The sequence below is a fragment of the Hungatella sp. L36 genome, from assembly GCF_014288035.1.
Genome location: NZ_JACOPC010000005.1, coordinates 288,358 through 346,028, shown reverse-complemented (window position 1 = coordinate 346,028; position 57,671 = coordinate 288,358). Strand labels below are relative to the sequence as shown.

General features: G+C 48.6%; 50 protein-coding genes and 1 tRNA gene (2 of these 51 only partly in view). 44 read left to right on the top strand and 7 right to left on the bottom strand.

Annotated features, from left to right (window positions below):
- Together H8S80_RS15180 and H8S80_RS15175 are read left to right on the top strand one after the other, a co-directional pair.
- Window positions 1-260 carry the end of a DUF5688 family protein gene (locus H8S80_RS15180; protein ID WP_117632903.1) on the top strand. Its footprint begins 658 nt before the window's first position, so 260 of the gene's 918 nt are visible here — the last part of the coding sequence; its start codon lies beyond the left edge, outside the window; the stop codon is at window positions 258-260.
- 131 nt (window positions 261-391) lie between these two features.
- Window positions 392-2,416: an NERD domain-containing protein gene (locus tag H8S80_RS15175; RefSeq protein ID WP_117632904.1), complete on the top strand. Its 2,025-nt coding sequence runs from the start codon at window positions 392-394 to the stop codon at window positions 2,414-2,416.
- Window positions 2,417-2,812: 396 nt separating this feature from the next.
- Here H8S80_RS15175 and H8S80_RS15170 read toward each other — a convergent pair whose 3' ends face one another.
- The 4 genes from H8S80_RS15170 to H8S80_RS15155 all read right to left on the bottom strand — a co-directional run bounded on the left by H8S80_RS15170 (window position 2,813) and on the right by H8S80_RS15155 (window position 7,448).
- Complete coding sequence (locus H8S80_RS15170; RefSeq protein ID WP_006775574.1) at window positions 2,813-4,705, bottom strand: VTT domain-containing protein; 1,893 nt, start codon at window positions 4,703-4,705, stop codon at window positions 2,813-2,815.
- Window positions 4,686-5,789, bottom strand: a complete 1,104-nt coding sequence (locus H8S80_RS15165; protein ID WP_006775573.1) for a hypothetical protein — start codon at window positions 5,787-5,789, stop codon at window positions 4,686-4,688. The genes H8S80_RS15170 and H8S80_RS15165 overlap by 20 nt, the downstream gene beginning before the upstream one ends.
- Entirely contained in the window at window positions 5,786-6,700 is a 915-nt protein-coding gene (locus H8S80_RS15160; RefSeq protein WP_039892478.1) for a DUF4097 family beta strand repeat-containing protein, read from the bottom strand. Before H8S80_RS15160 ends, H8S80_RS15165 begins: the two co-directional genes overlap by 4 nt.
- Window positions 6,701-6,785: 85 nt before the next feature.
- The gene (locus H8S80_RS15155; protein ID WP_039892475.1) at window positions 6,786-7,448 is read right to left on the bottom strand and encodes a TetR/AcrR family transcriptional regulator; all 663 of its coding nucleotides are present in this window, start codon (window positions 7,446-7,448) and stop codon (window positions 6,786-6,788) included.
- Between the two features lie 991 nt (window positions 7,449-8,439).
- Here H8S80_RS15155 and H8S80_RS15145 point away from each other — a divergent pair.
- The 5 genes from H8S80_RS15145 to feoB all read left to right on the top strand — a co-directional run bounded on the left by H8S80_RS15145 (window position 8,440) and on the right by feoB (window position 15,635).
- On the top strand, window positions 8,440-9,633 hold the full coding sequence (locus tag H8S80_RS15145) for a site-specific integrase (RefSeq protein WP_006775569.1): 1,194 nt from the start codon (window positions 8,440-8,442) through the stop codon (window positions 9,631-9,633).
- Window positions 9,630-10,913 carry a tyrosine-type recombinase/integrase gene (locus H8S80_RS15140; protein ID WP_006775568.1) on the top strand — a complete coding sequence of 428 codons (1,284 nt, stop codon included), beginning with the start codon at window positions 9,630-9,632 and terminating at the stop codon, window positions 10,911-10,913. The genes H8S80_RS15145 and H8S80_RS15140 overlap by 4 nt, the downstream gene beginning before the upstream one ends.
- A gap of 318 nt (window positions 10,914-11,231) precedes the next feature.
- On the top strand, window positions 11,232-13,217 hold the full coding sequence (gene uvrB / locus H8S80_RS15135) for an excinuclease ABC subunit UvrB (protein WP_117632905.1): 1,986 nt from the start codon (window positions 11,232-11,234) through the stop codon (window positions 13,215-13,217).
- Between the two features lie 194 nt (window positions 13,218-13,411).
- Window positions 13,412-13,645 (top strand): FeoA family protein, encoded by a 234-nt coding sequence (locus H8S80_RS15130; RefSeq protein WP_002602399.1) that lies wholly within the window; start codon window positions 13,412-13,414, stop codon window positions 13,643-13,645.
- Window positions 13,638-15,635, top strand: a complete 1,998-nt coding sequence (feoB, locus tag H8S80_RS15125) for a ferrous iron transport protein B (RefSeq protein ID WP_029466913.1) — start codon at window positions 13,638-13,640, stop codon at window positions 15,633-15,635. Before H8S80_RS15130 ends, feoB begins: the two co-directional genes overlap by 8 nt.
- A gap of 113 nt (window positions 15,636-15,748) precedes the next feature.
- Here the strand turns inward: feoB and H8S80_RS15120 are convergent, their stop codons facing one another.
- Window positions 15,749-16,840 (bottom strand): BtrH N-terminal domain-containing protein, encoded by a 1,092-nt coding sequence (locus H8S80_RS15120; RefSeq protein WP_117632906.1) that lies wholly within the window; start codon window positions 16,838-16,840, stop codon window positions 15,749-15,751.
- 222 nt (window positions 16,841-17,062) lie between these two features.
- Between H8S80_RS15120 and H8S80_RS15115 the strand changes: the two genes are divergently transcribed.
- Together H8S80_RS15115 and H8S80_RS15110 are read left to right on the top strand one after the other, a co-directional pair.
- Window positions 17,063-19,372, top strand: coding sequence for an efflux RND transporter permease subunit (locus H8S80_RS15115; protein WP_117632907.1), 2,310 nt, complete (start codon window positions 17,063-17,065; stop codon window positions 19,370-19,372).
- Entirely contained in the window at window positions 19,362-21,488 is a 2,127-nt protein-coding gene (locus tag H8S80_RS15110) for a coiled-coil domain-containing protein (RefSeq protein ID WP_117632908.1), read from the top strand. Before H8S80_RS15115 ends, H8S80_RS15110 begins: the two co-directional genes overlap by 11 nt.
- A gap of 79 nt (window positions 21,489-21,567) precedes the next feature.
- On the opposite strand, the gene H8S80_RS15105 is transcribed toward H8S80_RS15110, so the two are convergent.
- Window positions 21,568-22,299: a MurR/RpiR family transcriptional regulator gene (locus tag H8S80_RS15105; RefSeq protein ID WP_002602404.1), complete on the bottom strand. Its 732-nt coding sequence runs from the start codon at window positions 22,297-22,299 to the stop codon at window positions 21,568-21,570.
- Between the two features lie 271 nt (window positions 22,300-22,570).
- On the opposite strand from H8S80_RS15105, the gene H8S80_RS15100 reads away from it, so the two are divergent.
- The 4 genes from H8S80_RS15100 to H8S80_RS15090 are packed head-to-tail and all read left to right on the top strand — an operon-like array spanning window position 22,571 to window position 26,967.
- Window positions 22,571-24,040, top strand: coding sequence for a PTS transporter subunit EIIC (locus H8S80_RS15100; RefSeq protein ID WP_117632909.1), 1,470 nt, complete (start codon window positions 22,571-22,573; stop codon window positions 24,038-24,040).
- Window positions 24,040-25,566 carry a subtype B tannase gene (locus tag H8S80_RS15095; protein ID WP_117632910.1) on the top strand — a complete coding sequence of 509 codons (1,527 nt, stop codon included), beginning with the start codon at window positions 24,040-24,042 and terminating at the stop codon, window positions 25,564-25,566. The genes H8S80_RS15100 and H8S80_RS15095 overlap by 1 nt, the downstream gene beginning before the upstream one ends.
- Window positions 25,567-25,583: 17 nt before the next feature.
- The gene (locus tag H8S80_RS34280; protein WP_243007969.1) at window positions 25,584-25,859 is read left to right on the top strand and encodes a hypothetical protein; all 276 of its coding nucleotides are present in this window, start codon (window positions 25,584-25,586) and stop codon (window positions 25,857-25,859) included.
- Window positions 25,798-26,967, top strand: coding sequence for a hypothetical protein (locus tag H8S80_RS15090; protein ID WP_243007970.1), 1,170 nt, complete (start codon window positions 25,798-25,800; stop codon window positions 26,965-26,967). Before H8S80_RS34280 ends, H8S80_RS15090 begins: the two co-directional genes overlap by 62 nt.
- A gap of 89 nt (window positions 26,968-27,056) precedes the next feature.
- Here H8S80_RS15090 and H8S80_RS15085 read toward each other — a convergent pair.
- A tRNA-Arg gene (locus H8S80_RS15085) sits at window positions 27,057-27,128 on the bottom strand.
- 115 nt (window positions 27,129-27,243) lie between these two features.
- On the opposite strand from H8S80_RS15085, the gene H8S80_RS15080 reads away from it, so the two are divergent.
- The 31 genes from H8S80_RS15080 to H8S80_RS14930 form a co-directional block, all read left to right on the top strand.
- The gene (locus H8S80_RS15080) at window positions 27,244-28,116 is read left to right on the top strand and encodes a hypothetical protein (protein WP_117632911.1); all 873 of its coding nucleotides are present in this window, start codon (window positions 27,244-27,246) and stop codon (window positions 28,114-28,116) included.
- 94 nt (window positions 28,117-28,210) lie between these two features.
- On the top strand, window positions 28,211-29,326 hold the full coding sequence (gene queA, locus H8S80_RS15075; RefSeq protein WP_117632912.1) for a tRNA preQ1(34) S-adenosylmethionine ribosyltransferase-isomerase QueA: 1,116 nt from the start codon (window positions 28,211-28,213) through the stop codon (window positions 29,324-29,326).
- On the top strand, window positions 29,323-31,032 hold the full coding sequence (locus H8S80_RS15070) for an ABC-ATPase domain-containing protein (RefSeq protein ID WP_117632913.1): 1,710 nt from the start codon (window positions 29,323-29,325) through the stop codon (window positions 31,030-31,032). The genes queA and H8S80_RS15070 overlap by 4 nt, the downstream gene beginning before the upstream one ends.
- A gap of 38 nt (window positions 31,033-31,070) precedes the next feature.
- Window positions 31,071-31,745, top strand: coding sequence for a redox-sensing transcriptional repressor Rex (locus H8S80_RS15065; protein ID WP_002602411.1), 675 nt, complete (start codon window positions 31,071-31,073; stop codon window positions 31,743-31,745).
- Window positions 31,742-32,662: a LysR family transcriptional regulator gene (locus H8S80_RS15060; protein ID WP_117632914.1), complete on the top strand. Its 921-nt coding sequence runs from the start codon at window positions 31,742-31,744 to the stop codon at window positions 32,660-32,662. The genes H8S80_RS15065 and H8S80_RS15060 overlap by 4 nt, the downstream gene beginning before the upstream one ends.
- Window positions 32,663-32,777: 115 nt before the next feature.
- Complete coding sequence (locus tag H8S80_RS15055; protein WP_002602413.1) at window positions 32,778-33,968, top strand: iron-containing alcohol dehydrogenase; 1,191 nt, start codon at window positions 32,778-32,780, stop codon at window positions 33,966-33,968.
- A 314-nt stretch (window positions 33,969-34,282) separates the two neighbouring features.
- Window positions 34,283-35,083 carry a sirohydrochlorin cobaltochelatase gene (locus H8S80_RS15050; RefSeq protein WP_117632915.1) on the top strand — a complete coding sequence of 267 codons (801 nt, stop codon included), beginning with the start codon at window positions 34,283-34,285 and terminating at the stop codon, window positions 35,081-35,083.
- A 68-nt stretch (window positions 35,084-35,151) separates the two neighbouring features.
- A complete protein-coding gene (locus H8S80_RS15045) occupies window positions 35,152-36,150 on the top strand; it encodes an FAD:protein FMN transferase (RefSeq protein WP_412127057.1) in 999 nt (332 codons plus the stop codon).
- 87 nt (window positions 36,151-36,237) lie between these two features.
- On the top strand, window positions 36,238-36,663 hold the full coding sequence (locus H8S80_RS15040; RefSeq protein ID WP_002602416.1) for a GtrA family protein: 426 nt from the start codon (window positions 36,238-36,240) through the stop codon (window positions 36,661-36,663).
- Between the two features lie 90 nt (window positions 36,664-36,753).
- On the top strand, window positions 36,754-39,861 hold the full coding sequence (locus tag H8S80_RS15035; protein ID WP_243007971.1) for a YfhO family protein: 3,108 nt from the start codon (window positions 36,754-36,756) through the stop codon (window positions 39,859-39,861).
- Window positions 39,862-39,874: 13 nt separating this feature from the next.
- On the top strand, window positions 39,875-41,248 hold the full coding sequence (gene argH / locus H8S80_RS15030) for an argininosuccinate lyase (RefSeq protein ID WP_055654052.1): 1,374 nt from the start codon (window positions 39,875-39,877) through the stop codon (window positions 41,246-41,248).
- 133 nt (window positions 41,249-41,381) lie between these two features.
- Window positions 41,382-42,239, top strand: a complete 858-nt coding sequence (locus H8S80_RS15025) for a MerR family transcriptional regulator (protein WP_002602419.1) — start codon at window positions 41,382-41,384, stop codon at window positions 42,237-42,239.
- A 384-nt stretch (window positions 42,240-42,623) separates the two neighbouring features.
- A complete protein-coding gene (gene eutM / locus H8S80_RS15020; RefSeq protein WP_002602420.1) occupies window positions 42,624-42,911 on the top strand; it encodes an ethanolamine utilization microcompartment protein EutM in 288 nt (95 codons plus the stop codon).
- A gap of 15 nt (window positions 42,912-42,926) precedes the next feature.
- Window positions 42,927-43,223, top strand: a complete 297-nt coding sequence (locus tag H8S80_RS15015; protein WP_002602421.1) for a BMC domain-containing protein — start codon at window positions 42,927-42,929, stop codon at window positions 43,221-43,223.
- Window positions 43,224-43,254: 31 nt separating this feature from the next.
- Window positions 43,255-43,563, top strand: coding sequence for a BMC domain-containing protein (locus H8S80_RS15010; RefSeq protein ID WP_002602422.1), 309 nt, complete (start codon window positions 43,255-43,257; stop codon window positions 43,561-43,563).
- Between the two features lie 18 nt (window positions 43,564-43,581).
- The gene (locus H8S80_RS15005; RefSeq protein WP_117632917.1) at window positions 43,582-45,105 is read left to right on the top strand and encodes an aldehyde dehydrogenase family protein; all 1,524 of its coding nucleotides are present in this window, start codon (window positions 43,582-43,584) and stop codon (window positions 45,103-45,105) included.
- Between the two features lie 23 nt (window positions 45,106-45,128).
- Entirely contained in the window at window positions 45,129-47,669 is a 2,541-nt protein-coding gene (gene cutC / locus H8S80_RS15000; RefSeq protein WP_002602424.1) for a choline trimethylamine-lyase, read from the top strand.
- A 27-nt stretch (window positions 47,670-47,696) separates the two neighbouring features.
- Window positions 47,697-48,650: a choline TMA-lyase-activating enzyme gene (cutD, locus tag H8S80_RS14995; RefSeq protein WP_002602425.1), complete on the top strand. Its 954-nt coding sequence runs from the start codon at window positions 47,697-47,699 to the stop codon at window positions 48,648-48,650.
- A gap of 31 nt (window positions 48,651-48,681) precedes the next feature.
- Window positions 48,682-49,035: a BMC domain-containing protein gene (locus tag H8S80_RS14990; RefSeq protein WP_055654046.1), complete on the top strand. Its 354-nt coding sequence runs from the start codon at window positions 48,682-48,684 to the stop codon at window positions 49,033-49,035.
- Complete coding sequence (locus tag H8S80_RS14985) at window positions 49,032-49,469, top strand: EutP/PduV family microcompartment system protein (protein ID WP_117632918.1); 438 nt, start codon at window positions 49,032-49,034, stop codon at window positions 49,467-49,469. Before H8S80_RS14990 ends, H8S80_RS14985 begins: the two co-directional genes overlap by 4 nt.
- A 28-nt stretch (window positions 49,470-49,497) precedes the next feature.
- The gene (locus H8S80_RS14980) at window positions 49,498-50,637 is read left to right on the top strand and encodes a 1-propanol dehydrogenase PduQ (RefSeq protein WP_025532076.1); all 1,140 of its coding nucleotides are present in this window, start codon (window positions 49,498-49,500) and stop codon (window positions 50,635-50,637) included.
- Window positions 50,637-51,395 (top strand): hypothetical protein, encoded by a 759-nt coding sequence (locus tag H8S80_RS14975; RefSeq protein ID WP_117632919.1) that lies wholly within the window; start codon window positions 50,637-50,639, stop codon window positions 51,393-51,395. Before H8S80_RS14980 ends, H8S80_RS14975 begins: the two co-directional genes overlap by 1 nt.
- Window positions 51,377-52,222, top strand: a complete 846-nt coding sequence (gene eutJ / locus H8S80_RS14970; RefSeq protein ID WP_117632920.1) for an ethanolamine utilization protein EutJ — start codon at window positions 51,377-51,379, stop codon at window positions 52,220-52,222. The genes H8S80_RS14975 and eutJ overlap by 19 nt, the downstream gene beginning before the upstream one ends.
- 16 nt (window positions 52,223-52,238) lie before the next feature.
- Complete coding sequence (locus H8S80_RS14965) at window positions 52,239-52,544, top strand: BMC domain-containing protein (RefSeq protein WP_002602431.1); 306 nt, start codon at window positions 52,239-52,241, stop codon at window positions 52,542-52,544.
- Window positions 52,538-52,801: a EutN/CcmL family microcompartment protein gene (locus H8S80_RS14960; RefSeq protein ID WP_002602432.1), complete on the top strand. Its 264-nt coding sequence runs from the start codon at window positions 52,538-52,540 to the stop codon at window positions 52,799-52,801. Before H8S80_RS14965 ends, H8S80_RS14960 begins: the two co-directional genes overlap by 7 nt.
- A 71-nt stretch (window positions 52,802-52,872) precedes the next feature.
- Window positions 52,873-53,508: a EutQ-related cupin domain-containing protein gene (locus H8S80_RS14955; protein WP_110324031.1), complete on the top strand. Its 636-nt coding sequence runs from the start codon at window positions 52,873-52,875 to the stop codon at window positions 53,506-53,508.
- 11 nt (window positions 53,509-53,519) lie between these two features.
- A complete protein-coding gene (locus H8S80_RS14950; RefSeq protein ID WP_117632921.1) occupies window positions 53,520-54,146 on the top strand; it encodes a BMC domain-containing protein in 627 nt (208 codons plus the stop codon).
- Between the two features lie 46 nt (window positions 54,147-54,192).
- The gene (locus tag H8S80_RS14945; RefSeq protein ID WP_117632932.1) at window positions 54,193-55,779 is read left to right on the top strand and encodes an acetaldehyde dehydrogenase (acetylating); all 1,587 of its coding nucleotides are present in this window, start codon (window positions 54,193-54,195) and stop codon (window positions 55,777-55,779) included.
- A 21-nt stretch (window positions 55,780-55,800) separates the two neighbouring features.
- Window positions 55,801-56,463 carry a phosphate propanoyltransferase gene (locus H8S80_RS14940; RefSeq protein WP_117632922.1) on the top strand — a complete coding sequence of 221 codons (663 nt, stop codon included), beginning with the start codon at window positions 55,801-55,803 and terminating at the stop codon, window positions 56,461-56,463.
- Between the two features lie 61 nt (window positions 56,464-56,524).
- Window positions 56,525-56,812: an ethanolamine utilization microcompartment protein EutM gene (gene eutM, locus H8S80_RS14935; protein ID WP_002602437.1), complete on the top strand. Its 288-nt coding sequence runs from the start codon at window positions 56,525-56,527 to the stop codon at window positions 56,810-56,812.
- 136 nt (window positions 56,813-56,948) lie between these two features.
- Window positions 56,949-57,671, top strand: the 5' portion of a protein-coding gene (locus tag H8S80_RS14930) for a DMT family transporter (RefSeq protein ID WP_002602438.1). Its footprint extends 357 nt past the window's final position; 723 of the gene's 1,080 nt are visible here — the first part of the coding sequence; it begins with the start codon at window positions 56,949-56,951; its stop codon lies off the right edge, out of view.

The following is a 57,671-nucleotide window of genomic DNA, read 5'->3' as shown; positions in this document are numbered from 1 at the left end:
ATGGAGCAGTTTCAATTTTCCTTCCTGGAGTAGCAAAAAAATTAAGTGATATCTTAGGGGAAGATTTATATATTGTATTCCTTAACTATGATTATGCAGTTATTCATCCTGTCAGCATTATACGGCCAGAGGAGATTCGCAGTTTAATAGCTAGCGTTAATTCTGATAGTCCGGATGAAGAAGGATTTTTGTCGGATATGATATTCACATACAGACGCGATTCTGATAAAATGGAAGTAGTGAAAGAAGTTTATAGTTAGGTAAAGTTTTCTGTATGATATAGCAGTGTATGTATGAGAGTATATACACTGCTGTATTTTTATTTCGGTATATTGTATAATGGGGTTAGATGATTAGATGGCTGAAATTGTAATTTAAAAGGTGGTTTAAAATGGACATTAAGGAACTATACAACATATATCAAGGAAATCCGGAGAAATTTAAAAAGATTGTATTGTATCGCAACCTTCTTGGCTCGCCAATTTCATATAATTACAAAGATTCAGATTTAGAATCTTTAGTACAGATGATAATGTCAATGGATGAAAAATATGAAACAGACTTTGGATTTATGATGATGGAACTGGGGTTGGCTTATGAGGCTATTTATAGTAACATGAAAAATAATAATGCTGCCAGAGAAAAGACGGAATTTATGAATTATCCATTGGATTATCAATTGAGGGCATTAATTTCGTTTTTTGAGGATCAGCATAAACTTGGTATTGAGTTGAATAACATAGATGGTAAAAAGCCAATCACAGGGATAAAGCATTTGGTTGCAAATGTAGAATCTGAAATCTATCCTGGTATGAGATATTCAACATCACAGAATAGCGAAAATCTAATAGAGCTGATAGATTATTCAATTCCTTATTTATATTATTATGACAGTAATTTTGAAAAACCTTGCGATAATCTAACATATGAGCAATGTTTGCAATGTCCGGATATTATGAAGTTCGTTCATCATTCAAATTTTTGTGAATTAATAAACGGATTATGGTCCCTTTATATATATAAGGATTACTCGGTTAAACTTGGAAAAACGGATACAGATGATGATATTACAGTTTTTGTGCCCAATTCCAATGAAGCGAGCCTGATTGATTTTGTTGCAGGAATACGCAGAGAGGCCAGAAGATTTCAAAATAGTATTGATTTATTGATATCAAATCAAAATAGAATAATTAATGGGAATAAGTTTATAATACGCCTTGCCAAGAAAATAAAGTTGGATTTGTGGAAGAGCATTTTTGAACTGGAATTGGAGGTCTACTTGCGTTGTAATTTATCTGCTAACTGCACAATGAAAATTATAAAGCAGACGGATATTTTTCCAGCCTATTTAAGGCAAACGTTACCATATGGTGAATTGAATGACTTCCTTGAAGTGCATGAATTTTTGGTGACAATGAGCGAAATTTATTCAAATATCTTAAATCATAATTGGGAAGAGATTGAACATGATCGGTTTAATTATCTATGTCCAGTAGTTGATATTGATTTGCTAATTAAAAGTTTTTCACGATTATATGGCAAGAGTTTAAATACAGCAGCTAAGCTGGTGGAGTGGTTTATATATTATCCGCAACGCGGGAAAGAGGGCGATTTATTCTCAAAACCGTTGGTTCAAATAAGTGGTAAAAGGATTTTATTTGCCCCTAATTTGATTCGGCAAATTAATATCACCCGAATGCTTGAGCAGATTATGCTGGATTATAAAATAAAGCGGGCGGCAATTGGAGATGAGTATGAATCCTATTTAAGAAATAAATTGTCGCAGTCTTCCTTATGGAATGTCTATGCAGATAAAATAGAATTTAAATCCTCTATAGGAAATACAGATTTTGATGTTATAGCTTTATTTGATAATCATGTTGTGATAATTGAAATAAAGCATCTGGTGACCCCCTATGATCCCAAACGTTACTATGAAGACCGCCAAGAGATAAAGAAGGCCATAAAACAGCTTAAACTAAGAAAGCAAGTTTTATTAAGGGATTGGGCCTTGATTAGAGATATAACCAATGGATTTCTTCCTCCTGAACCTTATCCGGAAGAACGGATTATTCAATTGGTCTGCACGAATATAGATAGCTTTACATCGCTGGAAATTGATGGCATAAGAATTGTTGATGAGTCCGTTCTAATCAGGTTTTTTTCTGACAATGGCCAGTATGTAAAGATATGGAGTGGATCGAAGATTTATAAAAAGGAGAAAATATGGGAAAATAGCCAACCAACCATCGATGATTTCAAAAGATATATTGCTTCTCCGACTGCGGTTAAATGGTATAGGGAGGTTGTAAAAAGAAAAAATATAACAATACCAAGATATGGAGAAGGAGAATATCTTGGCACGGTAAATTATATTTTAGATGAAGATATAGTGAAATTTGATAGACAGATATAAAGCCCAGCCTATGTTTTGCAGATGATAGCGCTGGGGGATATAAGCACCAGAATCTGTTTCCATGAGGGGGCGTAGGAAGCATATTGCTTCTGGCCACACTAATCAGAAGTGCCCCTATTGTAAAACGCCGCCTTGTTTTTTGGGATGGCGTTGTTGGTAAGGTTGGCAGCTCTTTTTTCGGTATGCTCTTGTAAATGGAGGGATTACTATATTAAAATCAACTAATACAGTCTGAGCAGAGCGTCTATCTTTTGTCCTTGACACCGCCGTGTCCTAAAAAGGGCAACTTTAACACACCCTCCGTACTCTAATTTTTCAAAAAGAAAACGGTGGCTTTAATTTATCAAAGCCACCGACTAACTGGCTATCCCTTAGTCGCCAGCGTTTGATAGTTATTTAGTTCATGTTCACCCATTCTAAAATTTCGTTCTTGACTTCATCTAAAATGTTCTGCCCGGTCATACTGTCCTCATTTTGACCTATTAAAGTGCAGTTTAGCGTACACACGTTTTGAAATGTGCTTATAGATAATTGAAAATCAGGTGGTAATCGGTACGCCCCCGTTGTATAGCAGCTTTTAATTTTGCAGCCCTCAAAGAACAGTTTTGTATGATTTATTCTTCCGAAGTTCGTATAAGAAACAGGGAATAATCGGTAAGCCCATTTAATAATCTGTGCCATAACAGGGGGCGGTATTTTGTGAAACAAATAGTCTAACGGGCGTATACCCACAAAACAACGATAACGTGATTTTTGCAGTTGCATTTCTATATGAACTTGCAATAAGGTTTCGTGGAAAGAGTGCTGCGGCTTAATTTCAACAACTATCTTTCTATAAATACCCGTCATGTTTGCTATGCTCAATTTATCCGACATAGACGAAAATCCACGCAAGTCTGCCGGACAGGGAATAACAATGGTATGTATCTTATGCAAACGGGATATTACACGGGCATAAGCTGTAATAAATATGTCATTGAGCGTTACATTTTGTTTTTTACTTTTGCTATAAAGAACTGAAAAGTCTTTAGGGCCAATACGGCTACGCAAACAGAAATACAGTTTCCCGTTGCTGTCCGCCCTTAAAGGTGGAACGGTAATGTGCCGTTGTCGCCATGTCTGTTCCGTTGGTCGCCCAATATGGACATTCCTCAAAACAGGCGAAATATCTCTGCTATTCTCCAATGGAAAAGAGGGTGGCTGTCCGTTATAAAGGGAAGCCAACAAGTATAGATATTGCAAAAACCCCTCGCCGTCAGTCAGAATGTGGCTCATGCCGATTGTTATTTCATTTTCATCACCATTCATCACAATTTGCAACTGTGGTTTTTTGCCTAAATCCCATTGTAGCAGGACAGAGGCGCGGCTAATGATATCGTCCACGGTAAAGCCTTTATCAATAAAGCGTCCTCTTGTAAAATCGTAGGTGTAGAGGATTTCCGGCACATATTGACAGGATCGGGCGATAGCAGACCGCAAACGGCTTATATCTAAATTTCCCTCAACTTCCATGTGGCAATACATAAGAGGATATACTTTGTGTCCGTGTGCTGCTTCGACAAAATCCAAGCTCTCACATTTTGCTGTTAACCTTTTCTCTTTGTTTGCCCTGCTTTGACAGAAACGGATTACTCGTTCCTTAAAGCCAATCCCAACTATCCCGATAATCCCCGTGACTAAAAATACAATCAGAGAAACTTTCCATTCCCCCTGCCGCATAGTTGAGCCAATAATTGTTGAGGAAAGGACAGAGGGAATACGGGCAAACGTGGATATGCCTATAAATTTCCAAACACTCATATCTGTTACGCCGACAATGTAAGTAAGCATATCTTTGGGCGTTCCGGGTATTAAAAACAGAATGAACGTCACCATTGAACATTTCCGGCTGTCTTGCAGCCATTTCCACCCCTGCACTTTTTCCTTGCTGAACAAGCTATAAAAAAGCGGCTTTCCGTACCGTTTGGATAGGGCGAATATAATTGTTGAAGCTATCATACACCCGGACAAGCAGATAAGAAGCCCGCCCACCGTTCCATATAACGCGCCGGAAAAAATCTCTACCGGCTCACCGGGGATAAAGGCAATAACCACTTGTAAAATCTGAATACCCAATACTACAAGGAGGCCCATAACCCTCTTTTTTTCTAATAATGCTTCTATGGCATTCTGAGATTGAGGGTCGGACAGGCGATCAATATAGGGAAATAGTACAACGGTTATTCCTACAATAAGCCCTACAAATAAGATGCAATAAACAATCACTCGCTTACGGGTTTTCTTCTCCATACGCATTATCTCCGTTATCTAAAACAATCCTGTCTACAAATTGTAGCTTTCGGTAATAGTCAAGCTCTATAAAATCTGTTGGTCTGACGTGGGCGGCTTTCTGTTCAAAATAATTCAGCCCTGCAATTTCCAACATGGTATATGTGAATTGTGAACAGAACATAATATTGGGTTTCCGCGAGAATTTGAATACCAATCCAATTAAGTTATAGGCGCTTCCCTCGTTGTTTATTTCCTGTACCTTGTCAAGCATGGTTTTTTTCTGTTGACGGGTCGCCGGAAGTTGATAAAGCATAATTGACGCGCCTGTTTTCTCTGTCAGATGTTCAAGCAGTTCAGGGTTAAGTCCGGGTGGCTTGATTTTTTCGCCGCCGTTATAGCTGATAATCGTCTGCAAATCTCTGTCAAAAGAAAGTGACACATGGTTAAATATCCTGTTGGTAAACAGTCCGATTACTTCACTTGACGCACTTTTTGTCTGTGTAATGACAAGATAAATAAAGCCGTCATTAAAACTTTCAGCAGCTTTTTGAAAATACTCTGCTGTAAGGCTTCCGTTGTTGATGTAAGAAAATGAGCTGTGGCGCGGCAAGTCATGTAAAATTTCCTGCAAATGCTCTTTAGACAATACCTGTCCTGTACTTTTCAGCTTTTCAATTTTAGAAGCTATTTCATTTTTGTTACTCAACAATTCGGAATAGGTCAATGCCGGATATTCACCTAATATGCAAAAGGGAAAACCATTGCGCCTGTAAAAGAATATCTGCTTAATAATAATAGGAATAAAGATAAACAGTATTCCAAGTAATCGGCATAAACAGCCAATTATACCGTTGTCCTCAAATAAATTCCGTAATATAAAGGTATTGAAAAGTATCTGTACTACCATAACAAGTGCATATATAATAATCTGCGCTATTTTTTCCAAAATTGTTGAAGCCGAAAAGATAGCGTAAAAGAGCAGAAACACAAAGGAAAAAATGTATGCAAGGTTATATGCGGTGTAGCCGCCGCCAAAATAAAACGCGATACAGGCTAAAATGACTACACCTAATATCAATATGGGAAAAAGCCGCTGTTTCATTGCGTCACCGTTATATTCCCGTTGTTGGTTTCTGTTTTTACCGTGGCGGTGGGAGTGTTGCCGACAGTTCCACGGGTAGTACGTCCGTCAATGCTGATACTTCCTTGAAATGATGTAGAAACAGAGCCGTTTTTTGTAGTCGCTTCAAACTCAAATTCTAAGTCCTGCGGAAGTGTTAATTCGATACCGCCATTCTTATTGAAAAATGATAGGTCGCCTGTCACTTCTGTATAAGTTACTTTTAGATTGCCGGAATTATTTGACCGATAGCTTCCAGAACCGACAGCGGATTTCACTACAATATCACCACTTGTAGAGGTATAGGTAACAGCTCCGTTAAGCTCCACACAAGTCACTTTACCGCTAGTGGTATCAAGTCTGATTTGTTCGCCTGTTATGTTCCCCAAGTCCAGTTCTCCGCTTGTAGAGGACAGATGAACAATGGAAGCGTTGGCATCGTCTAATTGTACTGTTCCGGCGGTGCTGTCAATACGAAGCGAGTTTAAGTCTAAGGCTAAATCAGACATATCAATGTTGCCGTTAGTTGTTGTAACAGTAAGATTTGCTTGATATTCCTGTGGAAGATATACTTCTATGTACCTAGTAAAATTGCTTTTGAGGAATGGCTTTCCACCCTCGCTAACGTGAATACTTCCGCTGTCTTGCTTCACATCAGCATAATAGCGGCTTTTGTTTTCAGTCATATATTCCTTGATTATTAGCGCGTCATTTTCTGATTGGTAAAAGGTAACGTTTTCTTCATCATAAGAGATAGTTACGTCTGAAATACCGTTTAGATTAAATTGCAGCTCGTTTGCCACTTGTGCAGGAGTAGAGTGTGAGCAGCCCGACAGGGTAAAAAGGCAAGCCGCCATAAGCATACCGTTAATGATTTTTCTTTTCATTTTCATTATGAAAACCTCTCCTTCCTTACTAAATGAATTATTCATTCGTATTGTGGTAAAAAATCAGGGGCAGTTGACTGCCCACTAATTTTTAGGATTTATATGCAGATATAATATTGTCTATGCAGATTTTTTTTGCGAGTTCGGGGGGAATGTCCTGTGTTTCAAAGGACGTGTACCGTATATCCATAGCCCACCATGATAAAATTTCAATAATCAAGGTAGTAGTCAGTTCAAGCTGCTCTAATGGTCGTACCTTGCCGCTTTCAACAAAGGCTGTTAAATATTGTGTCATAGTTTCTAGAAATTTTTTGCGGTACGCTCTGTAATGCTCTGCTAAAAATTTGAAATCAAATTGATTTTTTTCAATGAATAGACAACCAACTGCATATTGAGCAAGAATATCAAAAACGTCGGACACAAGTGTTTCAAGGTCATAATCGGCTGCTTTGTTCACAAGGTGCTTTGCAAAATCACTTCCTATTTTTTCAAATACAGCAATAATATCATTTTCCAAACCGACAAATAAATCATCTGTAATAGGTCTTTCAAAATTTTGATTGATAAATGCCGGGTCTATGGTACATTTTAAGACAAAGTGCATGATTTCCTTTTTCCCGGCAAAATCGAGATAGATTGTACCAACAGATACACCGACAGCTTTTGCAATATGGCTAATCTGTGTTTTAGAATAGCCTTGCTGTAAGAATAAATACGTTGCAGCGTCTGTGATTGACTTTATGCGATCACTCATGTTCCACCCTCCATTTCTTTTGAATGAATTATTCATTTACATAATACCACCTTGATATTTTAATGTCAATTACTGTTCAAATAAATTTCCCAGTCGTCGAGTTTGTCTATGTTGTTCCTTGTATCTATTGTGGTGTATTCAATTATTAAATTAAAATAATCTATTTATTTTTATAAGATTTCTAAATAATCCCATTCTAATCCTATTTATATTATATAAGGTTTATTTTTTGTACATTGAAAATAGCATAGGTTCAGTTGTCCTATAACAAAAACTGAAATCGAGCATACGAGAGATACGCCATAGCAGAAATGCTGCGAAATATATCAAATCAAAATAAGCCCGGGCAGGGGTTTGATGGCTTGTGACGGCCGCATAAGCTGTGCGAGGATGATATCAGTTGGAAACTTGTGGGGACTGCCGCTCACCTAATGAGGGGAGGCTGCGTTAGTATGGAAACATCTGGCGTGGTTTAAGCTGTTTTGCAAACAGATAGGACAACTCCAGATGCCGGGGGACGAGTAAATACGGCATGAAAATTTGCTTTGGAGAAAGCACAACCACCTTAATGAAATGTTATAAGAAGTAAAAAAATTGTGAAATGCTCTTGAGGAAACAAAAGCCAATTTTTTACAATGATTGTAGAGAAACAGACTGTTTTAAAAACTGAGCGGTTTTGTGAAATCAATATAGTATTAGCGATTAGTCTAAGATTGAACCACGTTAGGTGGCATCAATCATGCTCATGGCTAGTTGCCTTTGTAAAGGGGGTGACAGCGATAGAAGTTTTACAGAAAGATAAAAAAGTATATAACGCAGAGGAAATCCAGGAGATTTTAGGGATTGGGAGGAGCAAAACATATACCTTTTTGGACGAGGCGTATAGGAATCAAAAGCCGTTCCGGGTCCTTAAAGTTGGAAAGCTTTTCAGGGTTCCCAAACAATCTTTTGATGACTGGCTAGACGGAATTAGTTAAGGCGGGTGAGATAGTTGAAAAGAAAACCACAGAATAGTGCAGCTTTTTTTGAAAATAATTCATGGTATCACCGTACCAAGATACTTCAGGACGATGGTTCGATAAAGTACAGCAAAAAGGGCGGGTTTGCTACCAGTGAAGAGGCTGATAAGAGCTATAGGCGACACGAAGATGAGTTTAAAAAGGCGTATCGGGCCTATCATCTGGCACATCAAATCAATACAGAAGTCACGCTTAAGGATTATTTGATTTATTGGTTTGAGGAGATATTCTCTCAAAGAATTGAAACAACAACCAGAATGGTAGGCGCATATGCGGTTTATGACTTAATCCTGCCGAATATTGAGTACGACATCAAGGTCCGGTTTGCCAATGCAGAGTATCTTGATGCATTGTTGGAGCGGGTAGCAAAGGTCAGTGCCTCTGCAGGAAATAAAGGGCGGGAGATTCTAAATATGGCAATGAAAGAGGCAGTAATCGGTGGGTATATTAAAACCAATCCGGTTACTGGCACAAAGCCGTATAAGAGACAAAAGCCAAAGATAACAATTCTGAGTAAAGAAAAAATCAAGGTCCTGCTGAAAGCGTCTTCCGAAAATAACTGGTATTTGGAAATATTGTTAGGGCTATTCTGTGGCTTACGAAAAGGCGAGATTCTTGGACTTAAATTCAGTGATTTGGATATGGAGAAAAGGACTGTAACTATCAGAAGGCAGATTGCTTCAGATCCACTTATAAAAAAAGGGAGTGGAAGTAAAATAGACAATTATGGGCTGATTGAACGAGATCCAAAAACACCAAACAGTTTCCGGGTTTTGCGGGTTCCAGCCATAATCATAGAAGAACTGGAAAAACGGAGACGACTTGTGGAGTCCAATAAGGTAGTGTATGCCGGTCAATATGATGACAATGATTATATCAGCTGTCAGAGAAATGGAAAACTACATAGTTTGTCAGCTTTAAATAGCGCTTTAACTGGAATTTGTAGCAAGAATGGCCTTCCGCATATCACGGTACATGGATTAAGGCATATGTATGCAACAATTCTGATTGAGATGGGGGTTCCACTGATTAAGATATCTGCATTACTTGGGCACGGCTCTGTCCACACAACGTTTGAATATTATTGTGATGTAATGGATGAAAACGAGAATATATTGGCATTTATGAATCAAGCATTCGTTCCTGTGGAAAGGAGAGCAGTATGATAATTGATTTGAGCCTTCAGCAGTATGTGGATTGGGAAGTAAAGCCAGTGATTCCTATAAAGGGAAAATTCGGATACCGTGTTGTTTTAAAATACATAGATGGTACTGAAAGAACTCAGCAAAAGTCGGGATTTAAGACAGATAAAGAGGCTAATGCTGCCAGGGATAACACAATAGGTAAATTACATGCTGGAACTTATATTGTATATGAGAATGTTAAAGTAAGTGACTTTTTAGAGTTTTGGCTAAAGGAGGATATATGCAAGAGGGTAAGAAGCGAAGAAACTTATGCTGCTTATTCCAATATCGTGTATAACCACATTATTCCAATCCTTGGAAAGAAAAAGATGTCAGCCGTTAACCGTGGAGATGTTCAAAAGCTGTATAACGACCGTGCAGAATATTCTGTATCGGTCTCAAGGCTGGTTAAAACGGTGATGAATGTCTCTATGAACTATGCTGTAGCGAAAAAAATCATTGCGGAGAATCCGGCAGTTGGTATCAATCTTCCTAAAACGGTAAAGAAGAAGGAATATCATGCCCGCAGTATTGACACACAGAAAACCCTGACAATGGATCAGATTCTGATTCTATTGGAGGCCAGCAGGGACACGCCGATACATATGCAGATCCTGTTTAATGTATTAATGGGACTTCGCAGAAGGGAAATCAACGGTGTGAAATATTCGGATATTGACTATATTAACCGAACACTAAAGCTTCGCCGGCAGTTGGGGAAGAAAATCAACACAAAAAAAGAAGACTTTCCACCTAAAACCTTTACGAAACAGGAACTTGGATTGAAGACCCCATCGAGCTATCGTGATATTCCGATACCAGATTATGTGTTTGAGGCGATTCTGCAACAGAGGGAGGTGTATGAGAGAAATAAGAGTCGCAGGAGAAGCCAGTTTCAGGATTCAGGATATGTTTGCTGCTCTAACTACGGGAAACCGCGAAGCAAGGATTTCCATTGGAAATATTATAAAAAACTATTAGCGGATAACAACCTGCCGGATATAAAGTGGCATCATTTACGCAGTACCTTCTGCACACTGCTTTTGAAAAATAATTTTAATCCCAAAGCAGTATCCAAATTAATGGGACATGCAACGGAGCTAATCACTTTAGATGTATATGGTGATAACCGGGAAATTATTGCTGACTGTGTAGATGAAATTCAGCCGTTCATAGATGAGGTGCTTCCGATAAAGGAGGTAGACAAGCAGTTTGAGGAAGAACTGTTGGAAATCGAAGTTCCGGCAGAAGATTATGTTTAAAAATTAAGGGCAGTAGTAGTTTCAATCAAATATCAATTTGGTTCTCAAAATGAAACAAGGCGCAGGGGAAAGAACAAATGTTCCTACTTGCGCCTATACTTTTTCCTTCCGCTATGTTATAATTTTGGTGACATTTGGTATTACTAATTTCATTGAGTTTATATAGTGTTGCGGAGTTAAGAAAATAGCATTTTGGTGACCTTCATTCGTAAAATGGCAAAAGTTCGTCTATTAGGCAACTCAAAACGGTCTTCTTTTACGAATTTCTGCCTAATAGGCGAACTTTTTAAGTGGTCACCAAGGAAGGAAAAAGCGAAAATGGAGTTCAAATTACACTCAGAATACCAGCCCACCGGCGACCAGCCGCAGGCGATTGAAGCCCTTGTAAAAGGCTTCCAGGAAGGCAACCAATTCCAGACTTTACTAGGGGTTACGGGCTCTGGAAAGACCTTCACCATGGCAAATGTCATCCAGCGAATCCAGAAGCCTACCCTCATCATTGCCCACAACAAAACCCTTGCCGCACAGCTCTACAGCGAGTTTAAGGAATATTTCCCGGAGAATGCGGTCGAGTATTTTGTCTCCTACTACGACTACTACCAGCCGGAAGCCTACGTCCCTTCAACAGACACATACATTGAAAAGGACTCTGCCATCAATGACGAGATAGACAAGCTGCGCCACTCCGCCACGGCTGCGTTGTCTGAGCGGGAGGATGTAATCATTGTGGCCTCCGTGTCGTGTATTTATGGTTTGGGAAGTCCTATCGATTATAAGGAGATGGTAATTTCCCTGCGGCCTGGGATGGAAAAAGACAGGGACGAGGTAATTCACAAGCTTATCGACATCCAGTATACACGAAATGATATGGATTTTAAGCGAGGCAGTTTCCGCGTAAGAGGTGATGTGCTGGAGATTTATCCGGCTTACTCGGGCGGAGACGCTTACCGGGTGGAGTTCTTCGGGGACGAGGTGGAGCGGATTACGGAGATCGATTCGCTTACCGGCGAAGGGAAGACGGAGCTGGGACACATTGCGATCTTCCCGGCTTCCCATTACGTGGTTTCGAAGGAAAAGTTGGAGCTTGCGACTCAGACGATACTCGCAGAGCTTAATGAACAGGTGGCTTATTTTAAGAGCGAAGATAAGCTGCTGGAAGCGCAGAGAATTTCCGAGCGGACGAACTTTGATGTGGAGATGATGCGGGAAACCGGGTTCTGTTCCGGTATAGAGAACTACTCCAGGCATTTAACCGCATCCAGGGCGGGAGAGCCGCCCTGCACACTGATCGACTATTTTCCCGATGATTTCCTGATTATCGTGGATGAGTCCCATATCACCCTGCCTCAGGTCCGCGGTATGTTTGCGGGAGACCGGTCCAGGAAGACGACCCTGGTCAACTATGGATTCCGTCTGCCTTCCGCTCTGGACAACAGACCGCTGAATTTTGAGGAATTTGAGTCGAAGATCGACCAGATGATGTTTGTGTCGGCCACGCCTTCTGTCTATGAGGCGAACCATGAGATGATGCGGGTGGAGCAGATTATCCGGCCTACGGGACTTTTGGATCCGGAGATCGAGGTGCGTCCGGTGGAAGGCCAGATCGATGATCTCGTCTCGGAGGTCAACAAGGAGGTCGCGAATAAGCACAAGATTCTGATCACAACGCTGACAAAACGTATGGCCGAGGACCTGACGGATTACATGAGGGAGATCGGAATCCGGGTGAAGTATCTTCACTCCGATATCGATACGCTGGAGCGTTCGGAGATTATCCGTGATATGCGTCTCGATGTATTCGATGTACTCGTCGGAATCAACCTGCTGCGTGAGGGCCTTGATATTCCGGAGATTACGCTGGTAGCGATTCTCGATGCGGATAAAGAGGGCTTCCTCCGTTCGGAGACGTCTCTGATCCAGACGGTCGGGCGTGCGGCGCGTAACTCTGAGGGCCACGTAATCATGTATGCGGATTCTATCACGGATTCCATGCGGGTGGCGATCGAAGAAACGAACCGAAGGCGCGCGATTCAGCAGCAGTACAACGAAGAACACGGCATCACGCCGACGACCATCAAGAAGTCAGTCCGTGATTTAATCGCTATCTCGAAGGCGGCGATTGAGGACAAGAAGTCCTTTGAAAAGGATCCGGAATCCATGGACCAAAAGGAACTGGAGAAACTGGCGAAGGAGCTGACGAAGAAGATGCATCAGGCGGCAGCAGAGCTGAACTTCGAGGAGGCCGCAAGGCTGCGTGACCGTATGGTGGAAGTGAAAAAGATGCTCCAGGAACTGGACGAGTAAATAAAACCAGAAAACTATCCGTAAATCATAGAAAGTCAGTAGCATTTGATATTGACAATAATTCTCAATAAGTGTAGAATTTCTATGGACGCCGGAATATATGAGGTGCCCAGGCCAGCGATTGTGAGGCCTGGGTTTTCCATTTTATAAAATAGGGGAAATGCATTTGAAACGGCAGTCCGGAGGAGAACAGAATGAAATTGCACGAAGGCGAAATAGGTAAGACATATATTGTCTACAGCGTAATGGTGGATGACACGATTACGAGGCGGCTGGAGGCCCTCGGCGTCAACGAGATGACGCCGGTAACCCTGATGAATAAAAAAGGCAGCGGGACCGTGATTATAAAGGTAAGGGGTACCCGTCTGGCGTTAGGGCGCAGAATATCAGAGGGAATTGAGATCAGGGAGGCCGCAGACCATGAGTGATGATAATAGGATAATTAACGTAGGCTTCGTCGGAAATCCGAACTGTGGTAAAACAACGCTGTTCAACGCCTTCACAGGAGCAAAATTAAAGGTGGCAAACTGGCCTGGAGTTACCGTGGAGCGGGTGGAAGGTGAGACCAGCTATAAAGGACGGCCGATCCGTGTCATTGATACACCAGGAATCTACAGCCTGACTTCCTATACCATTGAGGAGAAAGTCACAAGAAAATGTATCGAGGATGGGGAAGTCGACGTCATCATTAATGTAGTGGATGCCTCTTCACTGGAACGAAATCTTTACCTGACCCTTCAGCTTCTGGAACTGAAGAAACCGGTAATCCTGGCTTTGAATATGATGGATATCGTGGAGGACCGCGGGATGGAAATTGATCTGCACCGCCTTCCTGAGATGCTGGGTTCCATTCCTGTCGTACCGGTATCGGCCAGAAAGCGTACCGGCCTGGATGTGCTGATGCACGCCGTGGTTCACCACTACGAGGAAGGTCCTCAGGGCACGGTAGTCAAGTATACCCCCCGGATCGAAAACAAGATTTCCAAGGTGGAGACGGTGCTTAAGGCCCACTATGGGGAGATGGACAATTTACGGTGGCATGCCATCAAATTTATGGAATACGATGAGACTGTATGGAATGATCATCCGGTAGATTTAAATAACATCATTGATCATAATTACGAGAAAGAGATTATCAATCAGAAATACGATTACATAGAAGAGATCATAAAGGAGTGTCTGGTCAACAAGGAATCAAAGGCCGCATCGACCGATAAGATTGACGAGTTTTTAACGCATCCAATCTGGGGAATTCCTATTTTCTTAGGGATCATGGCAATGGTATTCTTTCTGACGTTCACTGTCGGTGATTTCTTAAAGGGATTTTTTGAAGTCGGTCTCGACTGGCTCTCGGGCAGTACGCTGTATTTCCTTCAGAATATTCATGCTTCGGAATGGATCACCTCCCTGGTTGTGGATGGCATTGTGGCCGGTGTCGGCGGAATTCTGACATTTTTGCCGAATATCTTTATCCTGTTTCTGGCGCTGGCCTTTCTGGAGGACAGCGGCTATATGGCCAGAGTTGCCTATGTCATGAATGAGACGATGGGGCGCGTAGGGCTTTCCGGCAAGGCATTTTTACCCATGCTGTTAGGCTTTGGCTGCACCGTGCCTGCCGTCATGGCGGCCAGGGCTCTGCCGAGTGAAAAGGACAGAAGAAGAACCATTCTGATCACACCGTTTATGTCGTGTTCGGCCAGACTGCCTATTTACGTTCTGTTTGCGGAGATGTTTTTCCCGCGGCATGCGCTGATCGTGGCCTATTCCCTGTATCTGATCGGACTCATTATGGCCATAGCGGTGGCCCATGTGACGCACCGGATGTCAAAGGGCGGGGAAGAGGATACCCTGTTGATTGAGCTTCCCGAGTATAAGACGCCGAATATGCGCACGGTGGCCATCTATGTGTGGGATAAGGTAAAGGATTACTTGAGCAAGGCGGGAACCACCATATTCCTGGCTTCCATTGTCCTGTGGTTTGTGTTGAACAGCGGACCGTCCGGATTTGTGGAGGATGTTTCCAATAGCTTTGCCGCTATGATCGGACGGGTTCTGGTGCCGGTTCTGAATCCTGCCGGCCTTGGGGACTGGAGAATCGCGGTGGCGCTGATATCCGGCCTGTCGGCTAAGGAGGTCGTGGTATCCAGCTTCTCCGTTCTGTTTGGAATTGGAAACATTAATTCGGCCGGAGGCATGAACCAGCTCTCCGGAGTTCTGTCCTCCATTGGTTTTAGCGGGGTCAATGCTTATGCGCTGATGATTTTCTGCCTGCTGTATTCTCCGTGTATCGCTGCGGTGGCAACCATACGAAAAGAGACCGGTTCTACAAGATGGACTCTGGGAATGGTTCTGTTTCAGCTATTGACCGCATGGGGAGCCGCGGTGCTTGTGTTCCAGATTGGAAGCTTACTCTTTTAATTTCAATAAAAATAGTTTGTAACGCCCGAACGGTAAGGTTGTTCGGGCGTTTTTCTATACAGGTATGAAAAAAATTAGGATCTAATCAGGAACAGGACATGGCAAAAGCCGGATTAAAGCAGCGAGTAACCCTTCTTTAACTGTTCCAGCAGAGAGGTGAAAAGGGACGGAAAATGGTCCGTTTCATCACCGTTTCCACTCAGATAACGGATGATGATGATGGATATCTCCTCAATATAATCGGCACATCTGTGGAAACAATCCGCTGCTTCAACCCAGCCTGCCTGCCGCACCATACCGCCTTCCTCCGACTGCACCATACCGTTTTCTACCAACCAATCCGTTCCGATTTCGACAAGCATTTGGGCCATTTTGTCGAATGTTCCCCGGTAACGTATTTCATCCGGCTCCGCGATTCCCTTCAGCGCATTGGGAACTGTGGGAACGGTACCAAAAAATGTGACCATATTCAGCAGGATTTTGTCATACTCTTCTTTTGTCAGCTGTTTTTTCCAGTCGGGAAGCTCGCGGATCATCTTTTCAAGGCCTTTGTATCCCAGGAAGGAAGCGGGCGGATTCAGAAAATGATCTTTTTGAAGCGCCAGAGCTTCGGAGGCAATCTGGTTCTTGCTCCTTTTTTCCGTCATTCTGACCGTACAGATCGTATTTTCACTGCTTAATCCTGGATAACTGCAGTTCATACTGTTTTTCAGTTCGTCGTATCCCAGGGTGAGAAGCTGCGTCCGGCCGCAGTCATAGAGGCAGATGAGGCGCTGATCGTCGTCGTATCCTGTCATCAGTACGTAATGAAAGGGAATGTGCTCCTTATGGTAAAGCTTTGGATAATAGGAGAGATAGTACATATCGAGAGCCCCCAATACGACGGGATGACCTGCGTCGATTTCCTCTTTCGCCTTTTTCAGCGCCCGTTCAAAGGTGCTGTAGGAATGGTGTGCGTAGGTGAACCCTGCGATCGGTGCCAGAAATGCATACATGTGTTTTGTCCGGCCGTCGCCGAGGGCTACCATGCGTTTCAAGTCTGATTTGTCTGTTTTTCGGTAGCAGAAGGAGCCAAAGTCGGAGAGCAGAAAGAAAAATCCATCCGGGAGAGATTCTCCTGTTTCATTCATATAGAGATCTTCGATTCCATTCCACATGCATTCATAGTCGTGGGAGTGGTGTTTCAGTTCAATGATTTGTTTCATAGTACACCTCGCTTTTCGTGATTCTGTTTATCGTGTTATCCTGATCTTAAACCATGACATTGTGATAGAGTCAAGAGGCTTTTGAGCGTTTGTACGACCGGTTTATCTATTTTTAGACATATTTCTGTTTTTGTCTAAAAACCATCCAACTTAAATAAATTGTATAATTACAAAAAGTCAAAATGGTATTATTGTTAAGGTCGTAAAGATTTGAAAAGGGTGATGGCTGTGAAGACGAGAAAAATAAGAGAGAAAAAACAGAAAAAGCGTTTTAGTATGGTTGATGTGATTGTACAGAAAGGCAGATGGATCGAGAAAATTTTTGCCATTGCGGTGATTCTTTCGGTGATATCTGCCTGTTTTGTGCATGTGAATTACGATTTGAGCGAATACCTGCCTGACTGGGCGCCTGCCAAGGAAGGCTTAAACCGGATGGAAGAGGAGTTCGGCTATCCGGGAACCGCCCGGGTGATGGTGGGGCCGGTGACGCTGTATGAAGCCAAGGCCTATAAGGACCGGATCGCGGAGATTGACGGCGTGGACATGGTTATGTGGGCGGATACGACGACAGATGTGTACAACGCCAATATCTTTATTAACTACGACGATATCCAGGATTACTATAAAGACGGCTATGCGGTAATGGATATCATTTTTGAGGAAGGCGATTCCAGCAGTTTGACGAAATCTGCCATCAATGAGATGCAGACCCTCACAGGAGACAAGGGCTATTTCATGGGCTCCGCAGTACAGAATAAGTCTTTAAATGAGACGCTGATGCGGGAAATCAGCATTGCCATGGCTCTCGGTGTGGTGATGATTGCGGTTATTTTATGCCTCACGACCACTTCGTGGTTTGAGCCGGTCATGTTTTTGATGGTCATGGGAATTGCCATTATCATCAATATGGGAACGAATCTGATTCTGGGGACCATATCATTTCTGACCTTCAGCGTGGCCTCGATTCTGCAGCTGGCCGTCGCCATGGATTACTCGGTGTTCCTGCTCGACATGTTTACAAAGGAGCGGGCCAAAGGAAATGATCCCGTTACCGCCATTACCAACGCGATACATAAGTCACTGCCCTCTATTCTTGCAAGCGGCGCCACCACCATTATCGGGTTCGTCGTACTGATGCTGATGCGTTTCAGTATCGGTAAAGACCTGGGCTTCGTTCTGGCGAAGGGAATCGTGGTCAGTCTGATTACCGTGCTGTTTCTGATGCCGTCGCTCCTGCTTCGCTGGGGAGACCGGATTAAACGGACGGAGCATAAGTCCTTTATGCCTTCCTTCCATGGTCTGGGACAGGTGGTCTACAGAGTGCGGTATGTGGTTCTGGGAGTCGTGCTTCTATTTGTGGTTCCTGCATTTACAGCCCAGAATATGAACTCATTTACGTTTGGAAACAGCGCTCTCGGGTCCAGCCCCGGAACGAAGGTATATGAGGATGAACAGCAGATCAACGGGCGCTTCGGCAAGAGCAATCTGATTCTGGCCGTGGTTCCGAACACCAGCATGGTGAAAGAGAAGGATTTGACGGATGCGCTGGACGATCTGTATTACGTGAAATCGGTGACCTCCCTGGCGGGCACCATACCGGAGGGAATTCCGGAAAAAATCATTCCAAAGAGCGCAACGAGCCTGCTGCACACGGACAACTACAGCCGAATTATGATCTATGTAAAGACCTCGGATGAGAGCGATTTTGCTTTCCAGTGTACCAATGAGATCACGTCCATTGTACGGAGCTATTATCCGGAGGACTCCTATATAACGGGAGTGATCCCTTCCACGCAGGATATCAAATCAATTATTACGGCGGACTACAATTTCGTCAACCTGTTGTCAATCCTCGGCGTGGGATTGGTGGTTCTGATATCGTTTAAATCGCTGATTATCCCGATTGTCGTCCTGATTCCTATCGAGGTGGCAGTCTTCTTCAACATGGCAGTTCCGTACTTTACGGGAGAAAGCATGCTGTATATGGGATATATTATCGTCAGCTGCCTGCAGCTGGGTGCTACGGTGGATTACTCGATTCTGATGACGAATAATTATATGGATGCGAGAAGAACGTATCCCGAAAAGGCACGGGCGATCAAGCATACGGTGTCGCGAAGCGCCCTTTCCATACTGACATCGGGGACAATTCTGACGATTGCGGGGTACGGCCTGTATTTCGTCTCCTCTGTGGCTGCTATCGGCGGTCTGGGTCATCTGATCGGACGCGGGGCATTGATCAGCGTCCTGATGGTACTGTTTCTGCTGCCCGTGCTCCTGACCATGGCGGATCCGCTGCTGATGAAGGAAGAAGCTAAGAAAATTAAGATAGAGGAAACGCGCCAGGCGATGAAGCAGAAGAAACGGGATTTAAAGGAACAGATGAAGCAAAAAACGGTGCAGATGATGCCGGGGCAGCCAAAGAAGAAAATAGAAGCGGAGCAGATGGGACCCGTGAAGCAAGAGAAGAAAATGGAAGCGGAGCAGCCGTCAAAGAATATTGAGGATGAGGTGAAGGAAAATGAGAAATAGAAGAAAAATCAGATATAAAATTACCGCCGCCGCATTGATCAGCTCGATGCTCGGCATGTCCATGGCAGGCAGCGCCCTTGCGGGACCGCCCGCGGTTGCCACGGATGAGGCGCTGTATGTGAACCTGGATTATTACGGAAATCAGGTGGACAGCAGTGTGGTGAAGGGAGTTTCCTTAAACGGCCTTCGAACATTTACGGATTATGGAACTTATACAGATGTAACAAATATGTCTAATTACGCGGAACCGGTGATCAGCGGGGACGGAGTCACCTGGCAGCTGCCGGAGGACTCAAAGGAGCGGTTTTACTACGAGTGCCAGCTGAACAACGACGAGGTGGTTCTCCCGTGGAATTTTGACGTGTCCTATAAACTAAATGGTATTCCAAAGGAAGCAAAGGACCTGGTCCATGCCAATGGACTGGTGGAAATGGAGGTCCACTGCATTCCGAATGAGAATGCAAAGGAGTACTACCGCAACAACATGCTTCTTCAGGTGGCGACCATGGTTAATATGGAAGATGTAAACGCTGTGGAGGCGCCAGGCTCTCAGACACAGGCATTAGGAACGTATAAGGTTGTGATTTTTGCCGCGGTCCCAGGGGAGGAGAAGACCTTTCACATCGGGATCAGCACGACGAATTTCGAGTCCATGGGCCTGATCATGATGATGATTCCCGGAACGCTGGACCAGATGAGCGAGATCACCGATATCAAAGAGGTAAAGGACACAGTGGGGGATTCCACCGATAAGCTGCTGGATGGTATGAATGAAATCCTGGATACCCTGGACCGGATCAGCGGCGGTATGAATGTGGCACAGGCGGGCCTGGAGGATCTGCAGAAGGCGAGATCGGGTCTGGACGCGTCAAAGGACGAAATCATAGCCAACGCGGATAACAGCCTGGACAGTCTGGAAGCTGTCAATGAAAAAATCAGCCAGCTGGCTCCGGATATCAATACGAATAAGCAGTCTCTGGATGAAATCAACACGAGAATCAACGCCATCGTGAAGACTCTGAGAAGCTCCGGCAATGACTTCTTTGATCTGGCAGGAAAACTCAGTGATCTGGAGGACTCTCTGGGGGATTTGCGGGATGATTTGAATAATTCCAACAGGGACGAGATTCTGGATCATCTGCAGATTATAGATGACCAGCTGGAACAGATCAATGAAGTGCTTCAGAATATCATACAGACGGCCGGAGGTATCCCTGCGGAACTGGATGAGGAAGATCTGGCGGAGCAGCAGGAGACGCTGAGCAATTTGCTGGAGGAGACGTATGGAATTCTGGATGATATGGAGTCCGTTGTCGGCTCCGATGCCGTGGACCGCCTGCGCAGCCAGCTGGATGCGATTAACGGAAATGGCCTGGGAGACGCGGCCAGCCTTTCGAAGCTGGCGGCAGCGGCCAAGGCGCTTCTCCCTGTGGTTTCCGGCCTTCAGGGCATGGTGAGTGATCTGGAGCGCACACTGTCTGGAATCCGCCTGGACGACGGCCTTGAGAGCGGCCAGGACGCGGCCGGGGAGATCAGCTCCATCATGGGCCGGATCGAGACCTTGATCGGCGACGTCAATGATTTAAACAGGACTGTCAATGAAGATAAAGCCGGTTTTGACCTGATGCTTGATGACATGGCCGCCTCCCTCGATCAGATGAGTTCCGGCACAAGTCAGGTGATTGCGCTCTTAAGAAGTGTGCAGAACACGGCCAGGACCAACCGGAGCGCGGTGGAAAACGGTACGAAGCAGACCCTTGACGGCCTGATCGATATTCTGGAAAAGGCTGCGGATACCAAGGGCACCAGCGACAAATTAAAGGATGCCAACGAGGACTTGAGAGCCAGTGTAAAGGATGAGCTGGATAAGATCGAGGACGATACGAATCTGCTGGAAATGGACCCGTCTCAGTCCATGATTTCCTTCACCTCGGATAAGAATCCGTCTCCGGCCAGCATTCAGATTATTCTGCGCACAGAGGAGATCAGCGAAGAAGATGTGAATACGAACGCAGTTGATATCGAACCGGTTCCGCAGAATGTCGGGCTGTGGCAGAGAATTGTAAATGTGTTTGTGAAGATATGGGATACGGTAACGGGATTTTTTAAGAAATAGCATCCTGAAGCAAAAAGAAAATGAAAAAGCCTTACTAACCTGAGGATCGTTTTTGGGTTAGAAGGCTTTTTTACGTTTTTCAGTGCGTCAGATATCTGCAGAGTATCTCGACGAACATATCGAATAAAACCGGTGACACTGCACTTTCTTCTGGTGTTGGAGGAATATACGGCAGTAATACCTGGCGGTCAATCAGCTCCTGATAGGGATGGGAACTGGTCACGGTAACGAGCATGATTTTCCCCGCGGAACCGGACAACGATTTCAGAAGAGAGTGCTTGGCACTCACGGAGAAGACGATAAGAAGATCATTTTCATTCATTGAATCGCTAAGCTCAGAGATATTATCATTGGGAACCGCGTGAAAGAAACGTCCTGTTTTAATCATGAGTGTTTCCAGAAGAGAAGCGGGCTGAAAACTCTTGGAAACGCCAGTGGTAAATACCCTGCTGAATTGATTGATATAGCAGACAAGGTCGCGCATATAAGAATCTGTAAGGATTTTTTCCGCTTCTCTCAGAAGCTGGTTCATAACTGAGAAATATTCCAGGTGATCACAGTCCGGCATCTGCTGTGTCCTCTGCTCGGCAAGCCATGCGATAAGATCTGCACGGAAATCCTGATACCGTGTGTAACCAAGTCCTTTTACGAATCTTGTGAGCGCGGGCTGGGAGACACCACAGGCGTCGGACAGCGCGCTGGTAGTCATCTGAACAATCTTGCCGGGATCTTTGGAGATCTTCTGATAAATGAGCTGGTCATTGGGGGTAAATTCTGTTTTTTTCTGTTCCATAATCTGAATGACATTCATGAAGTTTATCATTCCTTTCCGTTAGTTCAAATCATTTTTCATCCATTTAATATAAGTGATACAATTATATTACCATATTATAAAATAAAAATCACTTCTGTAAACCAAAGTTTTACAACAACTATAAATAAATAATTTAGTAAATATACACAAAAATAAATAAAATATTTATGCAAAACAAGTATTTAAAAATAGGAACGATGATGTATAATATATTTATGAGATACAACAAAAATAAATATAATATTCAGAAAACGAGGAGGAAGATGGAATGGCAGCAAACTATGAAACTTTGCCCGGAGATATTGTCCGGCTGGTTGGGGGAAAACAAAACATTAAGGGGCTTACGCACTGTATGACGAGACTGCGCTTTGATCTGGCGGACTACAGTAAGGCCAATACCGACGTGCTCTCAAAAACGGCTGGTGTTCTGAAAGTCATCAATTCAGGAAGCCAGTACCAGGTCGTTATCGGCAATAAAGTCGAGTCAGTCTATGAAGCCATTATGGAACAGACGGGGGTTCCAGGCGGCGGAATGGTTGAAGATGATACATCAGAGGATAAAGATGTGGGATCAGAGAAGAAATCAGGGATAATCAACCGGCTGATGGATACGATATCCGGTGTTCTGGCGCCGACCTTACACGTGTTGGCGGCAGCCGGTATAATCAAGGGACTGATTGCCCTTACGCTGACGCTGGGGTGGGTCAGTGACACAAGCGGTCTGTATATGCTTTTGTATTCGATCGGTGATGGTTTCTACTACTTCCTGCCAATTATACTTGGATTTACGGCGGCGCGTAAATTTAAAATGAATGAAATTCTGGGCGCTGCCATCGGTGCGACTCTGGTTTATCCCAGTATGGTCAATATTGCTTCCAATCTGGCAGTTTCCGGAACTGTTTTTGCTGGAACTGCATTTGAAATGAGCTATTATAACACATTTCTGGGAATTCCTATCGTCATGCCTGGAAGCGGATACACCTCCAGCGTTATTCCGATCATTATTGCAGTATATGTGGCGGCAAAGCTTGAGAAGGCGCTGAAAAAGAGTCTGCCGGCGGCTATCAGGGGAATCCTGACTCCGGTTATTGTTCTTCTTGTCACAGTAGTGTTTACATACCTGGTAATTGGACCTGTCTCCATGGGGATCTGTGGTGTGATTGCAATGTTTGTTACATTCCTTTACAATATTCCAGTGATCGGCGGAATTGTTGCAGGCGCACTGATCGGCGGGGGTTTTGGTATTCTCGTTATGTTTGGACTGCACTGGGTTATTATCTCTCTGGGGCTTTCCACGATTGCTGTTCAGGGCTTTGATTATATGCTGGCATGCGGCAGCATCGGACCGATGATCGGTATGGCACAGGGAATTGCAATCTGTATAGCGGCAGCTCGTCATAAGAATCAGAAGGTCATGGATCTGGCACTTCCGGGAACTCTGTCCCAGATTTGCGGAGTGGGAGAGCCTTTGATGTATTCGGTATTAATTCCGCTGAAAAAAGAATTATACTTAAATATTTTATCAGGCTGCGTAGGCGGCGCCGTATTGGGGCTGCTGGGAACCAGGATCTATATGTTTGGCGGCAGCGGGCTGTTTTCCTTCCCCAACTTCGTAAGCGCAGCGAGCGGTACAACGGATTTGATCAAGTACTGTATCGGTGTAGCAGCAGGCTGTATCTTTGCATTTGCTGCGGAACTGGTGATCTATAATAACGACAAGGCGAAGAAGCTTCTGTAATGAAGCAGGACTATAAAGAATATGAAGAGAAAATAAAAATGAATGACAACTTAAAATTTGATGCAGAGAGAGGTGAGACCAGAACGTATGAAGCGGCTGGTAAAAAAATCACCTGCAGAGCTTATCTTGGAATTGTATACTGTGAACGGCCGGCCGACCCTGTCCAGAAGCTGAATATATTTGTTCCCGAGGCGTACGGCCAGGGGGGAACGGTCTGCGGATACACGAAGGATACCGCTCCAATCTTTATACCGAATACGGTAGGCGGTTATCTGCCGGGGCCGGCGGATGAGCCGGGGCTGAATATAAGAACCGGAATGCCCAATTCGATCTTTACGGCACTGGAGCATGGCTGTGTAGTTGTCTCCGGTGGTGTGCGTGGAAGAACCTCGGGAAAGAGAAATTCAGAGTTTTTTGAGGGGGGAAAGGCCGATGATACCGGACAGTATGATGGGAAAATGGTGGGCAAAGCGCCGGCTTTGATTGTTGATATGAAGGCGGTTATCCGGTATATACGCCATAATCGAAGTCTGATTCCCGGAGATACCGAACGGATCATCACCAGCGGGACCAGTGCGGGAGGTGCGCTGTCTGCGCTGGCCGGCGCTGCCGGAAACAGTCAGGATTACGTTCCTTACCTGAAGGAAATCGGGGCGGCAGACGAACGTGACGATGTTTTCGCTGCAAACTGCTACTGCCCAATTCATAATCTGGAAAATGCCGACGCGGCTTATGAATGGCAGTTTGGAGGTATCCGTGATTACTACCGTACCCGGCATCAGAAGACTGAAAATGGGATAATCCGGATCCCGGAAGAAGGCACGATGACGGACAGACAGATGGAGCTGTCACAGGAATTACAAAACCGATTTCCGGCATACTTAAACAGCCTGAATCTGAAAGATGAAAATGGAAACAGCCTGAAGCTGGATAATAATGGTGAGGGAAGTTTTCTGGAATATATAAAGGGACAGATCCTAAAATCAGCCAGCAGGGAACTGGCATTTCATGGCACTGCCAGTCATTTATCAGGGTTGGCAGCGCCTGGCAGCGCTGTGGATACATTTCCGGCTCTGACGATTCTGGGAGAAAGTGCGGTCGGGCTGGACTGGAAGGCATATATGAAAGCGATTACCCGGATGAAACCGGCCCCAGCTTTTGACGCTATAGATCTTAAGAGTCCTGAAAATGAGGAATTTGGCTCTATGGAAATGGAAGCCAGGCATTTTTCTGAATTTTCCATGGAGCACACGGAGACCGAGGCAGAGATGGCTCCCGCGCAGCTCATTCGTATGCTGAATCCCACGCAGTACATTGGAAATGCGGATACGGCAAAACACTGGCGAATCCGTCACGGATCATTTGACCGGGATACATCGTTCGCAATTCCGGTTATCTTAGCCCTTTTACTTGAAAATAAAGGGTATGATGTGGATTTTTTCCTGCCCTGGGGAATTCCTCACAGCGGAGATTATGATTTGCAGGAATTATTCGCATGGATTGACACAATCTGCGGACAACAATAAAAAGGACGGAAAATACAGTGGAGAAGAAGATTTTTGGAGTGAATACAATGGCTGTTATTGCCGGTGCTCTGATCCTGGCAGCGACGGCGTGCGGCGCTTCCTCTGATGATGGGAAGAAGGAAGCGGCATCAACCGATTCGGCGGCCGAAACTGCAGCGGGGAACCGTGGGACGGACTCCTCTGAACTGGTATTTGAACTATCGGGGGATTCTGTGAAGCTGACGAGCGGAGATGAGCCGGAAAGCCGGGGCAGAGAACGGGCCGGTATGGACGTGGATCGGAGCCGATTATGAAGGAAAACCGGTCTTATGTGATACGAAGCAGGACGATTTTTATGTTACATGGCCGGAAGGCGTAGATGCGTCGGCGCTGACAGCTTCTGATGCTGCCGTGACGCTGTACAGCCAATACGGGGATGAACTAAGGCTGACGCCAGACTCGGATTATTATGTTTACAGTAAAGGGACGGAGACACAAATCGCGGTTCCCTATGTTCAGATGGCATTTACGCCAGTTTATACCAATATGGTTATTACCGTGAATCGGGAGGCGGTTTCCGGCGCAGATGGCGCAGCAGAAGAAGCGTTTACGCAGAGCTATGACATTGCGTCAGTATATGTCTACCAGGTGCAGCATGGCGGACTGAATCCCAACGGAGCGGTGCTCGTTTACCAGTTTTACGGCTTTGAGGAAGATACGCTTACAGACTGGAGGCAGTTGATGCATGGCTTTGAGTATGCGCTTTATATTGAACATGAAGATGGAACCAGGGCGTATTATTCGGAGGAAAATGGAGGAAGCCTTGTTGATTCGGCAGATGCCGCCGCCTTATATGACGCAGCAGGCGCACAGGATTTAAATATCCGTCTCTGGAATCAGGCGGTTATCTATGATACGACATCTGCAATTGAACATGAAGACGGATCCATGACTTACAGAACGGAGACAAAGACGGTTAATGGGGAAAATGTTATTTTTAACAAAATCGTTTTAACTGGCTGGGACGGCAATGATCTTCGCGGTGTGCAGATGACTCCCACGGAGGCGAGAGCGAATGGATTAAAACCGGCAGCCGGGTATGCATTCCCGCAGACGGATGATTTTTACGAGAAATTTAAAGACTATAATTTCGGCCATGATTACTGGGTTGCACATTCCATGTGGCCATGGGTGGAAGGAATAGAGCGCGGCTGGCTGACAAATGCTGACGATATGCATGCAACGTGGAATGGACTGAACAAGGGGTATCACTTTGAATATGGCAGTGATGGCCGTTATCCTGACTGGATCGCGCCGGAAGCGGATGGCCGTGATAACTGGTGGCCATGGCTCAGAAATGGTTTTCCTGACGGGATGTGGGATGCGGTTGATGCAGCGAATGCGGATACCTACCGAAAATAAGTGACCAGATTGGCTAAGAGAATAAAAAAACAGGCCGGATACCAAGTAAAATCAAGGTATCCGGCCTGCTTTTCCGTAATTAACAGGAATGCACCTGATAGGAATCGAACCTACGCACGCAGCTCCGGAGGCCACTGCTCTATCCACTGAGCTACAGATGCATCTTTCATATTCTACTATATTTTCTTATGAATTGCAAGACTATTTTTATTGATTTTTATATCATAGTTTGTTAGAATAAAACGGAGATTGAATCTCCAGGAGGTTAAGGCCCGTATGAAGGACTTGTTAGAAAACTTAAAAAAACGTCTTGCAGATGAAGAAACCATCCGATATTTAAAGTTTATGGTGATTCCGCTTGTTGTGATTATCCTGATTATTGTGATCGTTGTGGCGGACAGGCCGCAGGGGGAAGAGGGAGAATCGACGGAAGCTGTTTCACAGATCGAAATCGGAACGGCGGAAGCGACAGAAGAAGAGAAGACAGGGGACACAGAGGACACCGCATATCATCTGGAAGAGGCAGGGGAAGAGATCCGCAGCCTGATGGAGGCTTATTTTAAGGCGAGAAGGACCTGCGATATCAATGGTCTTGCAGAGGTATACGGAGACAGCGCTTCACCGGAGGAACTGAGAGAAGAAGGCCTTCGTATGGAGGAAGAAGTAAAATACTATCAGAGTTATAACGATATTGCCTGCTACAGCGTGAACGGCCCTGAGGAAAATACCCTGGTGGTCTATACCAGGTTTCAGATCAAGTTCCGTCAGTCGGATACCATGGCACCGAGCCTGTTTGCCTGCTTTGTGAAGCGGGGAGCGGACGGAAGCTGGCATATGATGGCGGAAGTCACTCCGGAGGAAGGGGCGTACATGGCCAAAGTAAACGAGTCGGAGGCCGTGCAGAGTATGGCGGAAGAAGTCAATGTCGGCCTGCGTACCGCACTGGAAACGGATTCCAACCTTCTGGCTGTCTATCAGGCACTGATGAGCGGTGAAGAGGCAGAGAGCGGTGAAGGGGCAGAAGGCGTCGGGGAAAACGGTGAGAGCGGAGAAAACGGAGAATCCGGAGAATCCGTTCAGAGCGAAGGCACCGACGGCGGAGACGAAGTAGAAGCTTCCGGAAATGAAGTGACGGTAAACGGAGACTAAACGTCCGGAAACGAATGACAAAACATACATAACAACAGATGCTTCTCTGCGTGGCACCGTGCAGGGAAGCATTTTGAGATTAAGGAGAAGAGACATGAATGTAAAAGATTTTGATTTTGAACTGCCGCAGGAGCTGATTGCGCAGGACCCGCTGGAGGACCGTTCGTCTTCCCGGCTTCTGGTTCTCGATAAAAAGACGGGAGAAATTGAACACCGGACGTTCCGCGATATCCTCTCTTATTTGAGGAAGGGAGACTGCCTTGTCATCAACGACACGAAAGTCATCCCGGCCAGACTGTTCGGCGTGAAGGAAGGAACCGAGGCGAAGATCGAGATCCTGCTCTTAAAAAGACGGGAGAATGACATCTGGGAGACGCTGGTGAAGCCTGGAAAAAAGGCGAAGATCGGCACGGTGATTACCTTTGGCGACGGGCTGCTGACGGGTACGGTGGTGGATATTGTAGAGGAAGGAAACCGGCTGATACAGTTTTCCTACGAGGGGATCTTCGAGGAGATTCTCGACAGGCTGGGCCAGATGCCGCTTCCGCCGTATATCACTCACCAGCTTAAGGACCAGACCCGCTATCAGACCGTTTACGCAAAGCATGAGGGATCGGCAGCGGCCCCCACGGCGGGACTCCACTTCACAAAGGACCTGCTGGCGGAGATCGAGGCTATGGGAGTCGCGATCGCCCATGTAACGCTTCATGTAGGGCTCGGCACATTCCGGCCGGTCAAAGTGGATGAGATCGAGGAGCACCACATGCATTCCGAATTCTATATTGTGGACGAGGCGGAAGCAAAGAAGGTGAACGATACGAAGAAGAACGGAGGTCGGATTGTCTGCGTAGGAACCACCAGCTGCCGTACTGTCGAGTCTGCTTCCACGGACGACGGCGTGCTGAAGGCGGGGAGCGGATGGACGGAGATCTTTATCTATCCGGGATACCGTTTTAAGACGCTGGACTGCCTGATAACCAATTTTCACCTTCCGGAATCCACACTCGTCATGCTGGTTTCGGCTCTGGCAGGCAGGGAGCACGTGTTAAACGCATATGAGGAAGCCATCAGAGAGCGCTATCGTTTCTTTAGTTTTGGAGATGCCATGTTTATCACCGATCTTCACGAGGGAGTGGTTCCCGATGTTGGAGAGCAGAACGGTGATGGAGATCAGGTCGGTAACGAGACTGGGGAAAGGACGGAAAAATGAAATCAGCAGAAGATTTGAGACAATTTCTCCGTTCCGTTGACCGGAAGGGATATCCTGCCTACAAGGGAGCGAAGGGTGTTTACCAGTTTCCGGACTTTACCTTAAGCATCGACCATGTGCAGGGCGACCCGTTTGCGTCGCCGTCCAGGGTCAGCATCCGGGTGGAGGGAAAGAAAGCCTGTTTTCCGGCAGAGTCCTATCACCTGAGTCATAAAAGGGTGGCGCTGCAGGACCTGCTGCTTCGTAAATTCGCCGCCAAGGTGGAACGGTACAATTTTAAGGCGAGAGGTTCGGGAAAGAGCGGGCTGATCGCAGTCAGCCGGTGCGGCCAGGAGATTCTGGAGAGAACCGCGTGTGTGGCAGATCCGGAGGATGGAGGCATTTTGATCCGAATGGAAGTCGGATTTCCGGCGAACGGAAGGACGATCAATTCCGGGGAACTGATTAAGATTCTGTTTGAATTTCTGCCGGAGTGCGTGGCGGGAACGTGTTTTTATAAAACCTATCCGGCTGCAGAGAAGGAGAAGGTGAAAGAAGTCTCTGAACTGGCGGAGGACCAGGAGGAAGCGAGACGGCTGCTTTCTGCCATGGGACTCACCGCGTTTGTGGCGAACGGATCCATTCTTCCAAGGGAATCCGGGGTATCGGACCGGCCGATGGCGAAGGCGGTTCCATTTACGTCCCCATCTTCGATGGAAGTGGTGATGAAGCTTCCTCATGCAGGGGCGATTAAGGGGATGGGCATCCCCAGGGGTGTAACTCTGATCGTGGGCGGAGGCTACCACGGCAAATCCACGCTTCTCTCAGCCCTCGAGTCGGGCGTGTACAATCATATCGCCGGAGATGGCAGGGAGTACGTCGTCACGGAAGCGTCGGCGGTGAAGCTGCGCGCAGAGGATGGACGGAGCGTCAAGAACGTGGATATCTCCCTGTTTATAAAGAATCTTCCGGATCGGAGGGATACGAAACGGTTCTGCACCGAGGATGCCAGCGGAAGTACGTCGCAGGCGGCCGGTGTGGTGGAAGCGATGGAGAGCGGAGCAAAGATATTTCTGGTGGACGAGGATACCAGTGCGACGAATTTCATGATACGGGACGAGCTGATGCAGATGGTGGTGCACCGGGATCAGGAACCGATTACACCATTTGTGGAGCGGGTCCGGGCGCTTTATGACGAGCAGGGAATCTCCACGATTCTGGTAGCCGGAAGCTCGGGCGCCTATTTCCATGTGGCGGACCGTGTCATACAGATGGACTGCTATGTGCCGAAGGAAGTGACCAAAGAGGCGAAGGAGGCCGCTGCCGGGTTCGGAGAAGGCGTCCAGTCGCTTAAATTAACTCCGGTTTCCTTTGAACGGGTACCGAAGAAGTTTAAGACCGGAGGCAGGGACGAACGGTTTAAGATGAAGGTTCTGGGCCGTGACAGCCTGCAGTTTGACCGGGACGTGGTGGAGCTTCGTTTTGTGGAACAGATTGCGGATACGGAGCAGATCGCGGCGCTGGGATATCTGTTAAAATATGCGGGAACGCATTTCATAGATGGCAGGCGGAATCTGATTCAGATCGTGGACCTGCTGGAAAAGAAGGTTGCGGCGGAGGGCCTTGCGGCACTGGCGGAAGACGGATATCTGCCGGTTAATTTATGTATGCCGAGGCGTCAGGAGATATTTGCCTGTATCAATCGCTGCCGCAGCCTGATGTTTTAGGGAACAGGCGGTTAGCTGGATTAGCAAAGGGGTCAGTCATGGAAGAAAAAAAACATCTGGTTGGGGGCATTTCCAGAAAGACGCTGGAACGCCTTCCTGTGTATCATCATTACCTGGAGCGCAGAGATTCCGAGGGGCTTGTCAATATCTCCGCGCCGGTGATTGCACTGGATCTGCAGCTGAATGAGGTTCAGGTCCGAAAGGATATCGCTATGGTGGCGCGTTCGGCGGGGAAGCCGAAGACGGGTTACGTAGTTAAGGATTTGATCGATGACATTGAGGAATTTCTGGGGTACCATAATACGAATCAGGCCGTTCTGGTGGGCGCAGGTTCCCTTGGAAAGGCGCTTTTATCGTACCGCGGGTTTGAGCAGTACGGCGTGGAGATCGTCATGGCTTTTGACGGAGACGCCAAAAAGGCAGAGCAGAAGGTAGGGGAAAAGATGATTCTTCCCATGGAGAAACTGGAAAATCTCTGCCGGAGAATGAATATCCATATCGGCATTATCACAGTTCCGGCGGATTCCGCGCAGGAGGTGTGTGACAGGCTGGTGGACGGAGGTGTGAGAGCCATCTGGAATTTCGCGCCGATTCATCTGAATGTACCGGATCACGTGCTGGTTCAGAATGAGAATATGGCCGTGTCTCTGGCGGCACTGTCAAAATATCTCTACGAAACGGATAAGGATGCAGTGAGGGGGAATGGTGTTTGAATACTGTATTGCTGCAATATGCCGTGGAGGTTGAAAAGACCGGATCCATCACTCAGGCGGCCGGAAATCTCTACATGGACCAGCCGAATTTGAGCAAGGCCATAAAGACGCTGGAGGAAAGCCTGGGAGCACCCATTTTCAAGCGGACGCCCAAGGGGGTCGTCCCTACGGCCAGAGGCAGGATCTTTCTGGAATATGCGAGAAATGTGCTGGCTCAGTTAGAGGAGATGGAGGCGCTTTATAAGCCTGCGAAGGCAGGTGGTGTGGAGTTCGCCCTGTCCATGCCCCGGGCCAGCTATATCAGCTATGCATTTTCCCTGTTCGTGAAGCGGATTGACCGGAAGGAAGGCATGAATCTATGGCTTCGGGAGACGAATTCCGCCGACACTCTGCGTGATGTGGACCGTGGAGAGTATAAGCTGGGGATCATCCGCTACAAGCCGTCCGCAGAGGCATATTACGCCAAGCAGGCCGCGGAATGCGGGCTGAAGACGGAGCTTCTGCTGGAATACGATGAACGCCTCCTGATGTCGCAGGCCCATCCCCTGGCCTTAGCCGGCCATATAGAGCCAGGCGATCTGCTGCCCTACATCGAGATCACCCATGGAGACGGCAGCACCTCCGGCCATCGGGAATTTAAGGCCGCGGACAGCCCGCCGGCCAACAGGATCTATATCTTCGAGAGGGGAACCCAGATGGGGCTTCTCCATGAGAACAGCGACACCTATATGTGGGTATCCCCCATGCCGCCGTCTGTCTTAAGGCAGCACGGACTGACCGAAAAGCCGTGTGCAGACGGAAATCACCGGTACCGCGATGTCCTCGTCTACAGAAATGGTTATAAGATGGGGAAATGGGAACGGCTGTTTCTGGAAGAGCTGGAGCAGGTAAAGGCAGGCCTGATGGGTGAGCTATAATCAGTATCTATATATCGATATTTATATACTGATATATGGGAATTTACATTTGTATTTTTTCCTCCCTGAGTCTACAATAAGATCAGCATAAAAATATGGCGAGGAGGATTTTACTATGGCAAGATTCACATTACCAAGAGATCTGTATCATGGAAAAGGAGCCCTTGAAGAGCTTAAGAATTTAAAGGGAAATAAGGCAATCGTGGTAGTAGGCGGCGGCTCTATGAAGCGTTTTGGCTTTCTCGATAGAGTAATCGACTATTTAAAAGAAGCCGGCCTGGAAGTGAAGTTATTTGAAGGTGTGGAACCGGATCCCAGCGTGGATACCGTTATGAAGGGCGCTGAGATGATGCGCGAGTTCGGTCCGGACTGGATCGTGGCGATCGGCGGAGGTTCTCCGATTGATGCGGCCAAGGCGATGTGGGCATTCTATGAATATCCGGATACCACATTCGAAGATCTGTGCATTCCGTTTAACTTCCCGACACTCCGTACAAAGGCAAGATTCTGTGCGATTCCGTCAACCTCCGGTACTGCTACCGAGGTAACGGCATTCAGCGTAATTACAGATTACAACAAGGGTATCAAATATCCGCTGGCTGACTTCAACATCACTCCGGACGTAGCGATTGTTGATCCGGATCTGGCTGAGACGATGCCGGCCAAGCTGACCGCGTTTACCGGTATGGATGCCATGACACACGCTATCGAAGCGTATGTGTCCACGCTCCACTGTGATTATACCGATCCGCTGGCGCTTCATGCCATCAAGATGATACATAACGATTTAATCGATTCCTATAATGGAGACATGGCTGCCCGTGACCGCATGCATAATGCACAGTGTCTGGCAGGAATGGCATTCTCCAACGCGCTTCTGGGCATTGTTCATTCCATGGCCCATAAGACGGGCGCCGCATATTCCGGCGGCCACATCGTACATGGATGTGCCAATGCCATGTATCTTCCTAAAGTAATCAGGTTTAACGCGAAAGAACCGGAAGCGGCAAAGCGTTACGCTGAGATTGCACGTTTCATTGACCTCAAGGGTTCCACCGATGAGGAGCTTGTGGCTGCGCTGATCGCAGAACTCCGCGGGATGAATGAGAAGCTGAATATTCCAACCTGCATCAAAGAGTACGAAGGCGGAATCATCGATGAGACAGAATTCAATGAAAAATTACCGTCAGTAGCAGAGCTGGCAGTCGGTGATGCATGCACCGGATCCAATCCGAGACCGATTACACCGGCCGAAATGGAGAAGCTGTTAACCTGTTGTTACTATGATAAAGAAGTTGATTTTTAACCTTTTATTTAGCAATGCAATGTGTGCCGGGGGCGCAGGATCGTATGGTCCTGCGCCTCTGGTGCGTGAAAAAGGTTTCAGTTGTCTGAGCGCAGCGAGTTTGGGAATTTTCCCTGGTTTTTAGAAAAATTCTGCACGTTTAGAAGTGCTTATCCCCGAAACCGGAACTGGAAACCACGCATAAGCCAGCCGGGGCAGACCGGGAAGCAGAGATCGACAGGGCTGTGAACTGAAACCGAAAAAGCTGTTTGACACAGTTTTTTATCTGTGTTATGGTATCAGGGAATCAAAAAAGAAGGGACAGGACGGAACGGATGAAAAAAGAGGATGCAGTGCTGGTGGTCAGCTTTGGAACCAGTTATAATGACAGCCGTAAGAAGACCATCGAGGAGATCGAGAAGACGATTGCCGGACATTTTCAAGGTTACGAGTTCCACCGGGCGTTTACCAGCCGGGTGATTATTAATATTTTAAAAAAACGGGATTCCATTTCGATCGACGGAGTGTCGGAGGCGATGGAAAGACTTTTAAATCAGGGCATAAAAAGGGTTCTGATCCAGCCCACCCACGTCATGAGCGGCGAGGAATTCGACGCCATGATGGAGGAGATGAGTCCCTATGAGGCTTCCTTTGAGGCTGTGGCCGTAGGCGCCCCGCTGCTCACTTCGGATGAAGACTATGAGCGGCTCGTCCGCATTCTGGCAGAGGATACGAAGGAATTTGACCAGGAGGGAACGGAGATCATACTCATGGGCCACGGGACAGAACATGCGGCGAATGAGGTCTATGTGCGCCTTGCCGCGGAATTTAAGAAACAGGGATACGGCCGGTACCATGTCGGGACTGTGGAGGCGACGCCCTCACTGGAAGATATGAAGCGCGAGACGGATCAGACAGGTGCGCGCCGGGTGGTGCTTCAGCCGCTGATGATCGTGGCGGGAGACCATGCCAATAACGATATGGCAGGCGACGAAGAGGACTCGTGGAAGAGCGTATTTCAGGCGGACGGATACGAGGTGGTGTGCCGGCTGAAGGGGCTGGGAGAGCTGGAAGGGATCCGCAGAATGTTTGTAGATCACGCGAAAATGGCGGTGCGGTCCTTGACTTTAAAATAGCGCTTTGCTAGAATGACACTATTCGTTATATAAGGAAAAGGACAGGTAATATGCAAAAAAGAAAGAGAATGGCGGCTGCCGCGGTTTGTCTTGCGGCTGCCGCTTCCATCTGGCTGCTGTCGGGATGCGCCAGAAAGATCGAACCAATTACAAAGTCCAGTTTTATGCTGAATACGTTTGTAACCGTGACTCTGTATGATACGGATGATCCGGACCTGTTAAACGGCAGCCTGGAACTGTGCCGTTCCTATGAGAATATATTCAGCAGAACCATCGAGGGAAGCGAGATTTACAAGCTGAACCACCGTTCTGCGGATGAGCAGACCGTGACCGTCTCAGACGATGTGGCGGCTCTGCTGGAAAAGGGAATTCATTACAGTGAAGTCTCGGACGGAGATTTTGATATTACCGTCGAGCCGCTCAGCTCCCTGTGGAATTTTTCGTCGGATGAACATATAGTTCCTTCTGATATCGAGATCAGGGAAGCCAGGGACAAGGTGAACTGGAAGAATCTGGAGCTGGCTGGGAATACCCTTACGTTTGGCTCGCCGGATACGGCCATTGATTTGGGGGCCATAGCCAAGGGCTATATTGCGGACCGCATGAAGGACTATCTTGTCGAAAAGGGAGTGAAGAGCGCCGTCATCAATCTGGGCGGCAATGTGCTCTGTATCGGGAAAAGGCCCGATGGGACGCCGTTTAAGGTCGGCCTTCAGAAACCTTATGCGGACCGGAATGAGACGATTGCGACGCTGAACATCGACGGAATGTCTGTCGTTTCATCCGGTGTCTATGAACGCCATTTTGAAAAGGATGGGGTGAATTACCACCATATATTAAATCCCAGAGACGGATATCCGTATCAGAACGGACTCATATCGGTAACCATCATCTCCGATCTGTCCGTGGATGGGGACGGCCTTTCCACGACCTGCTTTTCCATGGGACTGGAGAAGGGAAAGGACCTGCTCGATTCCATCGACGGCGCCTACGGCGTGTTTATCACCGATGACTATGAGATTGTATATTCGGAGGGAGCGAAGCAGTTCCTGGATAAAGAATCTTAAGGATTCCTTTATTCATGGGGATTTGCTTTACATTTTTCCGGCACTATACTACAATAGAAGAAATGTAATTTTGACAGGAGCAGTGTTATGATTAAAAAAATATGGGACAAGGTTATGAACCGAGAGGTCATTTCTTATCTGATCTTCGGGGTGCTGACCACACTGGTGAACTGGGTGGTCTATGCGGCCATGGTAAAGGTTCATATCGATTACCGCATAGCGACAGCGGTGGCATGGGCTGTATCTGTCTTGTTTGCGTTTATTGTGAATAAGATTTTCGTATTTCAGAGCTATAATATGCGCCCGGCCTTTGTAATGAAGGAGATCACGTCGTTTGTGGCGTGCAGAGCCGTGTCGGGTGTGATGGAGATGGTCTTTATGATTGTCATGGTATCATGGATTCATATGGACGAGTATATCAGCAAGATTGCAGTTTCTGTGATTGTTGTAATTGTAAACTACGTATTCAGTAAACTTTTTATATTCAGGAAGAGCGAAGAAAAATCCCTGTGAAAGGTTGGCCGAAGTACGGCCAGGTAACTGCATATGGAACGCGATGACGAGATTGAAAAGATTTCTAAAGAACTAGAGGACATACTAAGAATGACATCAGAGAAAAAACGGAGCAGTGGGGAAACTGAGACGGAGAAGAAAAATTTGATACCTTCGGAGAATGGGACGGACGAAAAAGAACCGTCCGCTTCCCTGGAGGATTTTTCACTTATACTGGACCTGGGCGAAGGCTATACGGTGTCGTCGGATTCTGTAGCGGACGCGTCTGACCTTGAACATGGGGAAGCGGAAGTGAAGGCCGGTGCGGGAGACAGGACGGATTCGGGAGACAGGACAGATTCGGGAGACAGGACGGATTCGGGAGATAGAACGGATTCGAGAGAGAGAACGGATTCGGGAGACAGAACGGATTCGGGAGACAGAACGGATTTGGAAGACAGAACGGATTCGCCGGAACTGTGCGCGGATCCCGGTGACAGCCTGGATTCCTTTGACCTGCTGGGCGGTCAGACGGCAGCTGAAGGGGAATACGAGGATTCTCTGGAACTTTTTCTGGAACCCGTGGAAGAGGAAGAATACGAATACGATGAAGACGCAGAATTTCCGGATCGGGAAGACGCCGGGTATGCAGCCCGTGATGAGGGCCTGTATCCGGATTCGGAAAAACCGGTCCGTGGTGACCGTACCCGGAAACGGAGACGGGACGGCAGAGAGAGCATCAGCCTGATACGGCCATCGGATGGACTTGTGGCTGCATTTTTTGTGCCGATTATTATTATGATCATTATCTTTGCCCAGCGCGGAATCTTTCCGTTTGGGGAGGAGAGCTTCTTAAGAACGGATATGTACCACCAGTATGCGCCGTTCTTCTCCGAATTTCAGCACAAGCTGACCCATGGCGGCAGCTTCCTGTACAGCTGGGATGTGGGAATGGGCGTGAATTTCGCGGCCCTCTACGCCTACTATCTGGCCAGCCCCTTAAACTGGCTTCTGGTGCTCTGTCCCAAGGCGTATATCATCGAGTTCATGACCTATATGATCGTGTTCAAGATCGGTCTCAGCGGGTTAAGCTTCGCCTACTATCTGCGGAAGCACTGCAGGACCTCGGATTTCGGTATCGCATTTTTCGGCATTTTTTATGCGCTTTCCGGTTATATGGCAGCTTACAGCTGGAATATCATGTGGCTGGACTGCATCCTTTTGTTCCCGCTGATCATGCTGGGGCTGGAGCGCCTCGTCCGGGAAAAGAAATGTTTTCTCTATTGCATTACTCTGGGGTTATCTATTCTGTCAAACTATTACATATCCATTATGATATGTATTTTTATGGTGCTGTACTTCATCGCCCTGCTTGTGATGGATGGAAAGAAATCGTGGAAGGATTACATGGTAAATATCAGTTCCTTCGCGGTGTTCTCCCTTCTGGCAGGCGGTCTGGCCGCGGCAGTGCTCCTTCCGGAGATCTACGCGCTGCAGATGACCGCGTCCGGAGATTTTAACTTTCCGAAGACGGTGACCTCCTATTTTCCGATCTTTGATATGCTGGCGAGACACTTGCCGGATGTGGAGACGGAGATCGGACTGGATCACTGGCCGAATATCTACTGCGGCGTGGCGGTCCTTATGCTGTTTTTGCTGTATCTCGTAAACCGGAAGATCAAACGGCGGGAAAAAGTGGTGTACTGCGGTCTGCTGCTGTTCTTTTTTGCCAGCTTCTCGTTCAATGTACTTAACTTTATCTGGCACGGGTTCCATTATCCCAACAGCCTTCCGTGCCGCCAGTCCTTCATCTATATTTTCCTGATGCTTCTGATGTGTTATCAGGCGTACAGCCATTTGAAGGAGACGCCGTGGAAGCATGTGGTGCTGGCGTTCTTTGCGGCGATCGTATTTGTGCTGATGGCTCAGAAGCTGATCACGGATGAAGCGTACCATTTTTCTGTGTTCTATGTGGCGATTCTATTCCTTTCCGCCTATGCGGGGCTGATCTGTTTGTATCAGAAGGGGGTCAACCGGAATCTCGTCATCCTGCTGGCGCTGGGAGTCGTTTCGGTGGAAGCGGCGGTCAATACGACGGTGACGAGCGTTACCACGACCAGCCGGACCAGCTACGTAAAGGATAATGACGCCAGCGTGAGACTGACGGAAGGGATCAGCGATCCCTCCTTTTACCGGGTGGAAAAGATCACCAGGAAGACGAAAAATGACGGCGCGTGGATGAATTTCCCGTCCGTATCCCTGTTCTCGTCCACAGCCAACGCGGACTTATCAAAGTTCTTCAAAAAGCTAGGATGCGAGAGTTCCACCAACGCTTACAGCATCACCGGCAGCACGCCGCTGGTGGATTCGCTGTTTTCCGTTAAATACGCGCTGTATTCAGAGACACCGGCCGACACCGGTCTCCTCACTCCGATGGAGGTGGAGGATCATACGTATCTCTACAGCAATGAATTTACGCTGCCGTTGGGAGTCATGGTCCCTTACGATCTTGAGGACAACTGGCAGTTAGACATCACCAACCCGGCGGATGTACAGAACGATCTTGCCGTGGTGCTGGGAGCCAGCCCTGTGCTGGAGGAGGTGCCGAGCGAGATCCTCGGAACCAGCTTCACCTTTACACCGGAGGTATCGGGCGATTATTACGTCTATGTGAGCAACAAGAAGGTGGAAAAGGTAAGCGCCCTGATGGGGGAAAATACGAAGAGCTTCGACAACATTAACCGCGGATACATGCTGGAGCTGGGATGGATTTCCGCAGGCGAGGAAGTGACGCTCCGCAACGATGACAACGAGCAGGATCTGGTTGCTATGGCTTATCGATTTATACCGGAAGGTCTGGAATCGGTATACAATGTGTTAAACAGAAATTCCATGGAGCTGACGAAGAAGACAGATACGGAAATCTCCGGAAGAATCGAAGCCGAAAGGGCGGGGCTCCTCTATTTGAGCATTCCTTACGACAAGGGATGGTCCATATTGGTGGATGGAGAAGAGACGGAGCCGTATAAGCTGTTCGATACCTTCTTAAGCGTGCGGCTCACGGCCGGAACGCATATCGTGGAGCTGCGCTATATGCCGCAGGGCTTAAAGACGGGCGGAATGATCACGGCAGGCAGCATCGCTGTGCTGCTTCTCATTGCAGGAATCACCGCAGGCCGCAGAAAGAAACCGGTCATGCGCAGAAGAATAAAATGCTAAGGAGAAATGAAATATGAAATTATGGGGCGGACGCTTCACAAAAGAGACGAACCAACTGGTACACAATTTCAATGCTTCCCTTTCCTTTGACCAGAAGTTTTACCATCAGGACATCGAAGGCAGCATTGCCCATGTAAAAATGCTGGCAAAGCAGGGAATTCTGACGACAGAAGACAGAGATGCGATCATAGAGGGGCTGGAAGGAATCCGCAGGGATTTAGAGAGCGGAGCGCTTGCATTTACGGCGGAGCACGAGGATATTCATTCCTTCGTGGAGGCGGTCTTAACGGAGCGCATCGGTGAGGCCGGAAAACGGCTTCACACAGGCAGAAGCCGCAACGACCAGGTGGCCCTGGACATGAAGCTGTATACGAGAGACGAGATCGATGAGCTGGACGGTCTGGTCAAATCCCTTCTGGAAGAGCTGTTAAAGCTGATGGAGGAGAATCTGGACACATATATGCCGGGCTTTACTCATTTGCAGAAGGCTCAGCCCATCACGCTGGCTCACCATATGGGGGCCTACTTTGAGATGTTTGACCGCGACCGTTCCCGCCTTTCCGATATCAGGAAACGGATGAACTACTGTCCGCTGGGATCCGGCGCGCTTGCAGGCACCACCTATCCCCTGGACCGGGAGTATACGGCGGAGCTTCTTGGATTTGACGGACCGACGTTAAACAGCATGGATTCCGTGGCGGATCGTGATTACGTCATCGAGCTGCTCAGCGCGCTGTCGACGATTGCCATGCATTTGAGCCGCTTCTGCGAGGAGATTATCATCTGGAATACGAACGAGTATCAGTTCGTGGAGATCGATGATTCCTACAGCACGGGAAGCAGCATCATGCCTCAGAAAAAGAACCCTGATATCGCGGAGCTGATCCGTGGAAAGACAGGCCGGGTCTATGGCGCTCTCGTCTCCATTCTGACGACCATGAAGGGGATTCCGCTGGCCTATAACAAGGACATGCAGGAGGACAAGGAGCTGACCTTTGACGCCATCGATACGGTAAAGGGCTGCCTTGCGCTCTTCACCGGCATGATCTCCTCCATGACCTTCAAGAAGGATGCCATGGAAGCGAGTGCGAAAAATGGCTTTACCAATGCGACAGATGCCGCGGATTATCTGGTGAACCACGGTGTGGCGTTCCGTGACGCCCATGGAATCGTGGGACAGCTGGTATTGTACTGTATTGAGAAGGGGATTGCACTGGACGATATGTCCCTGGAAGAATTCCAGGCGATCAGTCCCGTGTTTGAGGAAGATATTTACGACGCCATCAGCATGCAGACGTGTGTGAAAAAGCGTATGACCATCGGCGCCCCGGGACAGGATGCGATGAAGAAAGTGATAGAAGCGTGCAGAGAGAGGCTGGAAAAGTAAAATCCATATACTGGAAATTTCCTCAGAAAAACTATTGCATTCCTCTATAGGGGAAGGTTTATACTAAAGTATATTAGATGATTTATACGGAAAGGTAAACAAAATCTGATCAGAGGAGGCTGTCTGGTTTGCTATGGGGGAAAGGCAAAACGCTAAAAAATTATATTCTATCGGTGAAGTAAGCCGTATCTGCAATGTGTCGAAAAAGGCACTTCGCTTTTATGACCAGATCGGAGTGATCTCTCCGGATATGGTAAGCGAAGAGAACAATTACCGCTATTACAGCGAGGAGACACTGCTTCTGGTTCCGGTCGTCAAGTATTATAAACAGATGGGGTTCAGTCTGGAACAGATGCAGAGTCTGGTGGAAGGCAGTACGTATCAATGCCTGGAGCGAAGTTTTTTAAGCAAGAGTGAGGAACTGCAGACCGAACGGCAGGAGCTGTTATACCGCTATACCGCCGTGAAGGACTGGTATGAGCTCGTCCGTGAGGCGGAGCTTGTTTCCCAGCGCAAAGAACACGATGTGACGATAAAATATGTGAATTCTACGGTGTATTGCAGTAAAGAACAGGATTTTTCATACAATTACATGGAATCGATCATCAATATTCCGTGGGTGAACTATCTGGAAAGCATACATAACGAGATCACAGGACCGGTTATCTTAAATTTCCCATCGTTTCGTGAGAAGCGGGATGGGACGTGCAGGCGGGCCAGGATTATGCAGATGCCGCTCCGCCCGCTGGTAAAGGATGCGGAACTAAAGACGCTGGGCGGGACCATGATGGCTTCGGTCTATCACGTGGGATCCCTGGATACAATCGGACGGGAGTACGGGAAGATTGAGGAATGGGCGTCGAGAAAAGGATATGTCTGCGGCGAGGAATCGTTTGAACGGTATGTGGTGGATTACTGGACGACGCGGGTGCCGTCGGAGTTTGTGACGGAGATACTGGTGCCGGTTACCCGGATGGAAGAGTGCAGATAATTTGTGTAAATTGAATAATATGATGCCAAAACCTTCCCCTCAAGGGGAAGGTTTGAAGGAGACAACCATAGCTTCGCAGGGAGATGGTTGTCTTTTTTTATGCAAAATTACGCTGTATCATGGTTTGACGGTATTGTTATTGTTTTAACATTACCCTAAGGGGAAGGTACATTATGCAGATTTACCTGCATTATACTAAAAAATATTTAGAAAACAAAACAATAGTAAGCATAATATAAAAATATTTTAGAAAAATAGCGTAAAAAATGAGGCTTGACATTCCACATAGGGGAAGGGACTATACTAAATGCATATAAAAAAGATGGATTGAAGATAAAAATTAGATAATGTATCTAATTTTCAAATCCAGAAGGAGGATATTTCATGAAGTACGATGCATTGGGAATGATTGAAACAAAAGGACTGGTAGGATCGATCGAAGCGGCGGACGCCATGGTAAAGGCGGCGAATGTCACCTTAATCGGCAAGGAACACGTAGGCGGCGGTCTCGTTACCGTTATGGTGAGAGGCGATGTCGGAGCTGTAAAGGCTGCGACGGATGCAGGAGCGGCAGCAGCACAGCGCGTAGGCGAGCTGGTATCCGTTCATGTAATCCCACGTCCTCATGCAGAAGTGGAGTGCATACTTCCAGTCTGCAGAAAACCGGAATAGGAGGAGGTCACGTAGGTGAGATATTACGGAGAAGAGGCACTGGGCCTGGTGGAGACCATCGGCCTGACACCCGCGCTGGAAGCGGCGGATAAGATGTTAAAGGCAGCGGACGTGGAACTCATATCCTACGAAAACGTAGGTTCCACTCTTGTGACCATCATGGTCAAGGGAGATGTGGCAGCGGTACGGTCCTCTGTGGAGGCCGGAGCGGCAGCTGCGGCAGCCATCGGAAAGCTGACGGCTAAGAATGTAATGGCGAGACCGATTCAGGGAGTAGGCGATATTGTATCCGTACACGATGTTGATGCGTAAGAACAGATAAACGGCAGGAAGGAAAAATTTTATGGAAAGATATGAAGCCATTGGTTCCATTGAAACATTTGGCCTGGTATTCGTTCTGGAAGCCGCGGATGCGATGTGCAAGGCGGCCGATGTGGAACTGATTGGATATGAGAATGTGGCTTCCGGATACATTTCCGTGCTGGTGCGCGGTGATGTGGGAGCATGTAAGACGGCAGTAGATGCCGGAGTAAAGGCAGTGGAAGCTATGGGAGCCGAGGTTTACAGCTCTGTCGTAATCCCGAGGCCTCATCCCGATCTGGAGAAGATCATCACACGTTACTCCTTAAAGAATCTTCTTCCGGCGGAGTAAGGAAAGGAAGCGTAGGCAATGCGTTTTGTTGATAAAGACTTGCTTTCTGTCCAGGAAGCCAGAATCCTGATGGAAAATGCCGGAGAGGCGAGAAAAGTGCTGGCTGGTTTTGAACAGGAAAGGCTGGACCGCATTGTGGTACATATGGCGCAGGCGGCGGCAAAACACGCCAGGGAGCTGGCGATCATGTCCTGCGAGGAGACGGAATACGGAAACTGGCAGGATAAATACAGGAAAAACCGGTATATCTGCGAATACCTGCCCGAGAAGCTTAAGACCATGCGTTTTGTGGGAATCATTTCGGAGGACCGGGAAGAGAAAATGATGAAGGTCGGCGTACCGTTAGGAATTATCGCAGCGCTGACACCGTCTACCAATCCGGTATCCACGGCCATCTATCAGGCGCTCATCGCGGTGAAATCAGGCAACGCCATCGTCTTCGCTCCCCATGAGCGGGCCGCGAAGACCACGGGCAGAGCGCTGGATATTCTGATGGAAGCGGCTGCTGAGGCGGGACTTCCGGACGGCGCGCTCTCCTACTTAGGCACCGTGACGCGTCAGGGAACGGAAGAGCTGATCGGCCATCCGGCCGTATCACTGGTGATCGGCACCGGCGTTCCGGAGATGACAGAGGCCGCGAAGGCCGCGGGAAAACCGTTCATCTATGGAGGAACCGTAGGTTCCCCCGCGTTTATCGAGAGGACGGCGGACATACCGAGGGCGGTGAAGGCCATCGTGGCCAGCCGGAATTTTGATTACGGAATCGTGCCGGCGGCGGAACAGTATATCGTTGCAGACAGCTGCATCGCCGGTGAGGCGAAACGGGAATTTGAGAGAAACGGCGCCTACTTCATGTCTGGGGACGAGGAAAAACAGCTGATCGGGCTGCTTTGTCCCGAAAACGGCAGCCAGGACCCTGAGCTGGTGGGTAAACCGGCGCGGGAGCTGGCCAGGAGGGCGGGATTTTCCGTTCCGGACACGGTAAAGGTACTGGTCTCCGAACAGAAGTATATTTCAGACAGAAATCCATACGCCAGGGCGCTGCTGTGTCCGGTTCTGGTGTATTACATAGAAAATGACTGGGTTCACGCCTGTGAGAAATGCATCGAACTGCTGGCAAATGAAAGCCATGGACACACACTTGTGATTCATTCGAAGGATGAAGAGGTCATTCGCCAGTTCGCACTGAAGAAACCGGTCGCCAGGATGCTGGTGAACACTCCGGCTGTGTTCGGGAGCATGGGCGTGACGACGAATCTGTTTCCGGCCATGACGCTTGGAAGCATTACCGCGGGGGTCGGAATCACCTCGGACAGCGTTTCCCCCATGAACCTGATTTACGTCAGAAATGTGGGATACGGAGTACGGGAGATCGAAGACCGGATGGCTGGAGACGCAGAGCAGAAGAACGGCCGCGCCGATGCCGCGGTTTTAAACACAACCCGACAGACGGCGGTCCCGGAAGGCGGGGATGACAGCCTGGATGACGAGCTGGAGCGGGCCATGAAGAAGCTCCTGGAGTGGATGGCCGAAGAAGAATAAGCAGGAAAGAGGGGTAATACAAATTGGATATTCGTGAGTTTACAGATAAATTTGCAGATGCGACCAGAAACATGTCGCCGGAACAGCGGGAGGCGCTGGTAAAGATGCTGGAATCCGTTTCCGGCGATCTGCCAAAGGGCGCTCCGGAGAAAACGGGAGTATGCAGCGGCGAGGGCACAGAGATTCCCGATGGGATCACCGAGCGTCTCCAGCTTCTGAAGGATAACTACTTAAAGCAGGTTCCTTCCATCACGACTTACCGTGCGAGAGCCATTACGAAGATCGCAAAAGAGAATCCGGGCATGCCGAAGATTCTTCTGCGCGCAAAATGCTTCCGTTACTGCTGTGAGACGGCACCTCTGGTGATTCAGGACCACGAGCTGATCGTCGGAGCACCATGCGGAGCACCGAGAGCCGGAGCATTTTCACCGGATATCGCCTGGAGATGGATGGAAGACGAGATCGACACCATCGGGACGCGTGCCCAGGATCCATTCTACATTTCCGAGGAAGACAAGAAGATCATGAGAGAGGAGCTGTTCCCGTTCTGGAAGGGCAAATCTGTCGATGAGTACTGCGAAGACCAGTACCGGGAAGCCGGCGTATGGGAGCTCTCCGGCGAGTCCTTCGTATCAGACTGTTCCTACCACGCGTTAAACGGCGGCGGAGATTCCAACCCCGGATACGACGTAATCCTGATGAAAAAAGGAATGCTGGATATCCAGAGAGAAGCGAAAGAGCATTTGGAGCACCTGGATTATGAGAACCCGGACGATATCGAAAAGATATATTTCTATAAATCTATCATCGATACCACCGAGGGCGTTATGATTTACGCAAAGCGTCTGTCTGATTACGCGGCGGAGCTGGCGGCAAAGGAGACGAATCCGAAGAGGAAGGCAGAGCTCTTAAAGATTTCCGAGGTCAACGCCCGTGTACCGGCCCATAAGCCGGAAACCTTCTGGGAAGCAGTCCAGGCGGTATGGACCATCGAGTCCCTGCTTGTCGTGGAAGAGAACCAGACCGGTATGTCCATCGGACGTGTGGATCAGTATATGTATCCGTACTATAAGGGCGATATCGAATCCGGACGGTTAAATGATTTCCAGGCCTTCGAGCTTGCCGGATGTATGCTGATTAAGATGTCAGAGATGATGTGGATCACCAGCGAGGGCGGTTCCAAGTTCTTTGCCGGCTACCAGCCATTCGTCAATATGTGCGTGGGCGGCGTGACGAGAGACGGCCGTGACGCAACCAATGAACTGACGTATTTACTGATGGATGCTGTCCGCCACGTGAAGATTTACCAGCCTTCCCTGGCCTGCCGGATCCACAACAAATCTCCTAAGAAATATATGAAAAAGATCGTGGACGTAATCCGTTCCGGCATGGGCTTCCCGGCCTGCCACTTCGACGACGCCCACATTAAGATGATGCTGGCAAAGGGCGTGAGCATCGAGGACGCCAGAGACTACTGTCTGATGGGATGCGTGGAGCCGCAGAAATCAGGCCGTCTCTACCAGTGGACCTCCACCGCCTATACCCAGTGGCCGGTCTGCATCGAGCTGGTGTTAAACCACGGCGTTCCGCTCTGGTACGGCAAGCAGGTCTGCCCGGATATGGGAGATTTGAGCCGGTTCAAGACTTTTGAGGAATTTGACGCGGCTGTAAAGGAAGAGATTAAATACGTGACAAAATGGACCGACGTGGCCACGGTTATTTCCCAGAGAGTCCACAGAGACCTTGCTCCGAAGCCTCTTATGTCCATCATGTACGAAGGCTGTATGGAAAAGGGAAAAGACGTTTCCTCCGGCGGCGCGATGTACAATTACGGACCTGGCGTAATCTGGTCCGGCCTTGCAACCTACGCCGATTCCATGGCAGCGATCAGGAAACTGGTATTCGATGATAAGAAATATACATTAGAGCAGTTAAACGAGGCGTTAAAGGCTGATTTCGTTGGTTACGACCAGATCAAGGCCGACTGCCTGGGCGCACCGAAGTACGGCAACGACGATGATTATGCGGATGATATCGCGGCGGATTTAGTTGATTTCACAGAGAAGGAGCACAAAAAATATAAGACTCTGTACTCCAACTTAAGCCACGGTACCCTGTCCATTTCCAACAATACTCCGTTCGGGCAGATGACAGGCGCTTCCGCCAACGGCCGAGGCGCATGGCTGCCGTTATCCGACGGCATCAGCCCAACCCAGGGAGCCGACTACAAGGGACCGACTGCGATCATCAAGTCCGTGTCCAAGATGGCCAATGACAGCATGAATATCGGCCTGGTACATAACTTCAAGATCATGGCGGGACTCCTGGACACTCCGGAAGGAGAGGAGAGCCTGATCACCCTGCTTCGGACCGCCAGTATCTTCGGAAACGGCGAGATGCAGTTTAACTATCTGGATAACAACACGCTCTTGGAAGCGCAGAAGCACCCGGAGAAATACCGCGACTTAATCGTCCGTGTAGCCGGATACAGCGCCTTCTTCGTAGAACTTTGCAAGGATGTTCAGGATGAGATTATCAGCAGAACCATGCTGACCCATTTATAAAGAACCGTAAATTGGAGATGAATAACGATGAATCAGACACATGCAGGTTCCATTGAGCGCAAGGCACTGATATTCAATGTTCAGAAGTATAACATGTACGACGGACCGGGCATCCGCACCATTGTGTTTTTCAAGGGCTGTCCACTGCGCTGCAAATGGTGTTCCAATCCGGAGGGAATGGACCGGAGTTTTCAGGTCATGTTTAAGAAACGTTCCTGCGTGGACTGCGGGGCATGTGTAAATGCCTGCCCTGCGGGGATTCACGTGCTCTCCCCGGAGACCGGAAAACACGAAATCCGCAGAGACAGAGACTGCACCGGATGCAGAAAATGCATGGAGGTGTGCCCCCAGGAAGCGCTGACGATCTCAGGTGAATGTAAGACCATCTCGGAGCTGTTAAAGATTATTTCCGAGGATGAGGCCTTCTACGAGCAGTCGGGAGGGGGCGTGACACTGGGCGGCGGAGAAGTAACCGCGCAGCCGGAGGCGGCCTTAAACCTTCTGATGGCCTGTAAGCAGGAAGGCTATAACACGGCGATCGAGACGTGCGGCTTCACGAAAACAGAAACCATTTTAAAAATCGCGGAGTATGTGGACTTATTCCTGTTCGATATCAAGCATATGGACCCGGAACGCCACAACGAGCTGGTCGGTGTAAACAATGAGCTGATCCTGGAAAATTTAAAGGAGCTTCTTCACCGCCGTTACAACGTCAAGGTGAGAATGCCCATGCTAAAGGGGATCAACGACAGCAGGGAAGAGATCGACCGGGTAATCCAGTTTTTGATGCCTTTTCGTGATTATAAGAATTTCAAGGGAATTGATCTGCTCCCATACCACAAGATGGGGGTAAATAAATACAATCAGCTGGACCGGCCCTATCCCATCGACGGAGATCCCAGCCTGAGCGACGAGGACTTATCGCGGATCGAGGGCTGGCTGAAGGAGTATCAGTTCCCTGTCACTGTGGTAAGACATTAGCGGAGTCGGTATACAGCAGGAAAGGAGAGCCATGGCGGGAAAGGAACTTACCAGTGTAAGCCGGGTGATCGAGGAATCCGTACCCGGCAAACAGGTCACGATCGCCCATGTGATCGCATCACCGGTGCCGGAGGTGTACGAGTGCCTTGGAATTGACGCGGCGGGAGCCATCGGTATCCTGACGCTCTCACCGTTTGAGACGGCCATCATCGCGGCGGATATCGCGGCTAAGGCGGCCGATGTGGAGGTTGGATTTTTAGACCGCTTCACGGGATCGGTGGTCATAGCCGGAGATGTCCAGAGCGTGGAGACGGCTCTTGCCTCCGTCTGCCGGACGCTGGAGACCGTGCTTGGCTTTGCCGTGACCCCGGTGACGAGAACATGAGAACAAAGAGAATTATGGTAATGGGGGCTGGCGGGAGCGGGAAAACGACTCTGGCCCATGCACTGAATGGGGATCACTCTCCGGTAAAGCGGACGCCCTGTCTGGTCTACGGAGCACGGACGATCGATGCTCCCGCCGCCTACTTAGAATCCCCCTGGATGGTACACCACCTGATCGCGGAGGCTCAGAATGCGTCTCATGTTCTGATGCTGGTGGATCAGACAAAGACGAGGGAGGTATATTCCCCCGGTTTTGCCCTGGCCTTCCGTGCTCCGGTCATCGGAGTCATAACGAAGGAAGGAAAGAGCCGGGAGCAGCTGGCCCGGTGTGAAAAGGAGCTTATAAAGGCCGGAGTCCAGCCTCCGTTTTACCGGGTGGTATTTCCTTCCGGGGAGGGGCTCCTTGAACTGGAAAAACGGCTGAACAGTAACTAAAATTCAGGAGAAAGGAGGCGGAAATAAAATGGAACAGTTTATTATGAAAACAAAAGTGTATCTCGGGGAAGCTTCTCTGGAAACTCTCCGGGATATGGGAATAAAAAAGGCGTTCGTGATCTGCGATCCGTTTATGAAGAGTTCTCATAAAGTGGATATGGTGACGGATCTGCTGGAGGAAGCGGGAGCGGAATTTTCTGTTTTTGCTGAGGTTGTACCGGATCCCACCATTGCGGTGGTGTCTAAGGCCATCGAGCAGATGCTGGTATGCAGACCGGACGCCGTGATTGCGCTGGGCGGCGGCTCAGCCATCGATACGGCAAAGGCGGCAGGCCTGCTTTATTCCGGCATGAGCCAGTCGGAGCGTCCGGAACTGATTGCAATTCCGACGACGAGCGGAACGGGAAGCGAGGTTACCTCCTTTGCTGTGATCTCGGACCCGGAAAAACAGGCGAAATATCCTCTGGTGGACGATTCCATGGTGCCGGATACGGCGCTGTTGGACCCGCGTTTTACCGTTTCGGTACCACCCCATATTACGGCGGATACCGGCATGGATGTGCTGACACATGCGCTGGAGGCGTATGTTTCCACAGACGCCGGTGACTTTACGGATGCCTGTGCGGAGAAAGCGATCCGGCTGGTATGGCGTTACTTAAAAACTGCGGTGGAAGACGGGAGCAGCATGGAAGCCAGGGAGAAGATGCATAACGCGTCGTGCCTGGCCGGCGTGGCATTTAACGGGGCATCCCTGGGAATCTGTCACAGCCTGGCTCACGCGCTTGGCGGAAGATTTCATATTCCGCACGGAAGAAGCAATGCGATGCTGCTCTGCCATGTGATCGCTTATAATGCGGGGCTGGATACTCCGGGAGAGACGGCGGCCCTGAAACGGTACGTGGAAGTGGCCAATATGCTGGGAATCTCGGCAGGAACCGACAAGGCGACCGTACACGGACTGATCCGACAGATCAGGATTCTGATGAATCAGATCCATATTCCCCAGTATATAACGGAATGCGGTGTGGACAGGGAGGAATTCCTGGAGGCCGCAGACGGTATGGCACAGCTTGCTTTGGATGACAACTGCACGGTGACGAATCCCAGGAAGCCGTCCAAAGAAGAGCTGGAGAACTTATACCGGTGTCTGTGCAAAGGGGGATATTGATGAAATACATAACCGAAGCGGATTTGAGAAATTTATACCGCACCACCCCTTTTACAACGTATGAAACGGAACCGGGGACACGGCTGACGCCGGGAGCGAGGCAGTTCCTGGGGGACCGCGGAATCAGGATTCCGGATGAGATACCTTCCGCAAAGCGGTTCGGGGACAGTGGAACCGGAGGAAAGAAGCCGCTGTACTTCTGGAGACAGGAGGAAAATAAGGCGGGGCATGATACGGACCGTATTGGTGCAGATGCAGAAGAAAACGCAGCAGCGACGGACAGCCTGGAAGGTGAGGAGCGATGTCCGGAGGATTTGAATATCACTCCGGAAAAAATGGCGCTCTTAAACCGCCTGAAATCGGCGCAGGCCTTATTTTTGGAAACGGGGCTTCAGTTTAAGGAGCACGACGTGCTTCTGGCCCAGCGAATCTTCGTCATGGAGCGCTGCCTTGCGGGGCTGGCCGCAGAGGAGGAAATGTGCCTGCTGCCGTGCCAGGCGTGTACTGGAATCTGCCCGGATAATTTTTCCGAGGATATGGAGGACTGCTTCGAGATTACCTCCTTCCACGTCCAGTCAGACCGGGGGATGGATCTGATCCGGCTTCACCGGCTGCGCTGTCTTCTGCGGGAGCTGGGCCCTTTCGTGGAGCAGGAGCTGGGAGACGGCAAAAAACGGGAGCTTCATCAGGTGATTAATGGTTTATCCCAGTTAATATGCCAGTTATTTGGAGGAAATACATGTCAAAAGAAGGAATAACATTTGAGGAATGCGACAGCCTGGTAAAGGAGTTTGAGCGAGTCGTTAAAAACCCGGTAACAAACGGTTCTTCCGTCTATTACACCGGAGTGGATTTAGGAACGGCCTGTGTCGTAGTGGCGGTTCTGGATGAAAACTTTAAGCCTGCTGCCGGCGCTTACCGGTATGCCGACGTGGTGCGGGACGGTATGGTAGTGGATTATATCGGTGCCATCCGGATCGTCCGGGAGATGAAGGAGGAACTGGAGGAAAAGCTGGGCTGTGAGCTTTTATATGCGGCCGCCGCCATTCCTCCCGGGACCGACGAGCTGGATTCGGGAGCCATCAAAAATGTGGTTCAGGGCGCGGGCTTTGAGATCACGGCTCTTCTCGATGAGCCAACCGCAGCCAACGCCGTGTTAAAGATTAAGAACGGCGCGGTCGTGGATATCGGAGGCGGAACCACTGGAATCTCCATCTTAAAAGACGGAAAGGTGGTTTATGTGGCGGATGAGGCTACCGGCGGAACGCATTTTTCACTCGTTATTTCCGGGGCTTATGGGCTTCCCTTCGGGGAGGCGGAACGCTATAAGCGGGACCCCTCACACCATAAGGAGCTGCTGCCGGTCTTAAAGCCGGTGGTGGAAAAGATATCTTCTATCATCAACCGCCATTTAGAAGGCCATCAGGTGGAAGGCATCTACCTGGTGGGAGGAACCTGCTGCCTGGCGGGGATTGAGGATATTATTGAAAAGAGGACGGGAATTCCGACGTATAAACCGGATAATCCCATGTTTGTAACCCCACTGGGGATTGCACGAAGCTGTACCCAGGAAGCCTGTGAATGAGATGAGGTAATGTGACATGGAAATCAGAATCATAAAATCACCGGCGCACGGCACCCTCGATATCCTGTTAAGAAGAAAGGGATCGGGAGCATCGACACCCATCGAGTCGGTGGATGCGGTCGGGCTGGTTCAGGGCCGGATGATTGAGATGGTGTGCGCCGCCGATGTGGCGGAAAAGGCTGTCGGCGTTACCGTGGAAGACATTCGGGGCAACTGTCCTCAGAATATGGTGCTGCTGGCTATTTTCGGGGATACCGCCTCCGTGGAAGCGGCCCTTGAGGAAATTAAGCGGAAAGAGAAAGAGGGGACACCGGAATGGTAACTGCAAAGCTGATCGGCAATGTCTGGGCGACCAGAAAAGCGGAATCCTTAAACGGATTTAAGTTTATGATGGCGGAGATCATCAGCGGGACGAGGACGGGAGAACGAATGATCGTGGTGGACACAATCAGCGCCGGAATCGGTGACCGGGTGATCGTCACGACCGGTTCTTCCGCGCGCCGCATGCTGGGTGACGACGGGATTCCGGTGGACGCCGTGGTAGTAGGAATTATTGATGAAGATTGTGAATTTATATAGAAGAAACCGGTGCAGCGCTGCACTTGTGTTTTCAAATGGATAGATTCGCAGAGAAGAAGGGATGTGGTACCATGAAAAAGTTAGTTTGCGCCAGGGATATCGAAGAGTGCAGCAAACAGGGAAAGACCGAGTACTGCGTGGACGGCGATACGATTATCACACCTTCCGCAAAGGACGCGGCCGAGGCGTGCGGGATCCGGTTTACGGATCGTATAAGCCAGCCGGAAGCGGTGTGTGCCAATGCGTTTGCGGGAATGGATAAGATGGATGCGGCCGGACTCTGCCAGCTGTTAAAGACCATACTGGAGCAGGGTGGTTTACAGGCGCCGTCTAAGCCTTATGAAGAGGAGCGCCACGGAAATGGCTTAAAGGTAGTTCGGGGCAGAACGGTGAAAATGGATGTGTTTGACACCGGAAACCCGGATGCGACGGCGTATTTCCAGGAACTGGTAAGCAAGGATGAATCCCATATCAGCGCCGGGTTCCTGATTATTGAAAATTCGAAATTTGACTGGGAACTGACCTATGAAGAGATCGATTACGTCATCGAAGGCACACTGACGATCACCATCGACGGAAAGACGTATACCGCTCACGCCGGAGACGTGCTGTTCGTACCATCGAATTCCAAAGTCGTTTGGGGATCTCCAGACAGGGCGAGAGTGTTCTATGCCACTTATCCGGCCAACTGGGCAGATTTGCTGTAAGGAGGTAAGCCATGAAGGCACTTGGACTGATAGAGACAAAAGGCACTCTGGCGGCGGTGGAAGCCGCAGATGCCATGGTAAAAGCCGCGGATGTCACACTGGTTGAGAAAACACGAGTCGGCGGCGGCCTGGTGACCATCACGGTGACCGGTGATGTGGCCGCGGTACAGGCGGCTGTGGCCGCCGGTGTGGCAGCAGTGGAACGGATCGCGGCCTCCAGCCTGGCGGCAAAACTGGTCATTCCACGGCCTCATGAGGAGCTGGAAATCCTGTTTACACCGAAGGGGCCTGGCGGAAAGACGGATCCTGGTGTGAGGGACGAGGAAGAACTGGAAGCAGAAGGCGCAGCTGTGGGAGAAACGGTTGAAGAAGTGGTTGGAGACGTGGTTGGAGAAGTAGAAGAATCCCCCCACCCTGCCCTCCCGGAGAAGCTGGACCGGCAGACCTTAGATTCCATTATTGAAAAATACGGCATTGCCGAAGGTATGGCGATGGCGGACGGACTGAAAGTAACAGCGTTAAGGACACTGGCCCGTGAATACGGAGAATTGAAGATTTCCGGCAGGGAAGTGTCCAAAGCCAATAAACAACTGCTGCTGGAGGAATTAAAGAGCTATTACGAAGCTCGAAATGATTGACGCGGTTCTTCGCGGGAACAAAATAATAGAAAAGGAGATCCTGACAATGGAAAACTTTGATTTTGATTTACGTTCCATCCAGGAAGCCAGAGATTTAGCCAGAAAAGGAGAAATCGCGGCGAAAAAGATGGCTACCTACTCCCAGGAGCAGATAGAGGTTATATTACAGAATATGGTAAGAGCAGCAGAGGAACACGCGGTCTGCCTGGGTAAAATGGCAGCAGAGGAAACCGGGTTCGGAAAGGCGGAGGATAAAGCCTATAAGAATCACGCAGCCTCCACGCTGTTATATGAAGAGATAAAAGATATGAAGACCGTGGGAATCATCGACGAGGACCCGGTAAAACATACGATGGATGTGGCGGCGCCTGTCGGCCTGGTTATGGGAATCGTTCCATCGACCAACCCGACTTCCACCACAATCTTTAAATCCATTATTGCAGTGAAATCAGGAAATGCCATCGTCTTTTCCCCCCATCCGTCTGCGGCGAAATGTACACTGAAAGCAGCAGAACTGATGCGGGATGCAGCGGTGGAGGCGGGGGCGCCGGAGGACATTATCGGCTGTGTCACCATGCCGACCATGGGAGCCACCAATGAACTGATGAAATGCAAAGAGGTAAACTTAATTATCGCCACCGGAGGCCCCGGTATGGTGAAAGCAGCGTACAGCGCCGGAAAACCGGCTCTGGGCGTAGGCGCGGGCAACTCCCCGGCATACATAGAGCGGACCGCCGATATCAAACAGGCCGTAAGCAACATCATGGCCAGCAAGACCTTCGATTACGGAACGATCTGCGCTTCCGAGCAGTCGATCGTTGTGGAAGAATGCAATAAGGACGCGGTTGTCGCAGAGTTAAAGAGCCAGGGAGCCTATTTTATGACTCCAGAGGAGACGGAGAAGGTGTGTGCCCTGCTTTTCAAGAGCGGCAGCCATAACATGAATGCCAAATTCGTGGGAAGAAGCCCGCAGGTCATCGCGGAAGCGGCGAAGATAACCATTCCGGCAGGAACGAGAGTTCTGATCGGAGAGCAGGGCGGTGTTGGTGAGGGATACCCATTATCCTATGAAAAACTGACAACCGTGCTTGCCTTCTATACGGTAAGAGACTGGCAGGAAGCCTGTGAACTCAGCATCCGCCTGCTTCAGAACGGTATCGGCCACACCATGAGCATCCACACGGAAGACAGGGAGATGGTGAGAAGATTTGCGGCGAAGCCGGCTTCCCGTATTCTGGTCAACACCGGAGGAAGCATGGGAGGTACCGGAATCAGCACGGGATTGGCAACCTCCTTTACCTTAGGCTGCGGAACGTGCGGCGGAAGCTCTGTTTCTGAAAATGTCAGCCCGAAACATTTAATTAATATTAAAAAAGTTGCGTTCGGTGTGAAAAATTGTGCTACACTGGTGCAGGAAGATAAAACGTTCCGTCATCCGGAACTGGCTTCACAGTCCTGCTGTCAGGGAACCTGCGGTACGGCTTCCAGCCCGGCTGATTTCGTTGCCTCCTTTGAGGAAAAACACTCTGCCTCCGGTACGGCGAAGGCTGACACTGCGGTTTTTGCAGACTGCGGCAGCGATAAGCTGGCGGCACTCGTAAGAGAACTGGTTATCGCCATGAAGAACCAGTAAAGCGGCAGAAGGAGGAGACCCATGGATCAGTATGAGGCAATGATCAAGCTTCTTTTGGAAGCGGTAAAAAATGAGGACGGCACAGCGGCGGGTAACGCTTCCGCGAACACCCCGGCAAATGCGGTGCCGGTCGGCGTATCCAACCGGCACGTACATTTATCCCAGGCCGATTTAGATACCCTGTTCGGCCGTGGATACGAATTGACGAAGACGAAAGACTTATCCCAGCCGGGCCAGTTTGCCTGCAAAGAGACCGTAACGGTCTGCGGACCGAAGGGGGCCATTGAAAAGGTAAGAATTCTGGGACCTGTAAGGAGCCGGACACAGGTGGAGATTCTCGCAGGCGACTGCTTTAAACTGGGCGCCAAGGCGGAACCGAGGCTGTCCGGTGATCTGGACGGTACGCCGGGAATCACTCTTGTGGGACCGAAGGGATCCGTACAGACGAAGGAAGGTCTGATGGTGGCGCAGCGCCATATCCATATGCATCCGGATGACGCGGCCAGGTTTGGCGTTCATGACGGCCAGTCTGTTTCTATTGAGACAGATGGATTACGCGGAGGCGTTTACCGCAATGTGTTAATCCGTGTAACGCCGGAATCCGCACTGGAGTGTCATGTGGATACAGAGGAAGCCAACGCGATGGGAATCGGTTGTTCCGCGTCTGTCACTCTGGTAAAGTAAATCGTCTGTTTATAAAAAGTATAGCATTTAAAATTAAAATAAAATTCAGGAGGATTTCACAATGAAATACGATGCATTAGGAATGATTGAAACAAAAGGTTTAGTTGGATCCATCGAGGCTGCAGATGCCATGGTTAAGGCTGCAAATGTTACATTAATCGGCAAGGAATTCGTAGGCGGCGGTCTCGTTACTGTCATGGTAAGAGGCGATGTCGGTGCAGTAAAGGCAGCGACTGACGCAGGCGCGGCAGCAGCTCAGAGAGTAGGCGAGCTTGTATCCGTTCATGTGATTCCGCGTCCTCACGCAGAGGTAGAGACCATTCTTCCGGCAGCTGCAAGAGAAGAGTAATCAGTCAGGTGGTCAGGAGCGCCGTCTCATATGTCGCAGAACGACAGGAAAAGCAGCGCTCCTGCTTTTTTGCAGGAACTTAAGAGTGCTCTCGTTTCGGAGGGTGCTCCTTAACCAATAAGGAGGGCTTACAAGAATGAATGAAGGTGCAGGCGCAGCAGCTGTTGCTGCGAAGAAAAAATTATCTGCTCAGTTTTTTAAGAAGGGTGTATTTGTTGCAATCATGTCCGGTATCTGTTACGGGCTGTATTCCGCGTTTATGACACTGGGAATGACAAAGGGGATATGGGCGGACTGGTATGGTCCTAATACGGCGGCTTTGTCTGCTTTTGTCATAACGTATCTGCTCGGCTCACTGGGAAGCGCGATCAACGATACGTGCAGCGCGGTATGGGCCCTGCTGATTGCCGGAGCAAAGGGAAAGCTGGGCGACTTTTTCCGCTGTTTAAAGACGAAACCAGGCTGGATCATGATCGCTGCCGCTCTGGTGGGCGGCCCCATCTCCAGTGCGGCCTATGTGGTTGGACTTCAGATGGCTGGTTCCATCGTTATTCCGATTTCGGCTCTCTGCCCTGCAATCGGTGCAATCTTAGGAAGAGTGCTCTACAAGCAGGAACTGAATAAGCGCATGGTTGCCGGTATCGGGATCTGCGTTCTTTCCAGCTTTATGATCGGAAGCACCAGTCTGGGCGGCGATGCTCCGGAGGGCCGGCTTCTGGGAATCTGTATCGCATTTATCGCGGCTCTGGGCTGGGGAATAGAAGGATGCGTAGCCGGTTATGGTACGACCCTGATCGACTATGAGATCGGTATTACCATTCGCCAGTGTACCTCCGGACTTTCCAACCTGTTTATTCTG

Bases quoted from the DNA above. Each gene is read 5' to 3' on its own strand.
- H8S80_RS15175 (WP_117632904.1), top strand. From the start codon at position 392: ATGGACATTAAGGAACTATACAACATATATCAAGGAAATCCGGAGAAA.
- H8S80_RS15170 (WP_006775574.1), bottom strand. From the start codon at position 4,705: ATGGAGAAGAAAACCCGTAAGCGAGTGATTGTTTATTGCATCTTATTT.
- H8S80_RS15165 (WP_006775573.1), bottom strand. From the start codon at position 5,789: ATGAAACAGCGGCTTTTTCCCATATTGATATTAGGTGTAGTCATTTTA.
- H8S80_RS15160 (WP_039892478.1), bottom strand. From the start codon at position 6,700: ATGAAAATGAAAAGAAAAATCATTAACGGTATGCTTATGGCGGCTTGC.
- H8S80_RS15155 (WP_039892475.1), bottom strand. From the start codon at position 7,448: ATGAGTGATCGCATAAAGTCAATCACAGACGCTGCAACGTATTTATTC.
- H8S80_RS15140 (WP_006775568.1), top strand. From the start codon at position 9,630: ATGATAATTGATTTGAGCCTTCAGCAGTATGTGGATTGGGAAGTAAAG.
- uvrB (WP_117632905.1), top strand. From the start codon at position 11,232: ATGGAGTTCAAATTACACTCAGAATACCAGCCCACCGGCGACCAGCCG.
- H8S80_RS15130 (WP_002602399.1), top strand. From the start codon at position 13,412: ATGAAATTGCACGAAGGCGAAATAGGTAAGACATATATTGTCTACAGC.
- feoB (WP_029466913.1), top strand. From the start codon at position 13,638: ATGAGTGATGATAATAGGATAATTAACGTAGGCTTCGTCGGAAATCCG.
- H8S80_RS15120 (WP_117632906.1), bottom strand. From the start codon at position 16,840: ATGAAACAAATCATTGAACTGAAACACCACTCCCACGACTATGAATGC.
- H8S80_RS15115 (WP_117632907.1), top strand. From the start codon at position 17,063: ATGGCTGTGAAGACGAGAAAAATAAGAGAGAAAAAACAGAAAAAGCGT.
- H8S80_RS15110 (WP_117632908.1), top strand. From the start codon at position 19,362: ATGAGAAATAGAAGAAAAATCAGATATAAAATTACCGCCGCCGCATTG.
- H8S80_RS15105 (WP_002602404.1), bottom strand. From the start codon at position 22,299: ATGAATGTCATTCAGATTATGGAACAGAAAAAAACAGAATTTACCCCC.
- H8S80_RS15100 (WP_117632909.1), top strand. From the start codon at position 22,571: ATGGCAGCAAACTATGAAACTTTGCCCGGAGATATTGTCCGGCTGGTT.
- H8S80_RS15095 (WP_117632910.1), top strand. From the start codon at position 24,040: ATGAAGCAGGACTATAAAGAATATGAAGAGAAAATAAAAATGAATGAC.
- H8S80_RS15090 (WP_243007970.1), top strand. From the start codon at position 25,798: ATGAGCCGGAAAGCCGGGGCAGAGAACGGGCCGGTATGGACGTGGATC.
- H8S80_RS15080 (WP_117632911.1), top strand. From the start codon at position 27,244: ATGAAGGACTTGTTAGAAAACTTAAAAAAACGTCTTGCAGATGAAGAA.
- queA (WP_117632912.1), top strand. From the start codon at position 28,211: ATGAATGTAAAAGATTTTGATTTTGAACTGCCGCAGGAGCTGATTGCG.
- H8S80_RS15070 (WP_117632913.1), top strand. From the start codon at position 29,323: ATGAAATCAGCAGAAGATTTGAGACAATTTCTCCGTTCCGTTGACCGG.
- H8S80_RS15065 (WP_002602411.1), top strand. From the start codon at position 31,071: ATGGAAGAAAAAAAACATCTGGTTGGGGGCATTTCCAGAAAGACGCTG.
- H8S80_RS15055 (WP_002602413.1), top strand. From the start codon at position 32,778: ATGGCAAGATTCACATTACCAAGAGATCTGTATCATGGAAAAGGAGCC.
- H8S80_RS15050 (WP_117632915.1), top strand. From the start codon at position 34,283: ATGAAAAAAGAGGATGCAGTGCTGGTGGTCAGCTTTGGAACCAGTTAT.
- H8S80_RS15045 (WP_412127057.1), top strand. From the start codon at position 35,152: ATGGCGGCTGCCGCGGTTTGTCTTGCGGCTGCCGCTTCCATCTGGCTG.
- H8S80_RS15040 (WP_002602416.1), top strand. From the start codon at position 36,238: ATGATTAAAAAAATATGGGACAAGGTTATGAACCGAGAGGTCATTTCT.
- H8S80_RS15035 (WP_243007971.1), top strand. From the start codon at position 36,754: ATGACATCAGAGAAAAAACGGAGCAGTGGGGAAACTGAGACGGAGAAG.
- argH (WP_055654052.1), top strand. From the start codon at position 39,875: ATGAAATTATGGGGCGGACGCTTCACAAAAGAGACGAACCAACTGGTA.
- H8S80_RS15025 (WP_002602419.1), top strand. From the start codon at position 41,382: ATGGGGGAAAGGCAAAACGCTAAAAAATTATATTCTATCGGTGAAGTA.
- eutM (WP_002602420.1), top strand. From the start codon at position 42,624: ATGAAGTACGATGCATTGGGAATGATTGAAACAAAAGGACTGGTAGGA.
- H8S80_RS15010 (WP_002602422.1), top strand. From the start codon at position 43,255: ATGGAAAGATATGAAGCCATTGGTTCCATTGAAACATTTGGCCTGGTA.
- H8S80_RS15005 (WP_117632917.1), top strand. From the start codon at position 43,582: ATGCGTTTTGTTGATAAAGACTTGCTTTCTGTCCAGGAAGCCAGAATC.
- cutD (WP_002602425.1), top strand. From the start codon at position 47,697: ATGAATCAGACACATGCAGGTTCCATTGAGCGCAAGGCACTGATATTC.
- H8S80_RS14990 (WP_055654046.1), top strand. From the start codon at position 48,682: ATGGCGGGAAAGGAACTTACCAGTGTAAGCCGGGTGATCGAGGAATCC.
- H8S80_RS14985 (WP_117632918.1), top strand. From the start codon at position 49,032: ATGAGAACAAAGAGAATTATGGTAATGGGGGCTGGCGGGAGCGGGAAA.
- H8S80_RS14980 (WP_025532076.1), top strand. From the start codon at position 49,498: ATGGAACAGTTTATTATGAAAACAAAAGTGTATCTCGGGGAAGCTTCT.
- H8S80_RS14975 (WP_117632919.1), top strand. From the start codon at position 50,637: ATGAAATACATAACCGAAGCGGATTTGAGAAATTTATACCGCACCACC.
- eutJ (WP_117632920.1), top strand. From the start codon at position 51,377: ATGTCAAAAGAAGGAATAACATTTGAGGAATGCGACAGCCTGGTAAAG.
- H8S80_RS14965 (WP_002602431.1), top strand. From the start codon at position 52,239: ATGGAAATCAGAATCATAAAATCACCGGCGCACGGCACCCTCGATATC.
- H8S80_RS14960 (WP_002602432.1), top strand. From the start codon at position 52,538: ATGGTAACTGCAAAGCTGATCGGCAATGTCTGGGCGACCAGAAAAGCG.
- H8S80_RS14955 (WP_110324031.1), top strand. From the start codon at position 52,873: ATGAAAAAGTTAGTTTGCGCCAGGGATATCGAAGAGTGCAGCAAACAG.
- H8S80_RS14950 (WP_117632921.1), top strand. From the start codon at position 53,520: ATGAAGGCACTTGGACTGATAGAGACAAAAGGCACTCTGGCGGCGGTG.
- H8S80_RS14945 (WP_117632932.1), top strand. From the start codon at position 54,193: ATGGAAAACTTTGATTTTGATTTACGTTCCATCCAGGAAGCCAGAGAT.
- H8S80_RS14940 (WP_117632922.1), top strand. From the start codon at position 55,801: ATGGATCAGTATGAGGCAATGATCAAGCTTCTTTTGGAAGCGGTAAAA.
- eutM (WP_002602437.1), top strand. From the start codon at position 56,525: ATGAAATACGATGCATTAGGAATGATTGAAACAAAAGGTTTAGTTGGA.